Origin of the sequence: Vibrio wakamikoensis (genome assembly GCF_050337275.1) — a bacterium.
Classification (GTDB): domain Bacteria; phylum Pseudomonadota; class Gammaproteobacteria; order Enterobacterales; family Vibrionaceae; genus Vibrio; species Vibrio chaetopteri.
The window spans coordinates 1-47,004 of sequence record NZ_JAKJST010000041.1; the positions used below are offsets into that span (position 1 = coordinate 1).

Genomic DNA, 47,004 nt, shown 5'->3' on the forward strand with positions numbered 1-47,004 from the left:
CGATTACGCTGAAGCCCTATACCTAATACTAACCACGAGGCTTGTTCCGCTGGTAAGCGGCGCTTTCTGAGCGATACTCGTCCAGTTTGTTGAACTGCTTCTTCAACCCACTCTAAAGGAATATGTTTGTTAAAGACATCGATTGGACGTTCGTGGCAAAACTCTGCGATAACTTGTAACTCTTTTGAAAACTCAGACATAAAAAATCGGCCGTAACTTGCGTTACGACCGATTATGTAGCTTCTATAGGATCGTTCAAGTAGCTAAACGATCGGCATTAACCGCAGGGTGGATTTTACTTGCCGGCCTTGGGGTCTCTTACGTTATTTCTGGCGACTTCGCTGGCTGGAACTTTGGCATCGCGCAAGCCGGCTGGGCTGGATTTCTTATTGCCGCCATTGCCATGGCCGTCATGTACATTACTCTGGTGCTATCACTCGCCGAGATGTCCGCAGCCATTCCTGCCGCTGGCGGGGGATACAGTTTCGCAAGACAAGCCATGGGGCCAACCGGAGGATTTGTCACTGGGCTGGCGGTTTTGATCGAGTATGCACTAGCGCCAGCAGCCATCGTCATCTTCATTGGCTCGGCGGTGAATGAACTGATTGGTATTGATGGTCCTGTCGTTTATGCCCTGTTTTATGCGGCGTTTATTGGCATTCATCTGTTTGGTGTCGGCGAGGCGTTAAAAGTTATGATGGTGATCAGCGGTCTGGCGGTTTTGGCTATCATCCTAACCGCGGTTGCGCTCATAGGTCACTTTGATGCCAGTAACCTATTTGACATCGCACCAACAACCGCAGAAGCGACTGAAATCCTACCTTTTGGTTGGTATGGTGTTTGGGCTGCATTGCCCTTTGCGATGTGGCTGTTCTTAGCCGTTGAAGGGGTACCCCTCGCCGCAGAAGAAGCCAAAAACCCAGCGAAAGATGTACCTAAAGGTATTATTGGCGCGATGGTATTCCTACTCGTCACTGCAGCACTCGTTGTCTTTTTACTTGCGGGCGCTGCTGGCTCAGAGCTGATTGGCGCAAGTGCAGTACCGCTGGTCGATGCACTAAAAGTAACAAACAACCCAACGATTGCAACTTTAGTCAACATGCTCGGACTTGCTGGCCTTATCGCTTCGTTCTTCTCGATTGTTTACGGCTACAGCCGCTTGGTTTTTGCACTCTCGAGAGCCGGGTACCTGCCGAAAAGCTTATCTTTAACCAGTAAAAACAAAGTGCCATCTCGCGCTTTAATTGTCCCGGGCATTTTTGGATTTGCTGTGTCGCTTACTGGCGAGGGAGACTTGATTTTGGCCATGGCCGTTGTCGGCGCCACAGTGTCCTATGCCTTAATGTCTCTTAGCCACATCTTACTGAGAGTGAAACAGCCTGAACTTGCGCGTCCGTATCGCACTCCAGGCGGGATTGTCACCTCTGCGATTTCACTCATTTTATCGCTAGTCGCACTTACAGGTGTGTATGCGTTTGACCCATCGGCGTTCTATATGACATTTGGACTGTTTGTCATTGGTGGGGTTTACTATGGGCTATATAGCCGCAACAACCTGGTGGCCTCTAGCGCTGAAGAAGAATTTGCGATGCTGTCAGTCGCAGAGCAGGAACTCAATACTGATGTAGGTTAATGTAACAAGGGTCAGACATCGCATCCGCAATGCCTGACCCTTTCAGTTCATTTAGCCCGCTACTTATTGAGCAAGCAACTCTTGCAATACCTGCTTATACACCTCTACCGGCTGCGCCCCTGTCAATGCACTTTGACGATTAAACACCACCGTTGGCACCGAACTGATTCCCAAATTCTTCCAAGTATCTTCCGCTTGCTGGACTTCAAGGCGTGCACTTGGCTCATCAAGACGTCTAATTGCACTTCCACTGTCTAGCCCCACCGCAGCAAGTTCATTCGCCAGCACGTCACGATTGCTGATATTTTTCCCCTCTCCGAAGAACGCACTGAACAGGCGGAGTTTCAAGTCTGTTTGTTTACCTTGCTCTTTCGCATACTCAAGCAAAATATGCGCCTCAAAGGTGTTGAGCATTCTCATCTCATCGCTGTAGTCAAAGGTGAACCCAACCTCTTGACCTAACTGGGTCAGTTGCTCGCGAGCGCGAATGCTGTCTTCTTTCGTTGTTCCATATTTTTCTGCTAAGTGCTCTCGCAGGTTTTGACCTTCCAATGGCATATGGGGATTGAGTTCAAACGGCTGCCATTCAAGGTCGATACGATCCTCAACACCCAGCTCTCGAATCGCTTGTTCCAAGCGCTTGTAGCCGATAATGCACCATGGGCACACCACGTCCGATACTACATCCAATTTGATTGTTTGGCTCATAATGACTTTCTCTTTGTTGATGCTTTCTTTTATTGAAATTTTAGTGACTAGGTATATTATGGTGACCTAAATATCTGTTTCAACCAGTTACCATTTGGTGACCTAGGAGCTCTATCATGGAAAGCCAGATCAAAGTTGATAATCGTGGCCGAAAGTCTGTTGAAAATGCCTGTTCAGAGCCCTGTGCAATAGAGAAAGGCATGCGCCTGATTGGTGGGAAGTGGAAAGGCTCGATTATTTATCATCTCAAAGATGGTCCGGTGCGCTTTAATGACCTAACGCGCCTTTTAGGTGGTGCCAGTAAGAAAATGGTCGACCAGAGACTGAAGGAGCTTGAACTCGAAGGCATGGTAGACCGTAAGGTCATCAGTGACAGGCCCATTGCCGTAAGCTACGAGCTGACTGATTTTGGCCGCACTGCGCTGAAAATACTTGATGATCTACGCGTATGGTCTGAGACCTACGACATTCAAATCCGCTCGTAATACAAACACCTGAACCACAAAGGGGAGCATGATGCTCCCCTTTGTTTCATCTCTCGTACAGGGAAATTAGTAGTCTAGCGTTCCACGAATTGGATAGTGGTTATTCGGGTCACGGCTCCATACTCGAACCACCTTTGCAAAAATGGCAAAAATCATTTGCAACAACTGCTGTTTTTTACAATTCAACTTTCTTCAATAATGCGCTTAACAAAACGAAAGCAGTTCTGTTCTTTAATCAGCAACTGCAAATTATTGGAGAAATACAATGCCTATTGCACTTTTTGCATTAACTCTCAGTGCCTTTGCCATCGGCACAACAGAGTTCGTTATTGTTGGGTTAATCCCAACTATGGCCGCTGATCTGGGTGTATCACTGCCTTCAGCAGGTTTATTAGTCAGCTTATACGCGCTTGGTGTTGCTGTTGGTGCACCCGTGCTCACTGCTTTAACCGGTAACTGGAAGCGTAAATATGTTTTGCTTGCTGTGATGAGTTTGTTTGTTGCGGGTAATCTCTTAGCTTGGCAAGCGCCTGGCTACAATACACTTGTTCTCGCGCGCATACTGACAGGTCTTGCTCACGGCGTATTCTTCTCGATTGGGTCGACCATTGCAACCGGACTAGTTTCGAAACAGAAAGCAGCCAGTGCGATTGCGATCATGTTTACCGGTCTCACCGTGGCACTTGTCACTGGCGTGCCTCTTGGTACCTGCATTGGACAAACTTTTGGCTGGCAAACTACTTTCTTGGTGGTGGCTGTATTGGGTCTCATCGCGCTGATTGGCAGTGCATTCCTAGTACCAAATAATCTTAAGCAACCACCGGCAGCAAAACTCTCTGCTCAGCTCAAGGTATTGGCGCAACCACGCTTGTTGCTTGTCTATGCGATCACCGCCCTCGGCTATGGCGGCACCTTCACCGCTTTCACTTATCTAGCCCCTATCTTGGAGCAGGTGTCAGGTTTTGAATCGAGTGCAGTGAGCCTAATCATGTTGGTGTACGGCGTATCCGTTGCTGTGGGCAACATCTGGGGTGGCAAGATGGCGGACTCTATGGGGCCAATCAAGGCGCTGACCATTATCTTTGCCGGCTTGGCGGGCATTCTATTGGTATTTAACTTTACCGCAGTAAACCCGATTGCCGCTGTTATCACTATTCTAGTTTGGGGTGCCTTTGCCTTCGGTAATGTCCCAGGCTTACAAGTTTACGTGGTAAAACTTGCCGAGAAATATGCACCTGATGGTATCGACGTCGCTTCAGGCCTAAATATCGCAGCCTTCAACGTTGGCATTGCCCTTGGCTCTTGGGGTGGTGGTCACATCGTCGCAAAAGCAGGACTCATGCATACCCCTTGGGTTGGCGCAGCGATTGTGATCCTAGCTTTGTTACTCACTCGATTAAGTGGCGCACTGGACAACAAGTCTATCGCGCACCTCAAAACAGCATAACGTTCAATCTAAATATACAGTTAGAAATCTCGAAAGCAGTCGCAAATCGACCATACGACTTTTCTAACTGAACTTTCGAATGGAGTTCGGTAAAAAAGTAGGAAAACACCGAGAATACGATCTAAGCTTCGACTTTTTATTTACTTTTTAATCAATACGCTGTTAGTACATAAGTGGTATACAAAAATAATAACAAGGTTATACTATCGAAATTGAAAGAATACGAAAGAATATAAAGGAGTTGTGATGAATCAGCTAGAACGTAGAGAGACTATCCTTCAGTCATTGAACGAGCATGGTCAGGTGCTTGTCAAAGACATGGCCGTCACACTTAATACGTCTGAGGTTACCTTACGTGCTGATTTGAAAGCTCTAGAGCAAGAAGGCAAGCTTAAGCGCTTCTTTGGCGGAGCACAATCCATCAAACATCTGCCGTTATCGCAAATCGATAACGAAGTACAAATTGACCGTCGTTATGAAATCAATGGCGCGTCAAAACACAAAATCGCCGAAGCCGCAGCGGCAATGATTGCCCCATCAGACACCGTCATTCTCGATAGCGGCAGCACCACACACCTTGTGGCCGAGCAACTTGCCGTTCGCGGTGGCAACACCATCATTACCAATAACCTGGCGGCTTGCGTATCTCTTATGGATGCAGAAAATACCACTCTGGTTGTCATCGGCGGTACGTACCGCAACAAAACCAAATCTTTGCACGGCTTTCGTGCTGAACAATGCTTAGATGGTGTTCAGGCCGACATATTAGTCGTAGGGGCTGATGGTCTTGATCCTGAAAAAGGGATTACAACATTCAACGAGGGCTACGCAATTACTGATGTCATGGCAAAGTGCGTCAAGAAAGTAATTGCGGTTGTCGACTCAACAAAACTCGGTCGAATCGGGTTCAATCAGGTACTGGGTATCGCACGTATTGATGTGCTTGTGATTGATGAAGGTATTAGCTCAGAAGATAAAACTCGATTTGAGCAGTGTGGTGTCCAAGTCGTTGTAGTATAAAGCTTACTATTGTTTTATTTAGGCAATGGCCCTATAGATTTGCTCCATAGGGCTTGCTATCTCATCGTCTAAAATAGCATGCACTAAACGGCAACAACGTGGATGCCTTGAGAACGGAATCGCGCCATATCCTCACTCGAAATGCCGCTATCGGTAATCAGCATGTCTATCTGCTCAGGCAACAGCACTTGATTAAAACCAGAGCGCGATAGTTTAGAAGAGTCCGCTAAAATCACCACCGTTTTAGCACACTTCGCCATCGTTTGTATGACGTTATAGCCTTCATTGAACGTCGTCACTCCTTTCTTTGGGTCTAGGCCATCCGCGCCAATAAACGCGATATCCGCGTACACACCGTCAAAAAACTCTTCCGCTTTGTGTCCATGGATCGACTGAGAGACATTACGATATACACCGCCACTAATCGCGAGCGTAATAGAGCCAATCCCGGCCAATGTGGAAGCAGCGGCTAGATTGTTGGTGATCACCGTGACATTGCCAGTATCTGCCAGTGCCTGAGCAAGCAGGTGGGTAGTACTGCCACTATCGATAATGATGGTCGAGTTGGACACGACTAACTCAGCCGCTTTTGCAGCAATTTTTCGCTTGGCTTCATCATTAATCTGGTAACGCTGATTAACGGCAAGCTCGCGGTCTAAACCATTTTGAGAGGCGACAGGCATTCTCATCAAGGCCGGCAAAGCCGCTCCACCAAAAAAACGCTCGAGTTTTCCTTCTTTTTCGAGACTAGTGAGGTCATTTCTGACCGTGACATGAGACGTATTCAACTCTTCTGCGAGGGCTTTCACCTCAACCGTCCCTTGTGCACAGAGTAAATCCAGTATCTTCTTTCTTCTTAAAGTGACATTCATAGGACCCATCCTTAACACTCAACAACAAACGAAGCGCCTAAGCGCTTCGTCCCTCGATATCAGATTATTGACAGGCCGATGAATACTGGCCGATGACCTCTTGGATCTTGTCGATTATCAGCGCAGGAGCCTTTGCTTCAATCTCTCCGGAGCTTACTTTAATATATTGATTTGGCATGTATTGGCTGAGCATAGTCAGAGGAATCTCAACCTTATTCAGGTTCTCTATCAAACGGCTCTGAGCCGCTTGAATACGTTCATCCGTCCAGTAATAGCGAATGCGATCTGAAAAGCTAAAATGCAGATTATTGATGATATCGGAATGCTTCTCGCCGTAGTAAGACTTCCAGTACTTTGGTGTATCTAGTAGTACATCATCGACCACTTTCTTAAACTGACTGTTGTGCTCAGATTTCACCAAACAGGTTTCAATTTCAGCAAGAGCAAACAAAGCTTCACGCAGGGCAAACGTCAGAGCAGGTCCTACTTTCAAAATCGAAAAGTGAGTCTGAACGAGATCTTTTAGATGCTTGGCTGTTTGGTAATCCGTAGAGTGCGCTTCGTAAATCCAAGGCGTGTCTTCGATATAGTGTGAAATCTCTGCTGCGGCCGATTTTTGATAGCGAATGACTTTACTATGGTCAAACTCTACGCCCGGTTGAACCACAACACCGACAACCTTATCGATCACATGGCCAATACCTAGCGCTTCAAAGGCCGTTACATGGGTATCTATGGTATGGCGTACATCGGCAAGTTCAGTGACATGAACCGTATCAATCTCGGAAGCTTCACCGCCAGGCACTGGTACTTCCGTGCCAATAATATAAGTGATCTTATCTCTGGTCTCTGCTGGTACAAATTCTTCTGCCACAGCACAAAGCTCAGCCGCTCGCTTCGCAACGACCGAAGGCTCTAAAGGTACGCTGTCATCGGAGCATGACATTGAGGCATCGAGGTGAATCTTAGTAAAGCCCGCCTCAACATACTGCTTGATTAATTCGCGTGATTTTTCCATCGCTTGAACAGAGGTTTCGTTTTGCCAGCAATTAGGGCCTAAATGATCACCGCCAAGGATGATTCTCTCTATCGGAAAGCCGACTTCATTTGCGATCTCGTAAACGTAACTTACGAAATCCTTTGGCTTCATCCCTGTGTAACCGCCAAATTGGTTCACTTGATTCGATGTTGCCTCAATTACTACGGGCAACGAATTATCAAGTTCGTAACGAAATGTCGCCTCAATCACCAAAGGGTGAGCGGAACATACTGAATATACGCCTATATTATTGTTTGTTTTATGTAAACCAACGATCTGTTTCATAACTTACCTCATCGAAAACGAAAGCCATTCACACTTTCGAGTTTGCAACTTAATTAAACGAATACCCCGAAACATACCAACAAAACTTACGAATGTCTTCGTTAATTTCTGTTTATTTTCGTAAGTTAACGAAACGTGCGGCAGATCGCTTTTTTATTCGAAGGTTTTGTTTATGATCACTCCGAAGCAAAACGAAAGGTTAAGAAAATGATAGAAACTCAACTTTTGGTAAACACCGATGTTGACCTAAAGACAAACAAAGAAGTACTCGACCACCTAAGTGACTTCTTAACAGGCGAAGGATTTGTAAAGGAGAGCTATCACGCTGCGATTCACGAGCGTGAATCGATTTTCCCAACAGGCATTGATCTAGGTTTTGGTGCAGTGGCAATTCCCCACTGCGACGCATCACATGCGAACAAACCTTGCGTCTATTTAATTAAACCATCTCAGGGGATCCCTTTCGAAAGAGCCGATGATGATGGTGAGCTGATCGCAGAGCTAATTATCGCCCTTGTGGTTACAGACCCTGCGGAACAAATGCAGCTATTACGTGCCTTGTTCACATCATTGCAGGACGAAGCATTTTTTAACGAACTCAAAAACGCGCCATCGATTGAAGCAATGACGGCCACATTCAGTTCGAAAATATTAAACAAAGATAAGGAAGTAGCATGAAAAAAGTGATTGTAGCGTGTGGCGGTGCAGTAGCAACCTCAACCATGGCAGCAGAAGAAATCAAAGATCTGTGTGAAGAACACAACGTGGATATCGAAATTGTTCAATGCCGCGTTAACGAGATCGATACCTACATCTGCGATGAGGTCTCCTTTATCTGTACCACTGCAAAAGTGGATCGCACGTTTGGCGACATTCCTCTGTTCCACGGCATGCCATTTATCTCAGGTGTGGGCGCAGACGAACTAAAAGAAAAAATGCTGGCTGTTGTTCTTTAATTATCCCTGTTCAATGGCACCGTTCTCAAACAGCGTGCCATCGAGAGACTAAAGGAATACCCTACTATGTTAAACGAAATTATCAGATATGTGCTCGATCTCGGGCCAACAGTAATGCTGCCGATTGTGATTATGATTTTCTCAATGGCATTCGGAATGAAGCTCGGCGATGCGTTTAAGTCAGGCCTTCATATTGGTATTGGTTTTGTCGGTATTGGTCTCGTCATCGGCTTGATGTTGGAGTCAATTGGTCCTGCAGCACAAGAGATGACAGCTAACTTCGGTATTGAACTAAGCGTTGTCGACCTTGGCTGGCCAGGCACCGCTCCGATTACCTGGGCAAGTGAGATGGCGCTAATTGCCATTCCAATTGCTATCGCAGTCAACATTCTCATGCTGGTATCTAAGATGACTCGCGTAGTAAACGTGGATATCTGGAACATCTGGCACATGACTTTTACTGGTGCGATGGTTCACATGGCAACCGACAGCTACATGCTAGGTATTGTTGGCGTTATCGTCCACGCTGCATTCGCTTACAAACTCGGTGATTGGTTCGCAAGAGATACTAAAAACTACTTTGGCCTAGACGGCATTGCGGTTCCACATGGCACATCAGCTTACTGTGGCCCTATTGCGGTAATGGTTGATGCTATCATTGAAAAGATTCCAGGCCTTCGTAATATTCACTTCTCTACCGACGGCATTCAGAAGAAATTCGGCGCATTCGGTGAGCCAGTAGTGGTTGGCTTCATCATGGGTCTAGCGATTGGTTTGCTTGCAGGTTATGACCTACAGAACGTACTGCAATTAGCAGTGAAAACCGCCGCGGTTATGCTACTGATGCCTCGTGTTATTAAACCAATCATGGATGGTCTGAATCCAATTGCTAAACAAGCTCGTGCTCGTCTACAAAGTAAGTTTGGTGGTGATGACTACTTGATCGGTCTAGACCCTGCACTATTACTTGGCCAAACCAACGTGGTATCTGCAAGTCTAATGTTTATACCACTGACGATTTTCATTGCTGTACTACTACCAGGCAATGCGATTCTGCCATTCGGCGACCTAGCAACAATCGGCTTCTTTGTAGCAATGGGTGTAGCGATTCACAGTGGTAACCTATTTAGAACCATCATTTCTGGCTCTATCATCATGGCAGGAACGCTATGGATTGCGACGCAAACCATCCCATTCCTAACCAAACTAGGTCAGACAACGGGTCACGTAACAGGCAGCAACCTAATCGGTTCTATGGATCAAGGCGGCGCACCAATCACATATATCCTGATTGAACTGTTCCGACTTGAAAACTTAGGTGGCCTCGTCATTATCGGTGGTGTCTACGCCGTCGCTGTTGCCATGACATGGTCTCGTGCTAAGCAATACGAAAAGCAAGTCCAACAAGAAAAAGAAGCGCTAACAGAAGCTAACGCTTAATCCAATTCGCTGGCAGGGCAACCTGCCAGCCCTTCACTCTTTCACATTTAAGACGTTAAGTAAGACCTACACACTTTTTGATGTGGGTGTCGTTGCGAGTAAAAACTATGAATATGAATCATCATGTCGAAGTCGTGGAGAACCAAGTACTCCAACTGACAGCCTACGACATGCCAGAAATAGGCGCAGACGAAGTGTTGGTCGAGGTGTACTACTCCGGCCTTTGTGGCTCAGATGTCCCTCGAGTGTTCGACAAAGGCGCACACTTCTACCCCATTACGCTCGGCCATGAGTTCTCAGGCAAAGTCGTTGCTGTTGGCCAAGATGTTGAAAAATACACAAAAGGGGACAGTGTTTGCTGTGCGCCACTTGTTCCTTGCCAAGAGTGTGATGTCTGTAAGAAAGGGTTGTACTCCCTTTGCAAACACTACTCTTTCGTGGGCTCTCGCCGTCAAGGCGGTAACGCACATTACGTTGCTATCCCACAAAAGTGCTGTTTCAAACTTCCAAACACAGTTTCCTTGGTTGAAGGCGCATTTTTTGAGCCCATCACCGTCGGCCTTCATCCCATCGTCATGGCAGGCGGCTGCAAAGATAAGCATGTTGTCATTGTTGGTGCGGGCACAATTGGTCTACTCACACTACAAGTCGCAAAAGCGTTAGGCGCAGCATCAGTGACCACCATTGATATTTGTGATGACAAGCTCGAAACAGCGCGTCGATTAGGGTCTGACCGTACCGTTAACTCTCTCAATAGCGAACAAATGGCTGAGTTTACTGAGCTCTCTTCATCAACTCAGAATCAGATGATCATTGAGCTCGCGGGTGTACCTGAAACCTTTATGCTCAGCCTAAATATCGCTGGTCCTCGAGCTTGCATCTATCTGGTTGGCACCATCCATAAAGATTTCAATATTGCTTACAAAGACTACGAAAAAGTGCTTCGCAAGGAGCTATCGATTGTCGGTAGCTGGATGAACTACTCCTACCCATACCCGGGAGAAGAGTGGGATATCGCTTGCCAACTGTTCTCTGAGGGCAAGGTTAACACCAACGTATTACTCGATGGTATCTACGAGCCAGATATGTACATCACTCGCGTTTCACAACTACCAACACAACCAATGTCAGGCAAAATTTTACTTAGCTGGGGTCAAGAAGATGAATAATATTATCAATAGCAATTACTGGTTACGACAAGCACGACGCGATGGCTATGCAATCCCAGCGTTCAACTTCCACAACCTAGAAACCGTGCAGGTTATTTTAGATACCGCGAAGTCGTTGGAATCTCCGGTCATTCTTGCGGGTACACCTGGCACCTACGGCTACGGCGGCTCTCGCGAACTTCTTCACATGGTGAATGCCGCAGCAAAAGAGCGTAACATGCAAGTCGTGGTGCACCTTGACCACCACCATGATCTTAACGACATTCGTGAAAAGGTAAGACTCGGTATTCGCTCTGCCATGATTGATGGAAGTGCACTGCCACTGCAAGAAAACATCGCACTAACCCGTGAAGCGGTGCAAATTTGTCACGCTTATGGCTGTTCTGTTGAGGCGGAAATTGGTCAGCTTGTTGGTCAAGAAGACGATCTTATCGTTGAGTCGGTCAATGACCCATATACACACCCTGAAGATGCCAAACTGCTTGTAGAGCAAACCGATGTCGACTCGCTTGCCATTGCCATCGGTACCGCCCACGGTATGTACAAAGAAGAGCCAAAACTCGATTTTGAGCGCCTAGAAAAGATTGCTTCTCTGATTGATATCCCGCTCGTCCTTCATGGAGCGTCAGGTGTTGCTAGCCGTGATGTACAACGCTGCATCGACCTGGGCATCGCTAAAGTGAACGTGGCGACAGAGCTTAAAATTGCTTATTCAGATGCACTAAAAGTGGTGCTTAAAGAACAACCAGGCGTTAACGACCCTCGTGTTTATAACGAGCTACCAAAAGCTGCTATGGCGAAAGTGGTAGAAGACAAAATCATTATGTGCCGCAGCCAGGGTAGACTCTAGCTCGTACATTTTGAGTACAGCAATCCCCCACTGCTACTCCTGATAATCAGAGGCCACTTAGTGGCCTTTTTTATCAGAGCTACAAAGAAGCACTGAATACAACCAACCTGCAATAAGCCCCCACAAGGTCGCATTAATACCCAAAATCGTCACGCCCGATAACGTGACCACCAGCACTAACAAAGCGGGCTCACGGTAGTCTGGCGAATCAAACGCACTTTGCAAACACATCATCAGGGTTCCGAGCAATGCAAAGCCGGCTAGCATATGAGTTATTTCCTTCGGGAACGCCAAAAATATCGACACAACACTCGATGCTAGTAGCCCAGCAACGAGATAAAACACACCCGCCCAAATCACTGCCCGGTATCGTTTGTTCTTATCACTATCGACATCGTCATTCATACAAATCACTGCGGAAATGGCAGCGAGATTGACGCTAAACCCACCGAAAGGAGCGGATAGCACGTTGGCAATACCCGTCCCTATCAGTACCGATTTTACTGGCGTCTCATATTGGTAGCTCTTCATCATCGCCACGCCAGGCAGGTTTTGAGACAGCATGGTCACGATATAAAGCGGAATAGAAATATTTAGGATCGCTGACCTATCAAACGTAGGCGTAACCCAACTCGCTTGGGCAATGGCTAGCTCTGGGTTTGACATCGATCCACCATCAGCAGAAAAAGCCAGAGCGCAACCGACGACAAGCAAAAGCAGCATAGTGTACTTGGGCACAAAGCGCTTACTCACGATAAAAGTGAGAAACATCCATACAAAAACATAGGGTGTCGTCATTGCTGGCTCAAATGCGCGAACGCAGAATGGTAACAAAATTGCACCGAGCATAGCGGTAGCGAGAGGAGTTGGAATACGTTGCAGCGCTCGAGACAGGGGAGGTACGAGGCCAGTAATAACAATCATTAGACCAGAAACTACAAAGGCGCCTATCAAAGCAGGCATGTCATATTGCGTGGCTGAGCTTACCAATATCGCAGCACCCGGCGTCGACCACGCAGTTAAAATCGGTATTTTGTAAAACCATGAGAAACCTATCGACGTTATTCCCATCGTTACACCAAGAGCGAGCAACCAACTCTCTATTTGCTCGGGCGAAGCGCCTGCTGATGTTGCAGCTTGCAATATGATCACCACCGAACTGGTATAACCGACGAGCACCGCCGTAAAGCCCGCTGTTATGTGGTGCAACGTAGAAATATTTTGGCTCATTGTCATCCCTTTCTGTATAGTAACTCCATCTGTGCGTAATAACGCACAAAATAAAGATAGCACCGTGCGCTATAACGCACAACAGGACAAAGCCAAATGCAAGACTCCAAATTTAAGTCTGAGATCGCCCAGCATCTAAAATCAGAGCGAAAGAAGAAGAAATTGAGCCTAGATGCAACGTCCAAGCTCACAGGCGTATCCAAAGCCATGCTTGGACAAATAGAGCGAGAAGAATCGAGCCCGACGATCGCGACGCTATGGAAGATCGCCAGCGGCCTTGATACCTCTTTTTCGGCTTTTTTTGCCAATGAACCGAGCTTGCAGACTCCCGAACGGCTTTTTCCTGACGATCCCAGAATGAAGGTAAAGCCCCTGTTTCCTTTTCAGGAAGACACTGGCATTGAGGTCTTTGAGATCACTTTGTCCGGGCATCATCAACAAGTGTCTAGCCCACACAGTGTGGGCGTTATTGAGCATGTGCATGTGATAAGTGGCCAAGTGCAGATATTCTTTGACCAAGAGTGGCACTTACTAAATGCCGGTGAAAGTTTGCGTTTTTACAGTGACCAACCGCATGGCTATGAAGCGGTATCAGAAGAGGCAATATTCCACAATATCGTGAGTTACCCTAGATAATAAAGGCAGTCATAGTACTGCCTACTCGTACTGAGCAATACTGTCATCAATGCTGCCTATAGAGTACAGCACCAGCTCCTCTGGATTTTCCCCTTCGCCTAACGCCTGTACATCCTCACCGTCGGCAATGAGCTGTTTGATAATGGCTAGTCCTCTCTCCTGCGGCACTTGAATAATGATGGGCATCTCAGATGCTGATACGCCATACTTGGTTGCTATAAGCAAATCTTTGACCTTTTGAACATCATCGCTGTCCATATATTTCTCCTTCAAGCCAATGCTTTGAAAGTATAGGCGGACAACAGAAACCCTTTGGGAATTATTGCGGTTAAATCTCGTACATCCAAATGTCGAAAAGGCAATAATAGGACGCAGAGACGATCATTCAATAACAACGATTCAATACATAGATAAAAATCAAATTTGAGATGAGAAACATGAGATTTAGCAGAAACTTGGTGGAGTTGCATAAAATGATAATGCTATAGTCATCGAAAATTATAAATTGAGAGAACTATCATGCATTCAACCGACGCTATTGAACTCGTAAAACTTGGGGTAAATATCGAGATTTCAAAAGATTCATCACTACACCCTAATGACGCACTTGAAATCATCAAGATTGCGAGTGAAATCGGCACTCGAGTAACGGTGAAGAAAAAGTACCACACTGACGTTCTGATGGAGATGGCAAAAGTAGGTCGAGACCACATTACCATCGCAATCTAGCATCTAGTCCTTGCTGGTAGCGCAATGAATCTTTTCTTTTAGGTTAGGTTTCATTCCCGCGATACATGCAACTCATCTGGGGGGCTCAGAAGGTTGCCGATTAGGTGTCAAAACTGGAGCATCTTAGTTCTGACACCAACCGTTGTAATGGCTAAGCCCGAGTGACCTGACAAGCAATCCTCTAGCTTTATTCGTTAGTGCTCAAACAAAGGCATCATATCTGTCTGACGACACACTTCATTCAATTTACTCTGAGCTTTGAGAATGTTGTCTTTCCACTTCTCATCATGAGCCCACATTTCGATTACTAATGGCACTACGCATTCCGTTTGTTTCAGTGTTTTAAATATCGCATTGAAATCCACTTCGCCTTCGCCAATAACGAGATCTCGGAACTGTCCCTTATACTCCGGGGTGACTCGGTAAGTATCCTTTAAGTGAATCTGTGTGATTCTCGGTTTACTTAACTTAAGTTCAGTGACGATGTCATAGTTCCAACCCGAGATATTACCAACGTCGGGGTATGCGGTGAAGTAAGGCGAGTTAATCTCTCGACTTAATACTTCAAATTTACTCAACGAATTTAGGTAGTCCGTATCCATAATTTCAACGGCCAACATCACACCTGCTCGCTCCGCTAACTGAGCAGATAGCTTCATGCCTTCTATAAAACGCTGATGAGTCGCATTGTCCGCAGGCTCATAGTAAACGTCATAACCAGCCAGTTGAATGGTTCGAATTCCCAGCTTGTAAGCGAGTGCAATGGCTTTCTCCATATGCATCACCGCTTGTTCGCGTACTTGAGGATCCGCTGAGCCAAATGGAAACTTACGATGAGCGCTCAGGCACATCGACTGTAGAGGCACTTGATATGCTTCACATAGATGGCGAAGCCCATATATTTCCTCATCGATCCAATCCAGGCGGCTGCGTTTTTCGTCGGATTCATCAACCGATATTTCTAGAAAATCAAAGCCTAACTCTTTGGTCGTTTTTAGCTTATCTTCCCAGCTAAGGTTATTGGGCAAGGCCTTCTCGTACAACCCAACACGATGACGCAATAAATTTTGGTACATACCTAGCTCCAATAACGATTAATTTGCGCTTTCAGTGCCTCAGCGGTTTCTTGTCCCTTCTCACCAGCTAGGGCGCGACCAGCAATGAACGTTTTTGCTTTGATGCCTTCGAACAAGTACAAATCCTCCGGAACAATACCGCCAGTGATCGAGAGCTCAATGCCAAGCTCAGACAGAGCACGCATCTTAACTAGGTCTTCTTCAGTCCAGCCGACACCTGCCAGTTCTGCATCTCGAGAGCGATGGTAGATAGCTTGCGTGATACCGAGATCGACCCATGCCTGCGCATCTTCCATAGTCCAGTTACCATAGATCTCGATTTGAATTTCGCCGTTAAACTCGTCTGCAACTTTTTTACATGCATCAATAGTTGCGATATGTGCCGCTGCCGATACCGTGATCCAATCAGCGCCAGCCTCAAATGCCATACGAGCCAAGATTGCTCCGCCATCTGTGGTCTTCATGTCACACACTAGAATATGGTCTGGGTGGTTTTTGCGTAGCGTAGAAACGGCTTTCATCCCTTCAGCAAACGCTAGAATAGTTCCAACCTCAATGACATCAACATAACTTTGAACGTTGTTAGCCACTTCGATTGCAGTTGTAAGGTCAGTTTGGTCTAGCGCAATCTGAATCATTGGTTTAGTCATGGTTTTATCCTTTAATTTGTTCACGTATTAGATGGGCAAGTCCATCTTGATTGTTATCTGTTTTACATATGGCTTGAGCATTCAGCTTCACGATGTCATCTGCGTTTTTCATCGCAACACCCAACCCCGCATACTGGAGCATTGAAATATCATTGTGATTGTCTCCAATAGCGATGACTTGAGACGGGACAAACCCTAAGCTACTCACATACTCCGCCAACCGTCGCCCTTTGCTATTTCCCTTAGCAGCAAAATCGATCCGGTTTGACCAAGAGCGCTCACCGTTGAAGTGCTCCGTCACCCATGGCGTTTGCATTAACCTATCGACTGAAGCTTGCTCACCCTCAACGACAAACTTCCACACATAGTCTGTCTGTCTCGCGGTATCGGTAAACGAATCCACTCGGTAAATATTAGGGCGATGGCGCTCAGGAGCTTGCTCTGCCCACTCTTCCAACACCAACATGTACTCAAATGGGTTATAGTTGGAATACGTCATTGCATCGGTGATGTACATCACTATCTTGAGCTTGTGTTCATCAGCAAGCTCAATAAATTTGAGCGCATGTTGGTGCTCAATGGCATTGTGAGTCAGCACCGTTTCTGTTTTGTAGTCATAGACATAGGTCCCATTACAACAAATGATTGGCGTATCTAATCCAAGCTCGTAGTAGTAAGGCCTAGCGGCTGTATGGTGCCTACCAGTGACTATCATCACATGACAATGTTGTTTAGCCTCATGTATCGCTTGTTTCACTTCAGGGTGGATAGTGTGGTCGTCCGTCAACACCGTCCCGTCTAGATCTAGCGCGAGTACTTGATACATATCCTCTCCTTAGCGAGCCAATTAATGCTGACCGTAATAAGCATTTTCACCGTGCTTACGAAGGTAATGTTTGTCCGAGAGCTCTGGCTGAATCTTAATGCCGCTATTGAGCGAGCGTGTCGCTAGTGCCATAGCGGAAACTTCCTCTAGAACTACCGCATTGTGGACCGCATCATTCGCATCTTTACCCCAAGAAAAAGGAGCATGTCCTGCGACAATCACACTAGGTACTGCCATCGGTTCAATGCTGCGTTGAACAAACTCTTCAATGATTACAAGCCCAGTATTCTTCTCATACTCTTCTGATATTTCACGGTTGGACAATTTGCGAGTACAAGGAATATCACCATAAAAATAGTCAGCATGAGTCGTTCCCAATGCGGGAATATCAATGCCAGCTTGCGCCCAGATCGTCGCGCTACGCGAGTGCGTGTGGACAATGCCACCAATTTCTGGAAAAGCCTTATACAGCTCAAGGTGTGTCGCCGTGTCGCTTGATGGATTGAGATTCCCTTCAACGACATTACCGTCTATGTCCACAACCACTATGTCTTCTGCCGTCATGTCGCTGTATTCAACGCCAGATGGCTTGATGGCTATCACACCATTTTCACGGTCAAACTCAGAAACATTACCCCATGTAAATGTCACTAAACCGTACTTCGGAAGCTGCAAGTTCGCTTCTAAAACACGCTGTTTCAACTGGCTATATATAGACATATCGACTCCTTAAGCTGCTTCTGCTTCGGTAAGCGCCATATCAATTAGGTTTGCAACATCTTCTGGTGTTTTACAGGCGCGCAGCTTGGAAAAATCTTCATCAAATTCAATGAGATTTGCGACCTGCATTGTGCCTTCAATGTGCTCTTCAGAGTCTTTGCCAGCCAAAGTAATAAGGACATCAACGGGTTCGTCAACACCATCAAAGACGATGGGTGTCTCAAGAACGGTCAACGCAAAGCCAGTTTTGATAACGCCATCTTCTGGACGACAATGTGGCAGTGCAAACGCGTCATGGATGCAGATGTAAGGACCCTCTGTCGAAATCGCCTCGATGATCGCATCGTAATAACGCTCTTCTGCAACACCAGCTTTAACTAAGGCGTCAGTACCGATTTTTATTGCTGACTGCCAGTCTGTCGCTTTCACATTAAGTTGGATTGAGTTGTTATTAATCAAAGACTCTTTTAAGTTCATATTTCTGCTCACTTATTTGTTTCGTTACTAGCGTTTTATTATTAGGCTCAGTAGTTAGGCTACTGAGCTCATTTTTATTTATGGAAGTGGTTTTCGATGATAGAAATCAGTTCGTCACCAAAGGTTTTCACCATGATCATATTCTTGACTGCCAACTGTTGCTTACCTTCCGGAAGGTTGCTGATTTTCTCTGCTAAAGCGACAGAAGTGACGATAATGTCAAACGACCCTAGATGTGATTTATAGTCCGTAATCGCACTGTTGAATGTCGTGGCTGGCACCCCTTTCTTATCAAGGAACTCTTTAATCTTCTTCGAGCACATCATAGAAGAACCTTGACCAGAGCCGCAGCAAACTAGAACGCGTACTGGTTTATGTTCACTTGCACTGCTCGCTTGAGGAGCTTCTGCCACCGCTGAAGATTTCGCAGGAACTTCTACCTCAACCTCAACTCCTTCTGGTGTCACAGCTGTCATAGTCTCAGCACGTGCGGCTTCGCCATCTTCTTCTGCTCGCAGAGCTTTTGATGCGAAGTACATATAGACACCCGCAAGTGCAACAACAACAAAGAAGAACATGCCAGACGTTGAGATACCTTGCATAATTGGAGGGAATACCAGCGCCCAGTCAGCCATGCCCATCCAGCCGTTAAACTCAGTGCCTGATTGTGCAAAGATATGAATTGCCCAGGCAGAGCCCACAACTTCGATAATGCCCATGACGAAACAGATCTTCATCACCGCTTTCCAGCCACCAAAGTGGTTAGCGAATACACCAATCGTTGCGTTGGAGAAGAACATTGGGATGAAGCCAGGAATAATCATGATAGGTGCGTCGAATGCCAACATCGCGAGCACTGCCACGAATTGACCGACGGCACCCCATAGGAAACCAAATACCATTGCGTTTGGTGAGTAAGCGTAGATAGCCGCACAATCAATAGCCAATACTGCATTTGGGATGAGGCGTTGAGATATGCCGTTGAATGCCTCTGACAGCTCTGCCACAAACATACGAACACCCGTTACGATAACTTGAATCGCAACCGCAAATTTCAGTCCAGTCTCAAAGATATAGATTAGCCAGTGAGTTTTACCTGCCATGTCCTGCAGATTATCGAGACCAAAAGAAAGTAGGATAATGCCGAAGAATGCCGTCATTACCAGGGTTGTCGCTGCGATACTGTCGTGGAAGATGTGAAGCCACTTTGGAAGATTAATGTGGTCTACGCTGTCGTTCTTATCACCTAACTTAGGTGCTACCTTTGTCGCGACCCAAGAAGCAAACTGCTGCTGGTGACCAATAGAGAAACCTGCGCCACCCGTCACTTCCTGCGTTGGCTTGAACATGATGTTTGAGGAAATACCCCAATAAAGCGCCATTAATATCGCCGAGTAAATGATGGTTTCCCACATGCTCGCGCCAAGCACAAAATAGAATACAGCGATTAGGCCAGCTTGTTGGAACATGATATGTCCCGTAAGCATGATAGTACGTATACCTGTGATTCGTCTAAAGGCTACCAATAGTATGTTGATACCCAAAGCCATTAGTACGGCATACCCAACCCAGGAGTAATTGTCTCCCATGGTTTCCATGGTGGCCATCATAGAGGTATATGGGTCAATAACCGAACCAGTTAACCCATGAATTTCACTCATTTTTTCAATCACTGGCTTAAAGCCAGCAACCAGAGTACCTGCGCCCACTTGAACAATCATAAAACCGACGATGGTTTTAATTGATCCAGCGATCACGGTTGTTGCGTCACGTTTGAGGAGGATGTAACCGAGGCAAGTCACGATACCAAGCAGCAGTGGTGCTTTGGTCATAACCTGACTGTAAAAAATATAGAAGATGTCGTATAGGAACTCCATATCTTTACCCTTAATGTAATTTGTAATTTTAATGATTTGTAGGATTCAGTGATTTGTTGTTTTGCTCACGGGACTAACTTTAACAATCAAAAGTAGTCATTCAATGCTCACTTGTGATTAGTTTGATTTATATCAATTATCCATCATTGCAATATGGTTAATTGAGTAACGGATCACACCCAAAAACATAAAAATCATTAAAATCAATTACTTAACAAATAAGGTGATAAATGTCTCGTTTTTTGATCGTGACCGTTTGACAATCATTATCGTGATTATTAGACTCACAAGTAATCAAGAAGTTGTCACGAAAACCAATGAAGTGATAAATATGAATGAAGTACAAAGACACAACGGTATCCTATCGTTACTCGAAGAAATGCAGACAATAAATGTCTCTCATATTATTGATAATTTTAGTGTTTCCCCGGCGACTGCTCGACGGGACATCGCTAAATTAGACGAGCTTGGTAAGCTTCGAAAAGTACGAAACGGTGCAGAAAAAATAGAGAATCAGAAGAGAAAGTGGTCACCACTTAATATCAACAGTACTGATTTTTATGAAGAGAAAGCGCAAATAGCACACGCTGCAGCATCGCTTTGTAAAACAGGTGACACTGTGGTCATTAACTGTGGTTCTACTGCGTTTCTACTCGGACAACAGCTGTGTGGCGAAGATGTTCAAATTGTCACCAACTACTTTCCACTCGCTAGCTACCTAATCAATGAAGACCATAACGATGTGATCATCATTGGTGGTCAATACAACAAAGCGCAAAACATCTTCCTTAATCCAACCCCCAATTCACTGGGTGGCTACGCTGGAAACTGGATGTTTACCTCTGGCAAAGGGCTAACCGATGCAGGCTTATATAAAGCGGATATGTTGACCGCTGTTGCTGAGCAACAGATGTTGGAACAAATCGATAAGCTGGTTGTTGTTGTGGATAGCTCTAAAGTTGGTCAGCGTACAGGCATGCTGTTTTGCAACACCAAACAAATCGACATCGTCATTACGGGCAAAGACGCCGACCCCGATGTCGTAAAACGAATTGAAGCTCAAGGAACACAAGTCATCTTGGTTTAATTCGAACGGGCTTTCTCGCCCTCGAACAATTATAAATTTCAGCTCAGTGCCTTAGTCAAAAATTAAGGCGCTCGGCTCCCTACATCCAAAATTAATCAAATTTGTGAAATAAAAGGTATTAACATGAGCAATGTAAACGAAATCACTCGCGAGTCTTGGATCCTAAACACATTCCCTGAGTGGGGTACTTGGCTAAATGAAGAGATTGAGCAAACCGTTGTTGCACCGAACACTTTCTCAATGTGGTGGTTAGGCTGTACTGGCATCTGGCTAAAGTCAGAAGGTGGTGCAAATCTATCGATGGACTTCTGGTGTGGTACTGGTAAAAAGACCCAAGCGGTTCAAAAAATGAAAAACCAACACCAGATGATGCGTATGGGTGGCGTGGAAGCACTTCAGCCTAATCTGCGCACCGCGATCTTCCCTCTCGACCCATTTGCAATCAAAGAAATTGACGCGGTTATGGCATCGCACGACCATGGTGACCATATTGATATCAATGTCGCCGCGGCGGTACTTCAGAACTGCGGTGAACACGTGAAATTCATCGGGCCAAAAGCGTGCGTTGACCTATGGATGAAATGGGGTGTACCAGCAGATCGCTGCGTTATTGCAAAAGTCGGTGATGAAATTCAAATCAAAGATGTCAACATCAAGGTGCTAGATGCATTTGACCGTACCGCTCTCGTTACCTTACCAGAAGGCACATCATCTTTAGATAAAGAGATTCTCGATGGAATGGATGACCGCGCAGTTAACTATCTCGTAGAAACAACGGGCGGCTCAGTTTACCACTCTGGTGATTCTCACTACTCTAACTACTACGCAAAACATGGTAACGACCATAAAATCGATGTAGCGTTGCTGTCATACGGCGAAAACCCACGAGGCGTCACAGATAAAATGACTTCTTCGGACATTCTTCGTGCAGCTGAATCACTAAATTGTGAAGTCGTTGTGCCATTCCACCACGATATTTGGGCGAACTTCCAAAACGACCCACGCGAAATTGAAATGCTGTGGAACATGAAGAAAGAGCGCCTTCAATATGGCTTCGCACCATTCTTCTGGCAAGTCGGCGGTAAGTACACTTACCCAACAGACAAAGGACGTATGCACTATCAACACTTCCGTGGCTTTGCAGACATCTTTAAGAATGATCCAGAGCTGCCGTATCGCGCTTTCCTTTAATCCTTAATCCTATTCCAAAGGGAGCAAATTCGCTCCCTTTTTTAATCACTGTAAGGAGGTCTTATGCTGCTAAGGGAATTAAGGCACCACTTTCAATCGGGAGACCTAGAGTGCGCTGTTGCCGTCCTTTCACCCAACAGGGATGAATACTACCTTATGGTGAAAAGCCATAAATGGGGCATTAATAGCTTTCTAGAAACTGCTCGAACGCAAAAGCCAAGAGCGTTCAAAACCCAACTAGCCTTACTAAAGGTTGCTAGGAGTATTGGTTTTAATCATCACTCTATCGAAGTAAAACATCTTTAACCATTTCTATAACCGCCATCTTATTTCTGTCATGTACTAGGCTTATTATTTAAATTCGACAAATCTAGAATTGTCGAGATATGAAAAAGGCAGTTTGGTTATTAGCACTTGGGCAAACGATGTTGTGGTGTTGCTTGTATTATGTGTTCCCTGCAACCTTGCTACACTGGGAGTCAGCATACGGTTGGTCAAGATCGGATCTCACACTAGCTCTAACGCTTGCCGTTGGGGTATCCGCGATCGTAGCACCCTTTGCAGGGCGCATTATCGACCGAGGTTACGGTTCAATAATGATGACAATGTCTGCGACAGCAGGAGGCATTCTTCTCTATTTCATTAGTGTCGCTGACACTCTCTTTTCATTCTATATTCTATGGTCAATCATGGGACTCGCCATGGCCGGTTGCTTATATGAGCCATGTTTTGCATTTTTGGTTCATTGCATGAAGGCGGGTGCCAAACGAGCGATTACTCTGATTACCTTGATGGCAGGTTTCGCCAGCACCATTTGCTTCCCCTCGGTGCATTATCTTCACGAACATTTTGGGATCGAGTCAACTCTGCAGATATTCTCAATATGCGTCATTATCGTTGCGGGTCCTCTAATGTTCTTTGGGTCACGAGCTGTGGCGAGAGACTACCTAGCGAGCAGTACAGCAAGCACCTCTCCTACTTCTACAGACAAAATAGAGAGTGCCACTCATTTTCTGACATCTCCGTTGTTTTGGCTGCTCACATGCGGATTGCGGATTTTCGATGTTAGCTCTAAATCATGGTGTGGTAATAAATCACCTACTCCCATTAATGAGTGAGCGGGCACTGCCAGATAGCCTAGCAGTGCTTGTCATTTCCTTAATCGGTCCGATGCAGGTTGCCGGACGAGTCGCTTGGACGCTCGTTGACAGACACTGGTCAGTGATGAAAATTACAGTTCTGTGTTTTGTGTCTGTCACTACCGCCACGTTGTGCTTAATCGCATCATCCAGTGTGACCTATTTAGTATTTGTGTTCGTTCTGCTCCAGGGGTCTGCATACGGAGTGTTGAGTATCGTCAAACCACTCGTTACTAGAGAAGTGATGGGCGACCTCAATTTTGGCGCTATCGCTGGTGCACTCGCGGTGCCGTATCTGCTAGCTTTTGCGACGTCACCTTACATTGGATCTTTGATCTGGCAAATGGGTGGTTATGACTACGTACTGTGGGCGATTTGGGGCTTTGCACTCATCGGTGTCATATCAATTATTATGGTCTACAGGCTACATAGCCAAGCCACACTGCTGCAACTTAAGAGCAGTATTCTAGATATACGATAAGTCGATATCCCAGAATAACGAGTATCAAAATAAGCACTCGTTATTCTGGTCTCTCTTAAGCGACTTTCATTGCAACTTTTTCATCTAGATAGACGCGTTTTTTACTATCAACATCAAACAAAAAAGCATCACTAAAATTAAAACCAACGTCGATGACTTGGCCTTCTTCTATTCTGAAACTTCGGTCGACACTCAGTAAGAATTTTTGCTGGTTCGTCAGGCAGTGAATGATGCGTGAGCCACCTGTTGTCTCGACTAGCTCTACACTCGCTTGCCAGCACACTTCCGCTTGTTTGCTTGCTTCTAGAACCGACATTTTGTCAGGTCTGATCCCCAGTAAATACTCTCCTGAGGTCATGCTAGAGTCCAGCAGTGTCCAAGATGTTTCCCCATTCATCAACTTACCGACTGTGCCATCAACCTCAAGTGGCAAAATGTTGGTGGGTGGGTTACCGATAAACGATGCGACAAATACGTTGGCAGGATCATCATAGATCTCTTCAGGGCTTGCAAACTGTTGCAAAACGCCATCTTTCATCACCGCAATCTTATCTGCCAATGTTAGCGCCTCAATCTGATCATGTGTGACGTAAACAGTTGTGTTTCTGAGCTTGCGGTGGAGCTGCTTTATCTGAGCTCGCATGGAGTTTCTAAGTTCTGCATCTAGATTAGACAAGGGCTCATCCATTAGGTAAATCCCAGCATCTCTAGCAATAGCTCGCCCCATTGCGACGCGTTGACGCTGACCACCAGAAAGCTGTCCCGGCTTTTTATCTAGATGTTCTGACAGCCTAAGCGTTTTTGCGACTTCACCAGCCTTACTATGCCTAGTGGCTTTGTCGACCCCTCTGAGCTCAAGACTAAAGGCAATGTTGTCACGCACTGTCAAATGCGGATAGAGCGCATAGTTTTGAAATACGAAGGCAAGGTCTCGATCCTGAGGCTGTACCGAATTCATCCTTTGGCCGTTAATCACTAAGTCACCTGCGGAAATGTGCTCTAAACCGGCGATCATGCGCAGCAAGGTCGACTTACCACAACCCGAAGGGCCAACAATGACAATGAACTCTCCGCTCTTGATATCCATGTTCACATCGTGAATGACTTGGTTGCCCTCAGAGTAGACTTTATCTATGTTCTGTAGCGTAATCGATGTCATTTTGAAGCCCCTCTTGGAAGTTGGTCTCGCAGTCTCAAAGCTAGATCTGGACGGTCCGAGGTAAACGCATAAACGCCGTAATTAAGCGCTTTTGTAATTGTCTCTGCACAGTGTGCGCCATAGCATCCATACTCCATGCCCATCGCCTTGACCGCACATTTAGTCTCTGTTTTTAGCTGACTGACGTGTACTGACACTTCATTGACGCTCATGTCTTTTGCCAGCGTTGCCACTCTCTCTGCTCCTAAAAGATTCGGTAGATTTCTTGCAACGAGCCATATGGTGAACATGGGCGGTCGTTTTTTAGCCAGCTCTTGCAGTGTTTCACAGTTAAATGAAGAAATGATGCACTTGTCGGTCATGTTTGTTTCTTCAAGCACCGACAGCACCTTGTCGACGAGTCCCGGATAGGGTGACTTCTCAACATCGCCCTTGATTTCGAGCCTTAGCTTGATGTCACTTTCTCGGTACATCTCACACAGCTCTGTTAGTGTCAGCATACGCTCGCCACCAGAGTGATTAACTCGAGCCTGAGACACTTCCTGCCACGTTTTTTCGCTTATGGCACCTGTCATGTCGGTGGTTCGGTCAAGGGTGGCATCATGATGAACGACTAACACACCATCCTTTGTGGGGTGAACATCGAACTCAACAAGTTCAACCGGCAAGGTTAGTGTTTTCTCGAATGCTACGCGGGTGTTTTCACCCCAAAGCAATGTACCGCCTCGGTGAGACGCAATGAATGATTTTGTCATAGTAAAAAGTCTTATTTTAACGCTCCCATGGCGATGCCACGGACAAGGTGTTTTTCCACAAGTTTGAAGCACAGTAAGGTTGGCAGCATGGTTAATGTCGCCCCTGCCATCACCAGCGGCCAGTTAACAATGCCATCATCAGCGGCGGCAGCATAAAGACGCGATAGCGCGATCTGAAGCGTTCTGACTTCCTCACTGTCGGTGGCGATAAGTGGCCAAATGTATGAGTTCCACTCTCCAAGGAACGTGAACAGCGCCATCGCTGCAATAGCAGGTCTCGACAGTGGGACAATCACCTTCCACAACACCTGCAAATGACTAGCGCCATCCACCCAAGCCGCTTCGTCCATTGCTTTGGGTATATTCTTGAAGTACTGACGCAAAAAGAAGGTGACAAACCCACTCGCAATAGAAGGAAGGATCAACGTCCAATAGCTGTCCAACAGCCCCACTTTCGCCATGTTTAAGTAGTTCGGAATCAAGCTTATATGACCCGGCACCATGAGTGTTGCAACCACTAGCCAGAACAAAAACTCCCTTCCCTTGAATTCAATACGGCTAAAAGCATAAGCAGCGCATACCGATACCACTAAACTCAGTACCGTCACGGCTATCGAGACCACAGCGGTATTGAACAAATACAATGGAAAGTTCATATCGCTAAACGCAATCGCGTAATTTTCCAGTGAGAATCGAAACTCACCAGCGCTGTATGCATCAAAGGGTATGAGTGATAAAAACACGCCATAACCGATTGGAAAAAGAAACATCAACGCCAGTGCGATGAGCACAACATTAGATAACGACCAATGTGTTTTCTTCGGTTCAATGAGAGTGAGATTAGCTGCCTTCATAGTGCACCTTCTTGCCAATTAATTTGGACTTTACGACGGCCAAAACCAAAAGAATGATGAACAGAATGACGGCGAGTGCCGAGCCTTCACCAATATCGAACAACACAAATCCAGTACGGTAGAGTAAGTTCACCAACATATCGGTCGCGAACGCTGGACCACCATTGGTCATCACATTTACAATGGTAAAGATCTGGAATGACTCAACTACTGAAATAATCAGCAAGAAATAGGTGGTTGGCATGACTAGCGGAAAAGTCACTCTGCGGAACACATGAAACTTTTTACCGCCATCGACTTGAGACGCTTCGTAGAGCTCCTTTGGGATAGACTGCAATCCAGCGACGTATATCACCATGTCATAACCGAGTTGCTTCCACGTGTTCACGATGATAATGACCCAAAGAGCAAGCATGGGAGACTGAAGCCAAGTCACCTTATCAACACCCAATATGGCTAGTAGGCTATTGACCAGACCAAAATCTGTCGCAAATATCCAACTCCAAATAACAGAGATCGCGACCGTCGAGGTCACTGAAGGTAAGAAGTACGCACCTCGTAAAAAACGGATGAGTTTGGTCTCGTTGACAAGGAAGTTCGCCAGTAACAGCGCAAGACCGAGTCTTATCGGTACTGATACAACCACGAACACAATCGTAATGATTAATGAGTTTCGAAATTCTTCCCCACCAAGCAGATTGCGATAGTTTTCCAATCCCACAAAAGGCATATCGTTACTAAGAAAGTTCCAGCTATGAAAGCTGTAGAAAAACGAAGAAACAATGGGCCAATAGGTAAAAATGCCTATGAGCAATATGCAAGGCAGCACAAACAGATAAGGTGCTAACTTTTTCATTTTAATGATTCATAAAATAAAGTAGGAAGGCAGGCGGCAGCCTGCCTAAAAAGAACGCTTAAAGGCGCGATTTGACGCGTTTATCAAATGTTTTGAGGGCTTCATCAGCGCTCTTTTGACCAAGCGCAATCGACTCCCAGATCCCTCTTTCCTGAGAGCGTATCCAAGCCATTGCTGGCGGACGAGCACGCCCTTGCGCCACTGGCAATTGATCCATTGCAGCACCAAACTCAGGGTGTTCCTCTATCAGAGACTTCGAAGATTCAACCTCAAGTGCAGTCTTGTTCACAGGCATATAACCCGTATGTTGGAACCACTTAGCACTTTGATTTTGGGATGCCAAGTACTGCATAAACTGCCATGAGGCTTGCTGCTTTTCTTCGCCAATGTTCGCCATCATACCGACACCGGCACCGCCGATAGGCACACGACATTCCACCGTACATGGCATTGGCAATACCACGAGATCCTCTCCTAGCGCGCGCTTGTAGTCGCCAAGGTTACCGGTACTATCAAAGTGAATAGCCACACGACCTGAGCTGAAGTGCTGCTTCACCATCTTTTCATCGGTCACGCTCTCTGCAGAAGCGACATGATGTTTGTGGTAGAGATCGCCCATCCATTGAAACGCGTCTATTGTGGCCTGTTGATCGAAGCCAGATTCATTAGTGACTGGATTAACCCAATCACCACCATTTTGCATCACTAACGCAAAACGAGTGAACTGGCTCGGTGTGTTGATTCCATAAACATTGCTGTTACCAAGTTTAGACTGAACTGTTTTCGCGACTTCAAGGATCTGGTCAAAGTTGGTCATCTCCGGTACGTCAGTGATTCCCGCTCTCTCTAACAATGCCTTGTTCACATACATGAGTGGTGTAGAAGAGTTAAACGGCATGACATAGTTGCCGCCTTTGTAATTGCCAATTTCTAGAGCAAAAGGCTGTAACTCTTCAGTAAACTCGCCATTGGCTCGATAGTAGCCGTTCAGATCAGTCAGTACTTTTGCTTCAGCAAATACGCCGTACTGAGTAACCTCTAGCACCGCCATATCTGGATTGCGACGAGCAGGGATTGAGGCTTGCAACTTGGTAATGATATCGGCGTAGTTACCATTGTAGGTGGCACTCACTTCTACATCAGAGTGCGCGCTGTTGAAGTTATCGATGATTGTTTGTAACACCGCTTCCGCATCACCAGTCTGGTTATGCCAAAGCTCGACCTGAACCGGTTGTGCAACCGCACTCGCAGCCACAAGTGAAAGAGCTAGAGAAGAAAGACGCAGTTTCATTTCAAATTCCATATCGTTGAAGAACTGCCATGAATGCTAAGTTGATTAGTTGACACTTAAGTTACATTTATCAGCCAATTGCTTGAATCTTGGTTTGCAATTGTTGCAAAACAGGTATAACCAATTGATATTAAAACTGTTAGTAATCCGCAACTTTCATTGCACACGCAATTAACCTGCAATTTGAAACCAAACAGTCACAGTCTCTCGCTACGATAACTCTATGTTTCGGAGCCAATCTCTTTCCAAATGAATTCTAAGACACTGACATTTCAATCAAAATTACGTGCGTTATTTGAGCAACTCCTTGTAGATGAGGGCTCTCAACTAACCAAAAAAGAGCTTCGGGCTGTCGACTTTTACCTAAAAAGCCCCGAACACATAGGTCTCTCAGGCAAAGACGTTGCCCGGGAAATAAAGGTTCACCCATCCACTTTGGTTCGACTGGCGCAAAAACTCGGATTCAAAGGTCATCCTGAGCTTAAGCGCTATTTAATTAAGACCACTCAATCTTTTGAAGATGCGAGAGAAAGGCATCTACACACTAACAATCAGATGATTGGCAATGTTCTACACGCCACTATCGCCCAAGAAATTGAACACCTAAAGTTAATCACCAGCACACTCACCCAGCAACAACTGGATCAGGTGTGTCATCTGATCCTCAATGCCAAACGAGTCTACGTAAACGGACAAGACAATACCGAGGGGTTTGCAGAGCACTTTACGAGGCGACTGATGCGATCCGGTATTGATGCCAAAGAGGTATCAATGAGTCGATCAAAGCTCGCGGAGCGTTTTTCCCTTTCTGAGAAAAATGATGTGCTTATCTTAATTTTCAACAACGAGCTCAGTGACAACACCAAGCGCCTTATCTCCCTCGGAAGGAGTCTGGACATGCAAATTATTGGCATCAGCGATCTGAGTTCTATGGTTGTCCCAGATGATGTGTATTTGATACGGATCTATCGTGGAGAGACTAAGGGGACAAAATCGGTCAGTCCATCACTAGTCGTTAGCAATGCGATTATCCGCAATCTAACAGCTCTGTCGCCAAATCGAACTCTTCAAGGACTGAAACGATTTGAACTCATTCGTGCTAACGTTGATGCGCTGCTCCGCTAATAGGTGACTCACTAGCCTCTCTATCCATTTCTAATTTCGTTCGAATTGCTCACAATTCGAACCCTAGATTACCGTGTTTCCAAAATTATCTGAGTGCCTCAGCAGAGGCGAATCGAAAGCTATTTTGGGAAGATGGCGATGTCTTGCAGGTGAAAACTACGGCCAGCCGATTTCCAAATATGGCTTGTGGTGGGTAAAGCTTCACACACCTATACTAGGTCAAATATGGAGATGAAATCGAACTCACAAGGCATCGCCTTACCTAACGATAATGATCATAAATTTGAAGTGGGTGTGGCGTATTGCTTCTAAAACTCTCGGTTGAAACTTGATAAAGGTATGGATAAAAAAAATAGCCCCGACTTAGTCGGGGCTATCGTAATAACATCGATGTTGAAGCTAACTTAGTCTAACTCAACCAAGTTCTTCTCAAACGTCGCATGTTGCGCCTGAACCGCTTTATCAGGGCCGCCCGTCATTGAGCTCACGACCATGATAGAAATCCAAGACAGAATGAAACCAGGGACGATTTCATAGATATCAAAGATACCGCCAGAAAGCTGTTTCCATACAACGATAGTCACACCACCAACGATGATACCTGCGATAGCACCATTACGGTTCATACCTGCCCAGTAAAGGCTAAGTAGGATTGCAGGACCAAACGCCGCACCAAAGCCTGCCCAAGCGTAAGAGACTAGACCAAGCACCGAACTGTCTGGCGTCATGGCAAGCACCAGCGCGATAACAGATAGCAAAACAACGCCAACACGACCAACCATCACAACTTGCTCAGAAGTCGCATCTTTGTTGATGACTTGCTTGTAGAAATCTTCTGCCAATGCTGAAGATGACACCAATAGCTGTGAATCCGCCGTACTCATGATTGCTGCTAAAATTGCCGCAAGCAAGATACCCGCAATCACAGGATGGAATAGCGCGTTCACAAGCAGCATGAAGATCTTCTCACCATCTGCTAGAACGTCACCGCCGGTATTAGTGATGTATACAAGACCAACCACGCCCACTAGCAACGCACCAATCATAGAAAGGCCAGACCAAATGACCGCAATGCGGCGCGCCGTCGTTAGATCTTTGTTGCTACGTGATGCTTTAAAACGCGCCAAAATGTGTGGCTGGCCAAAGTAACCTAAGCCCCATGCGACCAATGAAATGATGGCAACTGCAGACAAAGGCTGACCTTTCGCGTCATTCCAAAGTGTCAGCAGTTCAGGGTTAATCGCTTTAAGGTCTGCCGTTAGCTGACCAAGACCACCTTGCATACCGATCACCGGTACAATCATTAGCGCTGCTGCCATTAGTAGGCCTTGAACTAAGTCAGTCCAAGATACCGCAAGGAAGCCACCAAATAGCGTGTAAGACACAACACACACAGTACCGATGATAACCGCGATGGTGTAGTCCAAACCAAATACCGTTTCAAACAGTTTACCGCCTGCCACTAGACCAGAACTGGTATAGAAAAGGAAGAAAAGCAAAATGAAGAACGCAGATACAACCTGAATAACCTTAGAGTTGTCGTTAAAACGACGAGATAGGTATTCAGGAAGAGTCAGAGCGTCAGTCGTAATACTGTAAGTACGTAGTCGTTTCGCGCAGATAAGCCAGTTAAGCCAAGTACCCACCAATAGGCCACCCGCTAACCAAAATGCCTCAATACCCGCTGCATAGGCGTAGCCCGGCAAACCAAGTAGCAGCCATCCACTCATGTCTGATGCACCAGCAGATAGCGCCGCAGGCCAAGGGCCTAAAGAGCGTCCACCAAGAAAGTAGTCGCTTGAACTCGCCGTGCGCTTATAAGCGATCACGCCGATAGCAAGCATCATCGCCAAGTAAGCGATAAAAGTTGTCGTAATAGCGAAGCTATTTTGAATCATTATTATTTCCTCATCCTAGAATTCAGCCTCCAACATGCTTAGTGCTGGAGGCTGGTAGGGCGGCGTGGAGCGGGTCGAAGACCTTAGCCACTAGCTACCAAGTTCAAGCAAAGTAGCGTTGCCCCCCACTGCTGTGATGTTGATGGTTCTTGTTCTTTCCGTTATGAACCTCAACACTAGATTCGGATCGTGCGACGTTGGAAGTGACGCCAGATCCGTTTCAGATACCAAAAGACCTATCGCTCCATCGCGATTAGCCAGTTGATGGTTAACCTGCCATTGTGTTTCTTCAGAGCCTACAAGACCGACGACACGAACATCGAAGTCGATGAAGGTAGTGGCTTCTTCTAAAGCGACAATCTGGACTAGGTTAGACGGCAATTGAGAACGCTCGACTGCCGAAATTAAAATTTGATTAAACTTCTCATTACCAGAGCAAACAATGACGCCATTGCCAGCAATCAGCGCTGCTGTTATCTGAGCAACCGCCGCTATTTTTGCTTGCGCTTCGATGCTCTCAAGCACGACCAAGGCCACACCACGACCTGCCGCGTAAAGCTCATTGGTTTCACCTGTTGGTCCTGGCATCACATGCGGGTTAGCCAGCAGGATATTGGCTTGTTGAACGTGAAACGCCATCACGCTTGCCAGCGTCGCATTTAGCTCTGCCATGTTGCGCTGAACAGAAAGTAAGCACTCACGTTGCTCAGCAAAATCGGTGATATTCCAGCTCTCCCATGCACTCAAAACATCAGAGAAAATTGTTGCGTTATTAACCATGACTCTTTCTCCTTACTTTGAAATGGAAGCTGTGTCGTTAACGACATCAGTAAAACGATACAGATAGTGAGGGCCACCTGCTTTTGGACCTGTGCCCGACAGCCCTTGTCCACCAAACGGTTGAACACCGACTACGGCACCGACTTGGTCACGGTTGATGTAGCAGTTACCAACACGAACGTGTTTCTCAATCCATTCGTAAGTAGACTCATTGCGGCTATGTACGCCAAGAGTTAGGCCAAAGCCTGTCGCATTAATACTGTCGACAACTTTCGGCAGTTCAGACGCTTTAAAGCGCACTATGTGCAAAATTGGACCAAAGTGCTCTTCAGTCAGTACCGAGATATCAGAGATTTCAAACGCACATGGCGGTACAAAATCGCCCTCAGCACATTCATCATCAAGAGATAGCTGGGCCACTTTCTTGCCTTGTTTAGTCATAGCTTCAATATGAGCAAGAAGCTTTTGCTTCGCGTTGGCATCAATCACAGGGCCAACATCGGTCGAATGCAGGTATGGCAAGCCAACTTTTAGCTCATCCATTGCACCTTGAATCAGATTAATCACGCGCTCGGCGATATCTTCTTGAATGTACAATACGCGCAGAGCACTACAGCGCTGACCCGCCGACGCAAACGCTGAGCGAACCACATCACGCACCACCTGCTCAGGGAGAGCAGTAGAGTCCACAATCATTGCATTTTGACCGCCGGTTTCAGCGATAAATGGCACGGGTGCCACTTGGCGTGCGGCCAAGGTGCTATTGATGCGCTGCGCTGTTGGTGTCGAGCCGGTAAAAGCAACACCTGCAATCGCGCTGTGAGAGGTTAGAGCATGACCCACATCCGCACCACGACCAGTAATGAGCTGAATAGCGCTTGCAGGGAAACCTGCTTCAAGCATCAGCTCAACCGCACGTACAGCAATTAGAGAAGTTTGTTCTGCTGGTTTAGCAACTACGGTATTACCAGCAACCAAAGCTGCGGTCACTTGACCAAGGAAAATCGCCAGTGGGAAGTTCCATGGGCTAATACAGACAAACACACCGCGCCCACCGCGAGTCATCGACTTAGACTGACCATCGAAACCCAGTACCGATTGTGTCTTGAAGATGTGTGGTTGTTTTGCATAGTAACGACAGAAATCGACCGCTTCGCGCACTTCATCAATACTATCGTGAATAGTTTTTCCAGCCTCTTGATGACAAATTGCCACCAGCTCATGCAGGTTATCTTCTAGCTTGTCTGCCAGGTTTAGCAAGCACTGACTACGTTCGGCATAAGGAAGCGTTGACCAAGATACGAATCCTTCCTCAGCAACCTTGATAGCTTCGGAAACATGATCAAGGTTCGCCATAGCGACCTGACCAACGACGATTCGACGATCATAAGGTGCAGTAATCGTATCTATCGCAGCGCCTGCCTTGATCATGCTTTCGTATTGGGACTGTCCATTGATGATTGGCGCACCCAGCCACTGCTTGCTACGAAATACGTCCACTTTGTGTTCGTACTCTTTCACTTCGCTCTCGATATCAACGTTAACGCCAATCGAGTTTTTGCGATCGCTAAAGATAGACGGTGGCAGTTCAATATTGTCGTTATGCAGGGTGTCGTTAGCGTTGAGTGCATCGACAGGGTGAACCGTCAGACTCTCAACAGGGCAACGAGCATCTACCAAACGATGTACAAAGCTGCTATTCGCGCCATTCTCTAGCAGTCGGCGTACCAAATATGGCAACAGATCTTTGTGGCTACCCACCGGTGCATAGATTCGAACCGGTTGCTTATAGGTATCCATCACATGGTCATACAGGGAATCACCCATACCATGCAGGCGTTGGAATTCGTAATCGGTGTGCTGCGCCATAGTCGCAATCGCAGTCACCGTGTGCGCATTGTGGCTAGCAAACTGCGGGAAGATGTTTCCACGCACATTGTCACTAAGAAGGAAGCGAGCACACGCTAGGTACGCCACATCTGTCGCTTCTTTACGGGTATAAACCGGATAGTTATCGTAACCCGCTTGCTGAGACCACTTGATCTCGCTGTCCCAATACGCGCCTTTCACTAGACGAAGCGGGATCAAATCACCCTGCTGTTTCGCCAGTGCATTGACCCAAACCAGCACAGGAAGTGCACGTTTAGAATACGCCTGAATGACTAGACCAAACTTACCCCAACCTTTAGCGACATCGCTGCGGTACACCTTTTCAAATAGCTTGAGAGAAAGCTCAAGACGGTCGGCCTCTTCCGCATCAATGGTAATAGCAACATCAAGCTCGCGAGCGCGAGTCAGCAGTTGAGTCAGCGTATCACATAGCTCGGTTAGCACGCGCTCTTCGTTCGCCACTTCATAACGAGGGTGCAGTGCAGAAAGTTTAATGGAAACAGACGGCGTAGGACTGGTGTCTAAACCGTATTTATCACTGCCAACTGCTTCGATTGCCATGAGGTAATCTTTGAAGTACTTATCGCCATCCGCTTTGGTTAGCGCCGCCTCACCCAACATATCAAACGAATAGGTAAAACCGCGGTCGCGCATTTTCTTACCATTCTTCTGCGCTTCACCAATACTACGGCCGAGTACAAACTGATGGCCCATGACCTTCATCGCCTGATACATAGCTTTGCGAATCACTGGTTCAGAGAATTTGTTCACCAAGCGGTTAACCGCTTTTGCTGGGCTTTGAGATTGTGAATCTGGCAGACCCACCACTTTACCCGTCAGCATCAAGCCCCAAGTTGAAGCATTCACAAACACTGAGTCAGAATTCTTCAGGTGTGACTTCCAGTCAGCCACACTGAGCTTGTCGCGGATAAGCGCATCTGCCGTTGCAGAATCAGGAATACGCATCAAGGCTTCCGCGAGACACATCAGTAAAATGCCTTCTTGAGTATCCAAGCTGTACTCAAGCAGCAAGGCATCAATCATCTGAATCGCATTTTTGTCAGCACGAATGGCTTCAATGAGCTGAGTGGTGTTCTGTGGGATCTGCTGGGCTTCGTCACCTTGCGGTGTGGCCAGAGGTAAAAGCTGTTTCAACCATTGAGACTCATCCACCATATAGAGTGGAGAGATCAGTGACCAGAGCTTCGCAAGCGGCTGCTCGACAAACTCCGTTTTTAGCACATCTGTTGCTGTAAACATGTGTGTTCCTCAATCTCTACTCAGCCGAAAAATCGACTGAACTACTACAATGGCAGGCAGTGTATTTTGAGTGCTTGAGAATTACTTGTCAAAAACTCCGTTGTTTTTGCACTTTTCTACGCTTTGTAACAATTCAAGAACATGTTCACAATTATAATGCGACACAAGGAATCATTATTGGGACATATTTTACAACTTGTTACTCAGAAACTTTTGGAAATTAACATTAATTAAAAATATATAATTTACACACAAAACCATGAAGACAATATATCAATCTCAATGTCATTGTTGAGTTTATAAATTCAAGCAATATAATCATAAAACAATATTTTTACTTTTGTTACCTAGATCACTAAACAGTTGTAAATAAATGATTTTACTTTTTATTTTTTGAAATAGAATCACAAAAAATTATTCTAATGTTGTTCAATAAAAGAGAAAATCAAGTGAAAAAGTCAGTATTAAGCACTGCAATTCTATCTGCAATTGTATTATCGGGCTGTGGTGGCTCTAGTGATGAAGGCGGAACTATTCAAGGCCGCACTATTACCGTTATCGATGGTTATTTGGAAAATGCACAAGTTTGTGTAGACCGAAATGAAAATGGCGTATGTGACGACGGTGAAGTAATAGGCAAAACTAATGCCAATGGCCAATTTACTATCCCTGCCTCAGACAAGGATCACCCGGTCATCATCCGTTCAATCGCGGGTAGCACCAAAGATGCAGATCGCGTCGGATACCTAACTCAAAGCTTTGAAATGACGGCAAGTTCTGACTCTAGCGTGGTTACACCCTTCACGACTCTAGCGAATGCTAACGATATGTCAATTGAAGATTTGGCAGCCGTACTCAATCTGGACAGCAGTGTAATCTCTGGAGATTATGTCTCACTGAAAGGTGATATAGATAAAGCTGAAGATGCAATTAAGGGGCATGCGATTGCCCGTAGTTTAGTGCAAGAACTACCGACAGAATCAGCGAATATTAAAGGTGACGAGTTAGAGAAAACTGCAACTGAAATTAATGACATCATCAATCAACACAATGGTGATATTAAAGAAATCGAAGATTATGATATCGTCAAAAATGAAGATGGTGATTATAAAGCAGTAGAGGTAATCAACAACCTTCAGAGCTATTTGATCAAAGGTAATGAAGATAAGGATTCACCAACGTCAACATGGAACCTTGCTAATTTCAGTAAGCATTGGGCAGCAGAGGAAGGTGTATTTAGTGCTTGGTTAACTAAAGATAGCCTATGTGTAGAAGAAAATAGCCAATCTGAGTGCATGAGTTACAGTGTTAATGGCGATGTGCTTTCTATTCCTTCAGAAAATGGCAAAGAAGAGAACAATGCCTTCATTTACACATCAACTGAACTAGCTTTTGCTGTACCAGATGAAGGCGATTTGACGCTATGGACAACAAGCGACCTAACAACATCTATAAACTTCACAGAAAAAGACTTTGAAAACAAGACTTGGTTCATTGTGATGGATGACTCAAAAGACTCGACTTCAGTGCCGGTTTACGGTGAATTCCGTTTTGGCGTGTTCAACTCAGAAACAAAAGTTGGTGAAGTAACCCTCATTGAAGATGGTGAAGAATACAAAACAACTTGGACGCTTCCAAGTGGCAACTTGCGCATTGAATTTGACCAGCAAGCTGGCGACAATCCACTTGTAATTCGCTACGCTACGACGAATGGCGAGATAATGATAGTTAACGACATGGATCAACACGCTGATGTTTATGCGATGATGACTCAAGACGAATCATTAGCGTTAAACATCGTCGAGAAGTGGGAAAACGCAAAGTAAATAACCTGCTTTGAATCACTCGCTAGCTGCATATCGATGAAGCTAGCGGGTGAAATTATCGCAAGAATCGATGTCCATTGTTCCGTTACTAGAACGCTTTATAGTCACAATTTTGTCCTACAAACTAATCACCTATCGACAATCAAGAGAAGTATATTTGAAAGCTGTCTAACAAACCTAGTCAGCAGTAGCCGCTCTTTTTTCCACATATACCCCTTCGTTCTCACCCCCTTCCCAACCATCCAATACCAATACAATTCAATCACTAAGATCGATATCACCATCAATAATCGCCAGTTACGTCACAAAAATCGTATAATTTATCTCCACTTCAGTGACTGCAATCAAGCTACCAAATGTTACAACTAGCAACATCTCTATTTATAATACAATAATATTGACATCCAATATAAAGGGACATGAAAGAGAGTTAAATTATGCGAGTATCAAAAATTGCAGCAGCGATCACCCTCTCAACGGGGCTTCTAATGGGTTGTAACCCTGAAGTTATTAATGAGAACACTGGAGAGGGTAATAGTGGGGGCGGTACAACTCCAACATCAAAACTGGTGGGTCACTATTGGCAGCTCATCGAAGAAGGGGACGTAGCGGCACAATCAAGCGCAGATTTACCTAATGTGTATGTTTTTGATGGAACATCTCAACACTATTACAATGATGATGACAATCATGGCACCTACACCATTTATACCACCACTTATACTGACGATATCGATGAAGAAACGCTTTCTTTCACTTACTACGATACAAGTGGAGAAACAGTCACGACAGGCAGTTATTCCGTGACTAATGGTGCATTGACCATTGATACCGATAACTACGGGAAGCTTTCAGGCACAGACCAATCAGAAACTAGCTCCGTAGCCGATGCGGTAACCAAAGCTAATGATAGCGCTGGCTACAACAACTCGGTTCAAATCTTGGACACTTTGGATAACGATGTTGGTGAGCTTAGACTTAAGCTTTTAGACTCATCTACAGGCGCCACTGTCGATAGCATTGCATCAGGTCGTTTGACTGTTGATGTTATTTATCAAGAAGATGGAGACACAATACAAGATGCTGACGGTACGGGTGATAACGCATACATCTCTCTTTACACCAACGGTACATCCAATAAAAACCTATATGGTGAAGTCATTCTCAGCGAAGGAAAAGTGCAATATCGCGGTGCAGGTGTTGGCGGTGTCAGCGGCGGTTCAATAACGGATGCTGGCGGCACCTTTGCTAATGGTGACAAACTGGCTATCGAGGTGACATGGGGCAACGACGAATTCAAATTTACGGTAAATGGCGAAGAGTTTACTGGCGAAATCACTGAAGATGCGGCAGTTACCGTTATCTCATTGAAGATTGGTGACACAAGTAATACAACAAACTTTGAGTTTATCGGTGACAATCTAGCGGTCTATTCAAGTGACACAGGTACCGAAGCTCTCGTATTTGAAGACGATTTCGACAACTATGCAGCAGGGCAAAACCTGTCAGGAAACCCATACAATAGCAGCACATCGGAGGCGACCATCATTGGCGATGGCAACTCTTCAGAACCATCTGAGCCGTCTGAGCCAACCGATGTTACCGATGACTTTGAATCCTATACGGTTGGCGAACTCATCAGCTCAGCAAGCAGCGCTTGGACAACAGCCAACATCAAAGATGACGCCGATGGCACAACAACCGCAGAAGTTGCGGTCGACCCAGACAACAGTGAAGAGAAGTCTCTGTATCTAGCAGACAGTAACTCGGCGACTAAACCATTTGCGATGCGCGAATTTACTGCACCGACGGCTGCAGGTTCGGTATCTTTGGATGCGTACTTCCCATCAGCCAACACCAAGTCAACATACATCAACATCGGTGATGGCAAAAACAACTCAAATCGTTACTTCGAGCTGAATCAGTCAGGCACTAAATTGAAATATGAAGCTGGTAGCGATGATGTTGAGATTGCGAGCGATATTGCTCTTGATGCGTGGCATTCATTCACTATTACATGGACAGACGCAGGACTAGTCACAGTCACTATGAATGGTCAAGAAATCGCAACAGACATTGATCAAGCAACGACGGGACTCGATTCTAGTATCGTACCTTCACAGCTAACACTTTACACAGGTGACAACAGCAGCACAGTCAACACCGCGTATTTCGATAACGTCGACTCTGAACTGTTTTAACAGCATCACCTTCAGCCGGCTCGGCATTAATGCCGAGCCCCACAACAGGTTCTAACTCCACACTAACATTGTAAGTAATAAGCAAAGCTGCATTTTGGGGTACTTGTAGGGTGCCCGTTTTTTTCGTTTTAGGAAGTGACCTATGATGTATCACGCCAGAAAGCTTGCGCTTTCCACCCTTATTCCTCTTATTCTGACCGCTTGCGGTGGAAGTAGCTCAAGCAACACCAGCATTCCAAACACACCAGATATTGATGATTCCGGAAACTACTATGTACTGAGTAGCGCTTCACTAGTTTCGGATGGCTCAGCCAATATGGACACTTACGATTTGATTGAAAGTGTCCTTGGAGTGGGCTCTATCGAAGCGCCCGACCTGTATGGTGAGGACAACCATAGCGGGGTAAGACACATCACCGAGGACAGCGATAATCAGGTTGGCGACTATTTCCGCTTTACTATTCATCGCGACCTAGATGGCGATCGAGATACGGGTAAAACCGACCGCCAACGCAACGAAATTAAGGTGTACGATAAATCTAATGACTCACTCAAAGGCTTTATGGACACCATATTTGAGTACCGCTGGAAATTTCGAATTGACGAAGACCTGCGCGTCACCAACCACTTTACCCATCTTTTTCAGCTAAAAGCCGTATCTGATTTTGGTGATCCTGTTAGTCAGCCGTTAGTGACTATTACTGGCAACACTAAGAGCGGTGTCAGTGGCTTAGAAGTACGTCATGTGGATAGTCAGGATGCTAAGACCATGTTGCTTCATACCTCACAGCTAGGTATCGACTGGGCAACACAAATACAGGGACAATGGCTAGAAGTCTTTGTTCGTGCGCAGTTCAGTGAACAAGGCTCGCTGGAAATGTCGGTGACACCACTTGGCTCTGAAGCACCGCTGTTTACCGTCAATGAACAAAATATCGAGCTTTGGCGCTCTGGCAGTAACGGCAGTACCGTCAACTTCGTAAGACCCAAATGGGGTATCTATCGCTCTCTTAATGATAAAGCAGGGCTTAATGCTGGCGAAGACGAAGTCTGGTTTGCAGACTTAGAGGTAAAAGAAGTCCAAAAGATAGAACCATAATAACAGTCACAATAAACTCCGAGAGTCGTAATAAACGACCTTCGGAGCTTAAACGTCAGGTATCGATGGATTACAAAAACCAATGAAGCTGCTGCCAATCCTTCTTGTCACCGAGTGCTTTTAGCAGTGGACATGGGTTTACTAAATAAGCATGGTCAGCAAACTCACACAGTGGTCGGTCATTGATAGAGTCGGTATAGAAATGGATCTCCGAGTACTGCGTCATACTCTCTGTCAACCATTGTTCCAGCCTTGCGACTTTGCCTTCGCGATAAGTAGGAATGCCGTCGATTCGAGCGGTGTAACAGCCGCCTTCTTCCGCCAAATCAATCCCCATCGCTTCATCAATACCAATACGTTTACCAATAGCCGACACCAGAAAGCTCACGGATGCGGAGATGATTACCGTCTGAACATTATCACGCTTAAGCTGTGCAATCAGTGTGGCGGCTTGAGGAAATAAACGAGGCATTATCTTCTCGTCAATGCACTGCTCCACCAGCAAAGAGACCGTCTCTTTCGACACGCCAGCTAATGGCGACATGGAAAACTTTAAGTAGTCTTCCATATCCATATTACCCTGCGCGTAGAGTGCCATCAGGCGTTCGTCTTCTTTCAAAAAGTCAGGTGCCGTCGCTATCCCTTTTTCCACCAAGAATCGGTTCCAAAGCATGGCACAATCGGCATCAAGCAGCGTCTCGTCCATGTCGAATACATAAAGAGGATTAGACATTCTAGGCTCTCACAGGTTGAATTTCGTTTAGGTTAAAAAGTAGCTCTAATTGACTACCAACAGACAGCAAGCGCTCTGAGGATCGGTTGAGCAGATCAACAGTGAGTTCGCAATCATCCACATCCACTTGGTAGCGAATCACATTGCCAAGCAGTTGATGATTCTTAATGACCCCTGTTCTCGGAGCCGAAATGTGCTCACCATACTGACGTCCTTGCTCACGCACATAGATGGACTCTGGACGGATTGCGACTTTGCTGTTCACTTCGAGATCAAAGAGCGATTTGGCTTGTGCTGCTTCCACCAGATTATAGTGACCCATAAAACCGGCGACGAACTCATTCACTGGATGGGTATAAATCGCCTCTGGCTCGCCTTGCTGGACAATCTCGCCTTTGTTCATCAAGAAGATACGATCAGACATGATCATCGCCTCTTCTTGGTCATGGGTGACAAAGATAGTGGTCAGGTTTAGCTCTTTTTGGATAGTGCGGATCTGCTGGCGAAGGTTCTTGCGGATTTTGGCATCCAGCGCAGACAAAGGCTCATCCAATAACAAGATCCGCGGCTTGACCACCAAAGCTCTGGCAAGAGCAACGCGCTGCCTTTGGCCACCGGATAGCTGGTGCGGGTACTGCCTCTCTTTACCCGTCAATTCCACCAGGTCGATCACCTTGGTAACCTCGCGCTCTATCTCTGCCTTAGCCAGCTTTTGCATCTTGAGGCCGAACGCGATGTTTTCGGCTACCGTCATATTCGGGAATAAAGCATAAGATTGAAATACCATGCCGATGCCACGCTGCTGCGGTGCGGCGTGAGTGATATCGACACCATCCACTAAAACCTGGCCGCCTTCAACGGGATTGAGTCCCGCCAAACTGCGAAGTAACGTTGACTTTCCGCAGCCACTAGGTCCGAGCAGAGTAATGAACTCTCCCTTCTCAATCGTAAAGTCGATGTCTTCGAAAACCGTGTTATTACCAAATCGCTTGGTAAGATGACTAACAGATACGTAGCTCATGATTTGCCCTTTTGTTGTTGACTGCTAAAACGGCTGGCAAGCCATGTCAGTAGGAAGATAAAGAAAAAGTAAGTCATCACTAACGCAGAGGTAAAGTGACCGCTGGTTTGACGCATGTTATAGAGATAGATTTGCAGTGTTTCGTAACGTGTTCCCACCAAGATATTGGCGAACACAAACTCACCCAATAAGAACGAGAACGAAAGGAACAGCGACGCCAACAAACCCTTCTTCAAGTTCGGAACGATAATCAAGAGAAATGCCTTGGTTGTGCTTGCGCCTAATAAGTGAGCCGCATCCATCAAATCGTTCAAATTAATCGCTTCAAAACTGTTGGATATCGCGCGATACATAAACGGCAGCGCGATGGTGAAGTAGGTACCAATTAAGATCCATGGCGTACCGATCAAAGGCACCGCACTGTCGGCATAGATCTGTAATAGCCCTACTGAAGAGACCACAGGCGGTACAGCGAACGGCAACAAAATAAGCACGTTCATTAACTTGTCGAGTTTTGGAAAGTAGTAAAACACCACAAAAATCGCCGGTAGGATCAACACCACACTCAATGCTAGAGCCGCGAAACAGACCAACAGCGAGCGCCCAAATGCCGCAAGAAAACGTGAATCGGTAAGCAGTTGAATATACCAATTAAAGGTAAAGCCGTCGGGTAATATGGTGGCTCCCCAACTTGATGACAGGGAGTACACCAAGGTCGCGATAATCGGAACCAGCATCAGTCCAACGATTCCGTAAACAACGGCTTTATGATAGTAAGTACTAACATTGCTTGTTAGCTTTTTACTCACGAGAGATTTGCTATTTTGAAGCATGATAACTCCTCGACAATAGCCATTGATTGATAACCGTAATGAAGGCGAGAATCGCCATTAGAATCAAGGAAATGGCCGCCGCCAGATTCGGCTCAAGGAACAAATCACCCGATACTAAGCTTGCGATGCGCACGGTAATAACGTTGTAGTTGCCCGTGGTCAGCGCGTAGACACTGGCGTATGCGCCCATTGCGTTAGCAATCAAGATAATGAAGGTGCCAAGCAGCGCGGGAGACAGCACAGGTAGAGCAACCTGAGTCCAATACTGATGCGTTTTCGCACCAAGCAGCGCCGACGCTGACTGCCAATCATCTTGCAGCGCATCAAACGCGGGATAGAGCAGCAGCACACCCAGTGGGATCTGAAAGTAAATATAGATGACCAGTAGTCCCCATTTACCATAGAGATTGAACCCCTCAATCAAACCATACTGCTTAAGGAGCAACGTGACTGCACCGTTGACACCCAGAATAATGATGAAGGCGAACGCCAGAGGCACACCAGCGAAGTTACTGCTCATATTAGTAAAGGCAATAACACCATCGCGCAATCGGCTATCGACTCTGCGAAGCGATGACACCAATAACGCAGCAATGGCGAGACCAATCACACTCGACCATACCGACAACCAAATACTGTTGCTAAAGGCTTGAATCATGAAGCTGGAGTCAAATACCTCAAGGTAATTGTCCAGCGAAAACTCGCCATCGTATTGAAAGCTATTAAAAAACACCCAAACCATTGGGGCGAGCTGGAACAAATAGAAAAACAGCACAAAGGGCGCGAGCCAAAGCACGGGTTTAAAACGATTCCACAGAGACGCGCCCTGACGAGACTGCGTCTTGCCGTTGCTCGGCGTTGCGATTACTGAACTACTCATAACGCGATCATTTCCGGTGCATAAGGTTTACGATGCTCAAGCCCGAGAAGCTGACAACACAGTCCACAAAGCTCTGTTTGCTTCACGGTTGTGTCGGCGTGGGTAAAGGTATCACCAATGACAAACAGTGGGACTTCACGCTCTTCAGGCAAGATGCCGCCGTGCGAAAGGTCATCGTTCATACCGTGATCACTGGTCACCATGACTTGATAACCCGCATCAATCCAAGTACTGATGTAGTTGGATAGGTAAATATCCGCAGCGCGCGCGCTGTTTCGATATTGCCTCGAATCCAAGCCATGCTTGTGCCCTGCGTCATCGATATTCATTGGATGTATTAGGAGAAAGTCTGGATTGAACTGCTGTCTGAGTGATTCTGCGTCGATAAACAAAGCCTCATCAGGGTAGTGATCCCAATGATAGAAACGACCATGCTGAATGTTGAGTGATTCATCGTCGGTAAAACGGTCACGAACCGCATCATAAGGCGCTCGGTTATAGAGTTCACTCACCCAGTGATAAGCGGCAGCTGCCGTTACCTTGCCCTGCGATTTGGCTAGGCCAAAGATGGATTCTTGATTCGATAGGCGTACAATTTGATTATTAACAATGCCGCTCAGAACAGGTGGCACTCCAGTCAAAATGCACTCATAGAGTGGTCTCGACATTGATGGAAGCTCACACTGAATGGGATATAGGGTTGCTTTTTTCTGCTCGATTAAGCCGTTCAAGTAGCCCATGCAATCACGGGCTACTTGATAATTGAGACCATCGAGGACAACAAGAATGACCTTATTGCTCATACTTACCTCTTACTTAGGTTCTCAAATTACTGCTGATGGATAAGCACGTTTTCTTGCCACTGACGAGGTAGGCGGCGCGCTGATTTTTCCCATGCTTTAAAGTCAGTCACTGGGTGTACGTTGCCGTACTGGTCGTTTGAAATCAGCTTTTCTTGAATCGATGCAGGCAGCTCAACATTAGAGCGGATTGGGCGAGCGTAGCCCTCTGCAAGGTTGATTTGACCGCGGTCACTAAAGATGTGTTCACGAGCCAATTTAGCTGCGTTCGGGTTCTTCGCGTACTTGTTGATGATGGTTGTGTAGCCAGAGATAACCGAACCATCTTGTGGAATGTTAACGCTAAAGCGCGAACGGTCGATTTGGTCACGGTAGTTCAGCGCGTTGAAATCCCAAAGGAGAGCGACTTCGACTTCGCCTTTTTCCAGGTTCGCAATGCTTGGGTCAGTGAAGGATAAACGACCTTGTTTAGCAAGCTTCGAGAAAAACTCAATAGCAGGCTTAAGGTTTGATTCATCACCACCATTGGCGAATGCTGCGGCTAGTACCGCATTGTTCGCTTGCGCTGCAACACCTACGTCGCCGACAGTAACTTTATAATCACCTTCAAGAATATCTTGCCAAGACGTCGGTGCATCTTTTACTAGGTTGTTGTTTGAGATAAACGCGATAGTACCGGTATACGCCAAAGCCCAGTGGCCATCTTTGTCTTTCGCCCAATCAGGAATATCACTCCAAGTGGTTGGTTTATAAGGCTGCGTCACACCCTTTTGTACCGCTACGCGTGCAAACGCAAAGCCCACATCACCGATATCCGCTGTCGCATTTTTCTTTTCTGCTTCAAACTTAGCGATCTCTTGTGCCGAGCTCATATCAGTATCTTGGTGCTTCAAGCCGTAAGTGGACTCAAGGTCATTCCAAGTATCTTTCCAGTTTGCCCAACTATCTGGCATACCCACACTGTAAACCGCCCCTTCTTTTTTTGCCGCTTCGGTCAGTGCTTGCACACCGTCGTCAGCCATGGCAGTAGAAGAGATCGCCGCTGCAATCAGAGTAGCAGTGCCAAGTTTTGCGATACTTGCACGGTTAAGCAAAGTTTTCATTGTCTCTATCCTTCTGGACTAGGTCAGTAAGTTCACTTTTTATGCTATTTCGCGAATGTGACAATTTAGGGCAGAGTTTTTGACGGTTTTATGGAGGTTAAATGGCAGAAATGCGTCAGTTTGATGAAGGGAATAGGTGACGACCTTGCTCTCAACGTACGTCATTCCTGTGAAGACAGGAATCTACTTGAGGCTTGGAGTGAGCGTTGAGTAGATCTCTGCCTGCGTAGGCGCACGGCCAGTGAGATGACGACTATTGTGAGTGTGAAGAGCCAGCAACGCGCGTCATTCCTGCGCAGGCAGGAATCTACTTGAGGCGGTATTGACCGGGCTCATAGGTAACAGTTCTAACCAGGCACATGGGTAACAAGTGCTAATGTGTAAGCTTCGAAGAGGAGAAGCTTATGCCATGGGAAGAGACTTGCATCATGAGCCAAAGAGAACTTTTCATTGAAGATTGGCTTAGCCATCGATTTTCTATTAGCGAGCTGTGCCAGCGTTATGGCATAGCTCGTAAAACAGGCTACAAATGGATCAACCGTTTCCGCGAGCAAGGAATGACTGGTTTAGCTGACTTGAGTCGAGCTAGACATACCCATTCCAATCAAACGCCGGAC

At 46.1% G+C, this 47,004-nt stretch carries 46 protein-coding genes; 20 read left to right on the plus strand and 26 right to left on the minus strand.

All coding sequences use genetic code 11. The annotated features are described in order from the left end of the window. The coding region (locus L4C42_RS21330) for a transposase domain-containing protein (RefSeq protein ID WP_429761714.1) at window positions 1–200 on the minus strand (200 nt) is incomplete at its 3' end. Window positions 201–250: 50 nt separating this feature from the next. Here L4C42_RS21330 and eat point away from each other — a divergent pair. Next, a complete protein-coding gene (gene eat / locus L4C42_RS21335; protein ID WP_429761729.1) occupies window positions 251–1,633 on the plus strand; it encodes an ethanolamine permease in 1,383 nt (460 codons plus the stop codon). A gap of 63 nt (window positions 1,634–1,696) precedes the next feature. On the opposite strand, the gene L4C42_RS21340 is transcribed toward eat, so the two are convergent. Continuing rightward, window positions 1,697–2,341, minus strand: a complete 645-nt coding sequence (locus L4C42_RS21340) for a DsbA family oxidoreductase (protein ID WP_429761715.1) — start codon at window positions 2,339–2,341, stop codon at window positions 1,697–1,699. A 116-nt stretch (window positions 2,342–2,457) separates the two neighbouring features. On the opposite strand from L4C42_RS21340, the gene L4C42_RS21345 reads away from it, so the two are divergent. The 3 genes from L4C42_RS21345 to L4C42_RS21355 all read left to right on the plus strand — a co-directional run bounded on the left by L4C42_RS21345 (window position 2,458) and on the right by L4C42_RS21355 (window position 5,293). After that, entirely contained in the window at window positions 2,458–2,826 is a 369-nt protein-coding gene (locus tag L4C42_RS21345; RefSeq protein WP_429761716.1) for a winged helix-turn-helix transcriptional regulator, read from the plus strand. Between the two features lie 265 nt (window positions 2,827–3,091). After that, window positions 3,092–4,273 (plus strand): MFS transporter, encoded by a 1,182-nt coding sequence (locus L4C42_RS21350; protein ID WP_429761717.1) that lies wholly within the window; start codon window positions 3,092–3,094, stop codon window positions 4,271–4,273. 246 nt (window positions 4,274–4,519) lie between these two features. Further along, window positions 4,520–5,293: a DeoR/GlpR family DNA-binding transcription regulator gene (locus L4C42_RS21355; protein WP_429761718.1), complete on the plus strand. Its 774-nt coding sequence runs from the start codon at window positions 4,520–4,522 to the stop codon at window positions 5,291–5,293. Window positions 5,294–5,376: 83 nt separating this feature from the next. Here the strand turns inward: L4C42_RS21355 and L4C42_RS21360 are convergent, their stop codons facing one another. Beyond that, the gene (locus L4C42_RS21360; protein ID WP_429761719.1) at window positions 5,377–6,165 is read right to left on the minus strand and encodes a DeoR/GlpR family DNA-binding transcription regulator; all 789 of its coding nucleotides are present in this window, start codon (window positions 6,163–6,165) and stop codon (window positions 5,377–5,379) included. A gap of 64 nt (window positions 6,166–6,229) precedes the next feature. Beyond that, window positions 6,230–7,489 carry a tagatose-bisphosphate aldolase subunit GatZ gene (gene gatZ / locus L4C42_RS21365; protein WP_353500093.1) on the minus strand — a complete coding sequence of 420 codons (1,260 nt, stop codon included), beginning with the start codon at window positions 7,487–7,489 and terminating at the stop codon, window positions 6,230–6,232. A gap of 207 nt (window positions 7,490–7,696) precedes the next feature. Between gatZ and gatA the strand changes: the two genes are divergently transcribed. The 5 genes from gatA to gatY all read left to right on the plus strand — a co-directional run bounded on the left by gatA (window position 7,697) and on the right by gatY (window position 11,904). Next, window positions 7,697–8,167, plus strand: a complete 471-nt coding sequence (gatA, locus tag L4C42_RS21370) for a PTS galactitol transporter subunit IIA (protein ID WP_353500092.1) — start codon at window positions 7,697–7,699, stop codon at window positions 8,165–8,167. Continuing rightward, window positions 8,164–8,445, plus strand: coding sequence for a PTS galactitol transporter subunit IIB (gene gatB, locus L4C42_RS21375; protein ID WP_042499917.1), 282 nt, complete (start codon window positions 8,164–8,166; stop codon window positions 8,443–8,445). The genes gatA and gatB overlap by 4 nt, the downstream gene beginning before the upstream one ends. A 66-nt stretch (window positions 8,446–8,511) precedes the next feature. Continuing rightward, a complete protein-coding gene (locus tag L4C42_RS21380; RefSeq protein WP_429761720.1) occupies window positions 8,512–9,885 on the plus strand; it encodes a PTS galactitol transporter subunit IIC in 1,374 nt (457 codons plus the stop codon). A 107-nt stretch (window positions 9,886–9,992) separates the two neighbouring features. Next, a complete protein-coding gene (locus L4C42_RS21385) occupies window positions 9,993–11,054 on the plus strand; it encodes an alcohol dehydrogenase catalytic domain-containing protein (RefSeq protein ID WP_353500090.1) in 1,062 nt (353 codons plus the stop codon). Next, window positions 11,047–11,904, plus strand: a complete 858-nt coding sequence (gatY, locus tag L4C42_RS21390) for a tagatose-bisphosphate aldolase subunit GatY (protein ID WP_353500089.1) — start codon at window positions 11,047–11,049, stop codon at window positions 11,902–11,904. The genes L4C42_RS21385 and gatY overlap by 8 nt, the downstream gene beginning before the upstream one ends. A gap of 57 nt (window positions 11,905–11,961) precedes the next feature. Here gatY and L4C42_RS21395 read toward each other — a convergent pair whose 3' ends face one another. Beyond that, window positions 11,962–13,134 (minus strand): benzoate/H(+) symporter BenE family transporter, encoded by a 1,173-nt coding sequence (locus tag L4C42_RS21395; protein WP_429761721.1) that lies wholly within the window; start codon window positions 13,132–13,134, stop codon window positions 11,962–11,964. A gap of 96 nt (window positions 13,135–13,230) precedes the next feature. Between L4C42_RS21395 and L4C42_RS21400 the strand changes: the two genes are divergently transcribed. Then, a complete protein-coding gene (locus L4C42_RS21400; RefSeq protein WP_353500088.1) occupies window positions 13,231–13,770 on the plus strand; it encodes a helix-turn-helix domain-containing protein in 540 nt (179 codons plus the stop codon). A gap of 21 nt (window positions 13,771–13,791) precedes the next feature. Here L4C42_RS21400 and L4C42_RS21405 read toward each other — a convergent pair whose 3' ends face one another. Beyond that, window positions 13,792–14,028 carry a hypothetical protein gene (locus L4C42_RS21405; protein ID WP_353500087.1) on the minus strand — a complete coding sequence of 79 codons (237 nt, stop codon included), beginning with the start codon at window positions 14,026–14,028 and terminating at the stop codon, window positions 13,792–13,794. 261 nt (window positions 14,029–14,289) lie between these two features. Here L4C42_RS21405 and L4C42_RS21410 point away from each other — a divergent pair, with 261 nt between their 5' ends. Then, window positions 14,290–14,499, plus strand: a complete 210-nt coding sequence (locus L4C42_RS21410; RefSeq protein WP_353500086.1) for a hypothetical protein — start codon at window positions 14,290–14,292, stop codon at window positions 14,497–14,499. A gap of 194 nt (window positions 14,500–14,693) precedes the next feature. Here L4C42_RS21410 and L4C42_RS21415 read toward each other — a convergent pair whose 3' ends face one another. From L4C42_RS21415 to L4C42_RS21440, 6 genes are all read right to left on the minus strand, one after another. Further along, on the minus strand, window positions 14,694–15,575 hold the full coding sequence (locus tag L4C42_RS21415) for an L-ribulose-5-phosphate 3-epimerase (protein ID WP_353500085.1): 882 nt from the start codon (window positions 15,573–15,575) through the stop codon (window positions 14,694–14,696). Window positions 15,576–15,577: 2 nt separating this feature from the next. Further along, window positions 15,578–16,225 carry a 3-keto-L-gulonate-6-phosphate decarboxylase UlaD gene (locus L4C42_RS21420; RefSeq protein WP_353500084.1) on the minus strand — a complete coding sequence of 216 codons (648 nt, stop codon included), beginning with the start codon at window positions 16,223–16,225 and terminating at the stop codon, window positions 15,578–15,580. Window positions 16,226–16,229: 4 nt separating this feature from the next. Further along, window positions 16,230–17,051, minus strand: a complete 822-nt coding sequence (locus tag L4C42_RS21425) for a pyridoxal phosphatase (RefSeq protein WP_429761722.1) — start codon at window positions 17,049–17,051, stop codon at window positions 16,230–16,232. 21 nt (window positions 17,052–17,072) lie between these two features. Next, the gene (locus tag L4C42_RS21430) at window positions 17,073–17,765 is read right to left on the minus strand and encodes an L-ribulose-5-phosphate 4-epimerase (protein ID WP_353500171.1); all 693 of its coding nucleotides are present in this window, start codon (window positions 17,763–17,765) and stop codon (window positions 17,073–17,075) included. Window positions 17,766–17,780: 15 nt separating this feature from the next. Continuing rightward, window positions 17,781–18,248, minus strand: coding sequence for a PTS sugar transporter subunit IIA (locus L4C42_RS21435; protein WP_353500082.1), 468 nt, complete (start codon window positions 18,246–18,248; stop codon window positions 17,781–17,783). A 74-nt stretch (window positions 18,249–18,322) separates the two neighbouring features. Further along, entirely contained in the window at window positions 18,323–20,125 is a 1,803-nt protein-coding gene (locus L4C42_RS21440) for a PTS ascorbate-specific subunit IIBC (RefSeq protein ID WP_353500081.1), read from the minus strand. A 331-nt stretch (window positions 20,126–20,456) separates the two neighbouring features. Between L4C42_RS21440 and ulaR the strand changes: the two genes are divergently transcribed. The 4 genes from ulaR to L4C42_RS21460 all read left to right on the plus strand — a co-directional run bounded on the left by ulaR (window position 20,457) and on the right by L4C42_RS21460 (window position 24,023). Continuing rightward, complete coding sequence (ulaR, locus tag L4C42_RS21445) at window positions 20,457–21,212, plus strand: HTH-type transcriptional regulator UlaR (protein ID WP_353500080.1); 756 nt, start codon at window positions 20,457–20,459, stop codon at window positions 21,210–21,212. Window positions 21,213–21,335: 123 nt separating this feature from the next. After that, window positions 21,336–22,403, plus strand: a complete 1,068-nt coding sequence (ulaG, locus tag L4C42_RS21450; RefSeq protein WP_353500079.1) for an L-ascorbate 6-phosphate lactonase — start codon at window positions 21,336–21,338, stop codon at window positions 22,401–22,403. Window positions 22,404–22,828: 425 nt separating this feature from the next. Then, complete coding sequence (locus L4C42_RS21455; protein WP_429761730.1) at window positions 22,829–23,521, plus strand: MFS transporter; 693 nt, start codon at window positions 22,829–22,831, stop codon at window positions 23,519–23,521. Continuing rightward, complete coding sequence (locus L4C42_RS21460) at window positions 23,466–24,023, plus strand: MFS transporter (protein ID WP_418642673.1); 558 nt, start codon at window positions 23,466–23,468, stop codon at window positions 24,021–24,023. The genes L4C42_RS21455 and L4C42_RS21460 overlap by 56 nt, the downstream gene beginning before the upstream one ends. A gap of 55 nt (window positions 24,024–24,078) precedes the next feature. On the opposite strand, the gene L4C42_RS21465 is transcribed toward L4C42_RS21460, so the two are convergent. The 5 genes from L4C42_RS21465 to L4C42_RS21485 are packed head-to-tail and all read right to left on the minus strand — an operon-like array spanning window position 24,079 to window position 28,938. Further along, entirely contained in the window at window positions 24,079–25,182 is a 1,104-nt protein-coding gene (locus tag L4C42_RS21465; protein ID WP_353500076.1) for an ABC transporter ATP-binding protein, read from the minus strand. After that, window positions 25,179–25,937 carry a glycerophosphodiester phosphodiesterase gene (locus L4C42_RS21470; RefSeq protein ID WP_429761723.1) on the minus strand — a complete coding sequence of 253 codons (759 nt, stop codon included), beginning with the start codon at window positions 25,935–25,937 and terminating at the stop codon, window positions 25,179–25,181. The genes L4C42_RS21465 and L4C42_RS21470 overlap by 4 nt, the downstream gene beginning before the upstream one ends. Window positions 25,938–25,948: 11 nt before the next feature. Beyond that, entirely contained in the window at window positions 25,949–26,791 is an 843-nt protein-coding gene (locus tag L4C42_RS21475) for a carbohydrate ABC transporter permease (RefSeq protein ID WP_353500074.1), read from the minus strand. Continuing rightward, window positions 26,778–27,647: a carbohydrate ABC transporter permease gene (locus tag L4C42_RS21480; RefSeq protein WP_429761725.1), complete on the minus strand. Its 870-nt coding sequence runs from the start codon at window positions 27,645–27,647 to the stop codon at window positions 26,778–26,780. Before L4C42_RS21480 ends, L4C42_RS21475 begins: the two co-directional genes overlap by 14 nt. A 58-nt stretch (window positions 27,648–27,705) precedes the next feature. After that, window positions 27,706–28,938 carry an ABC transporter substrate-binding protein gene (locus tag L4C42_RS21485; protein WP_353500072.1) on the minus strand — a complete coding sequence of 411 codons (1,233 nt, stop codon included), beginning with the start codon at window positions 28,936–28,938 and terminating at the stop codon, window positions 27,706–27,708. 249 nt (window positions 28,939–29,187) lie between these two features. Between L4C42_RS21485 and L4C42_RS21490 the strand changes: the two genes are divergently transcribed. Continuing rightward, window positions 29,188–30,063 carry a MurR/RpiR family transcriptional regulator gene (locus L4C42_RS21490; RefSeq protein ID WP_353500071.1) on the plus strand — a complete coding sequence of 292 codons (876 nt, stop codon included), beginning with the start codon at window positions 29,188–29,190 and terminating at the stop codon, window positions 30,061–30,063. Window positions 30,064–30,467: 404 nt separating this feature from the next. On the opposite strand, the gene putP is transcribed toward L4C42_RS21490, so the two are convergent. From putP to putA, 3 genes are all read right to left on the minus strand, one after another. Then, on the minus strand, window positions 30,468–31,961 hold the full coding sequence (gene putP / locus L4C42_RS21495) for a sodium/proline symporter PutP (protein WP_353500070.1): 1,494 nt from the start codon (window positions 31,959–31,961) through the stop codon (window positions 30,468–30,470). A 90-nt stretch (window positions 31,962–32,051) separates the two neighbouring features. Next, the gene (locus tag L4C42_RS21500; RefSeq protein WP_353500069.1) at window positions 32,052–32,741 is read right to left on the minus strand and encodes a 1-pyrroline-5-carboxylate dehydrogenase; all 690 of its coding nucleotides are present in this window, start codon (window positions 32,739–32,741) and stop codon (window positions 32,052–32,054) included. Between the two features lie 12 nt (window positions 32,742–32,753). Continuing rightward, complete coding sequence (gene putA, locus L4C42_RS21505) at window positions 32,754–35,891, minus strand: bifunctional proline dehydrogenase/L-glutamate gamma-semialdehyde dehydrogenase PutA (RefSeq protein ID WP_429761726.1); 3,138 nt, start codon at window positions 35,889–35,891, stop codon at window positions 32,754–32,756. A gap of 449 nt (window positions 35,892–36,340) precedes the next feature. Here putA and L4C42_RS21510 point away from each other — a divergent pair, with 449 nt between their 5' ends. From L4C42_RS21510 to L4C42_RS21520, 3 genes are all read left to right on the plus strand, one after another. Next, window positions 36,341–37,717 carry a hypothetical protein gene (locus L4C42_RS21510; RefSeq protein WP_353500067.1) on the plus strand — a complete coding sequence of 459 codons (1,377 nt, stop codon included), beginning with the start codon at window positions 36,341–36,343 and terminating at the stop codon, window positions 37,715–37,717. A 437-nt stretch (window positions 37,718–38,154) separates the two neighbouring features. Next, entirely contained in the window at window positions 38,155–39,918 is a 1,764-nt protein-coding gene (locus tag L4C42_RS21515) for a hypothetical protein (protein WP_429761727.1), read from the plus strand. Between the two features lie 142 nt (window positions 39,919–40,060). Continuing rightward, window positions 40,061–41,017, plus strand: coding sequence for a polysaccharide lyase family protein (locus tag L4C42_RS21520; protein WP_353500065.1), 957 nt, complete (start codon window positions 40,061–40,063; stop codon window positions 41,015–41,017). 70 nt (window positions 41,018–41,087) lie between these two features. Here L4C42_RS21520 and L4C42_RS21525 read toward each other — a convergent pair whose 3' ends face one another. The 6 genes from L4C42_RS21525 to L4C42_RS21550 form a co-directional block, all read right to left on the minus strand. After that, entirely contained in the window at window positions 41,088–41,750 is a 663-nt protein-coding gene (locus L4C42_RS21525; protein WP_353500064.1) for an HAD family hydrolase, read from the minus strand. Window position 41,751: 1 nt separating this feature from the next. Beyond that, window positions 41,752–42,771, minus strand: coding sequence for an ABC transporter ATP-binding protein (locus tag L4C42_RS21530; RefSeq protein ID WP_429761728.1), 1,020 nt, complete (start codon window positions 42,769–42,771; stop codon window positions 41,752–41,754). Further along, window positions 42,768–43,508, minus strand: coding sequence for an ABC transporter permease (locus L4C42_RS21535; RefSeq protein WP_418643019.1), 741 nt, complete (start codon window positions 43,506–43,508; stop codon window positions 42,768–42,770). Before L4C42_RS21535 ends, L4C42_RS21530 begins: the two co-directional genes overlap by 4 nt. Window positions 43,509–43,590: 82 nt before the next feature. Then, window positions 43,591–44,484 (minus strand): ABC transporter permease, encoded by an 894-nt coding sequence (locus L4C42_RS21540; protein ID WP_353500061.1) that lies wholly within the window; start codon window positions 44,482–44,484, stop codon window positions 43,591–43,593. After that, window positions 44,481–45,287, minus strand: a complete 807-nt coding sequence (locus L4C42_RS21545) for an alkaline phosphatase family protein (protein WP_353500060.1) — start codon at window positions 45,285–45,287, stop codon at window positions 44,481–44,483. The genes L4C42_RS21540 and L4C42_RS21545 overlap by 4 nt, the downstream gene beginning before the upstream one ends. A 26-nt stretch (window positions 45,288–45,313) precedes the next feature. Further along, entirely contained in the window at window positions 45,314–46,387 is a 1,074-nt protein-coding gene (locus L4C42_RS21550) for an ABC transporter substrate-binding protein (protein ID WP_353500059.1), read from the minus strand. Between the two features lie 404 nt (window positions 46,388–46,791). Here L4C42_RS21550 and L4C42_RS21555 point away from each other — a divergent pair. Further along, window positions 46,792–47,004, plus strand: a 213-nt coding sequence (locus L4C42_RS21555; RefSeq protein ID WP_429760650.1) for a helix-turn-helix domain-containing protein, incomplete at its 3' end; no start/stop codon positions are given.

What these genes read in the sequence shown, in the direction of transcription:
- L4C42_RS21470 (WP_429761723.1), bottom strand. Translation starts at nt 25,937, where the DNA reads ATGACAAAATCATTCATTGCGTCTCACCGAGGCGGTACATTGCTTTGG.
- L4C42_RS21355 (WP_429761718.1), top strand. Translation starts at nt 4,520, where the DNA reads ATGAATCAGCTAGAACGTAGAGAGACTATCCTTCAGTCATTGAACGAG.
- L4C42_RS21530 (WP_429761728.1), bottom strand. Translation starts at nt 42,771, where the DNA reads ATGAGCTACGTATCTGTTAGTCATCTTACCAAGCGATTTGGTAATAAC.
- putA (WP_429761726.1), bottom strand. Translation starts at nt 35,891, where the DNA reads ATGTTTACAGCAACAGATGTGCTAAAAACGGAGTTTGTCGAGCAGCCG.
- L4C42_RS21460 (WP_418642673.1), top strand. Translation starts at nt 23,466, where the DNA reads ATGTTAGCTCTAAATCATGGTGTGGTAATAAATCACCTACTCCCATTA.
- L4C42_RS21350 (WP_429761717.1), top strand. Translation starts at nt 3,092, where the DNA reads ATGCCTATTGCACTTTTTGCATTAACTCTCAGTGCCTTTGCCATCGGC.
- L4C42_RS21420 (WP_353500084.1), bottom strand. Translation starts at nt 16,225, where the DNA reads ATGACTAAACCAATGATTCAGATTGCGCTAGACCAAACTGACCTTACA.
- L4C42_RS21480 (WP_429761725.1), bottom strand. Translation starts at nt 27,647, where the DNA reads ATGAAAAAGTTAGCACCTTATCTGTTTGTGCTGCCTTGCATATTGCTC.
- L4C42_RS21500 (WP_353500069.1), bottom strand. Translation starts at nt 32,741, where the DNA reads ATGGTTAATAACGCAACAATTTTCTCTGATGTTTTGAGTGCATGGGAG.
- L4C42_RS21520 (WP_353500065.1), top strand. Translation starts at nt 40,061, where the DNA reads ATGATGTATCACGCCAGAAAGCTTGCGCTTTCCACCCTTATTCCTCTT.
- L4C42_RS21360 (WP_429761719.1), bottom strand. Translation starts at nt 6,165, where the DNA reads ATGAATGTCACTTTAAGAAGAAAGAAGATACTGGATTTACTCTGTGCA.
- ulaR (WP_353500080.1), top strand. Translation starts at nt 20,457, where the DNA reads ATGAATGAAGTACAAAGACACAACGGTATCCTATCGTTACTCGAAGAA.
- gatA (WP_353500092.1), top strand. Translation starts at nt 7,697, where the DNA reads ATGATAGAAACTCAACTTTTGGTAAACACCGATGTTGACCTAAAGACA.
- L4C42_RS21425 (WP_429761722.1), bottom strand. Translation starts at nt 17,051, where the DNA reads ATGTATCAAGTACTCGCGCTAGATCTAGACGGGACGGTGTTGACGGAC.
- L4C42_RS21410 (WP_353500086.1), top strand. Translation starts at nt 14,290, where the DNA reads ATGCATTCAACCGACGCTATTGAACTCGTAAAACTTGGGGTAAATATC.
- putP (WP_353500070.1), bottom strand. Translation starts at nt 31,961, where the DNA reads ATGATTCAAAATAGCTTCGCTATTACGACAACTTTTATCGCTTACTTG.
- L4C42_RS21550 (WP_353500059.1), bottom strand. Translation starts at nt 46,387, where the DNA reads ATGAAAACTTTGCTTAACCGTGCAAGTATCGCAAAACTTGGCACTGCT.
- gatB (WP_042499917.1), top strand. Translation starts at nt 8,164, where the DNA reads ATGAAAAAAGTGATTGTAGCGTGTGGCGGTGCAGTAGCAACCTCAACC.
- gatY (WP_353500089.1), top strand. Translation starts at nt 11,047, where the DNA reads ATGAATAATATTATCAATAGCAATTACTGGTTACGACAAGCACGACGC.
- L4C42_RS21475 (WP_353500074.1), bottom strand. Translation starts at nt 26,791, where the DNA reads ATGAAGGCAGCTAATCTCACTCTCATTGAACCGAAGAAAACACATTGG.
- L4C42_RS21340 (WP_429761715.1), bottom strand. Translation starts at nt 2,341, where the DNA reads ATGAGCCAAACAATCAAATTGGATGTAGTATCGGACGTGGTGTGCCCA.
- L4C42_RS21455 (WP_429761730.1), top strand. Translation starts at nt 22,829, where the DNA reads ATGTTGTGGTGTTGCTTGTATTATGTGTTCCCTGCAACCTTGCTACAC.
- ulaG (WP_353500079.1), top strand. Translation starts at nt 21,336, where the DNA reads ATGAGCAATGTAAACGAAATCACTCGCGAGTCTTGGATCCTAAACACA.
- L4C42_RS21535 (WP_418643019.1), bottom strand. Translation starts at nt 43,508, where the DNA reads ATGCTGGTTCCGATTATCGCGACCTTGGTGTACTCCCTGTCATCAAGT.
- L4C42_RS21485 (WP_353500072.1), bottom strand. Translation starts at nt 28,938, where the DNA reads ATGAAACTGCGTCTTTCTTCTCTAGCTCTTTCACTTGTGGCTGCGAGT.
- L4C42_RS21515 (WP_429761727.1), top strand. Translation starts at nt 38,155, where the DNA reads ATGCGAGTATCAAAAATTGCAGCAGCGATCACCCTCTCAACGGGGCTT.
- L4C42_RS21415 (WP_353500085.1), bottom strand. Translation starts at nt 15,575, where the DNA reads ATGTACCAAAATTTATTGCGTCATCGTGTTGGGTTGTACGAGAAGGCC.
- L4C42_RS21405 (WP_353500087.1), bottom strand. Translation starts at nt 14,028, where the DNA reads ATGGACAGCGATGATGTTCAAAAGGTCAAAGATTTGCTTATAGCAACC.
- L4C42_RS21400 (WP_353500088.1), top strand. Translation starts at nt 13,231, where the DNA reads ATGCAAGACTCCAAATTTAAGTCTGAGATCGCCCAGCATCTAAAATCA.
- L4C42_RS21465 (WP_353500076.1), bottom strand. Translation starts at nt 25,182, where the DNA reads ATGACATCGATTACGCTACAGAACATAGATAAAGTCTACTCTGAGGGC.
- L4C42_RS21525 (WP_353500064.1), bottom strand. Translation starts at nt 41,750, where the DNA reads ATGTCTAATCCTCTTTATGTATTCGACATGGACGAGACGCTGCTTGAT.
- L4C42_RS21440 (WP_353500081.1), bottom strand. Translation starts at nt 20,125, where the DNA reads ATGGAGTTCCTATACGACATCTTCTATATTTTTTACAGTCAGGTTATG.
- gatZ (WP_353500093.1), bottom strand. Translation starts at nt 7,489, where the DNA reads ATGAAACAGATCGTTGGTTTACATAAAACAAACAATAATATAGGCGTA.
- L4C42_RS21345 (WP_429761716.1), top strand. Translation starts at nt 2,458, where the DNA reads ATGGAAAGCCAGATCAAAGTTGATAATCGTGGCCGAAAGTCTGTTGAA.
- L4C42_RS21545 (WP_353500060.1), bottom strand. Translation starts at nt 45,287, where the DNA reads ATGAGCAATAAGGTCATTCTTGTTGTCCTCGATGGTCTCAATTATCAA.
- L4C42_RS21540 (WP_353500061.1), bottom strand. Translation starts at nt 44,484, where the DNA reads ATGAGTAGTTCAGTAATCGCAACGCCGAGCAACGGCAAGACGCAGTCT.
- L4C42_RS21435 (WP_353500082.1), bottom strand. Translation starts at nt 18,248, where the DNA reads ATGAACTTAAAAGAGTCTTTGATTAATAACAACTCAATCCAACTTAAT.
- L4C42_RS21395 (WP_429761721.1), bottom strand. Translation starts at nt 13,134, where the DNA reads ATGAGCCAAAATATTTCTACGTTGCACCACATAACAGCGGGCTTTACG.
- L4C42_RS21380 (WP_429761720.1), top strand. Translation starts at nt 8,512, where the DNA reads ATGTTAAACGAAATTATCAGATATGTGCTCGATCTCGGGCCAACAGTA.
- L4C42_RS21385 (WP_353500090.1), top strand. Translation starts at nt 9,993, where the DNA reads ATGAATATGAATCATCATGTCGAAGTCGTGGAGAACCAAGTACTCCAA.
- L4C42_RS21490 (WP_353500071.1), top strand. Translation starts at nt 29,188, where the DNA reads ATGAATTCTAAGACACTGACATTTCAATCAAAATTACGTGCGTTATTT.